The 57,445-nt window shown below is 56.0% G+C and carries 52 protein-coding genes and 6 pseudogenes (1 of these 58 cut by a window edge); 35 read left to right on the top strand and 23 right to left on the bottom strand.

Annotated elements, in window-relative coordinates:
- On the bottom strand, positions 1-195 hold a 195-nt coding region (locus QD409_RS26375; RefSeq protein ID WP_430763411.1), incomplete at its 3' end, for a transposase.
- 101 nt (positions 196-296) lie between these two features.
- On the bottom strand, positions 297-2,444 hold the full coding sequence (locus QD409_RS26380) for a glycosyltransferase (protein ID WP_430764053.1): 2,148 nt from the start codon (positions 2,442-2,444) through the stop codon (positions 297-299).
- A 261-nt stretch (positions 2,445-2,705) separates the two neighbouring features.
- On the opposite strand from QD409_RS26380, the gene QD409_RS26385 reads away from it, so the two are divergent.
- The 7 genes from QD409_RS26385 (at position 2,706) to QD409_RS26415 (ending at position 9,343) form a co-directional block, all read left to right on the top strand.
- Positions 2,706-3,533, top strand: a complete 828-nt coding sequence (locus QD409_RS26385; RefSeq protein ID WP_430764054.1) for an ABC transporter permease — start codon at positions 2,706-2,708, stop codon at positions 3,531-3,533.
- Between the two features lie 4 nt (positions 3,534-3,537).
- Positions 3,538-4,290: an ABC transporter ATP-binding protein gene (locus QD409_RS26390; RefSeq protein WP_430764055.1), complete on the top strand. Its 753-nt coding sequence runs from the start codon at positions 3,538-3,540 to the stop codon at positions 4,288-4,290.
- A 369-nt stretch (positions 4,291-4,659) separates the two neighbouring features.
- Entirely contained in the window at positions 4,660-5,802 is a 1,143-nt protein-coding gene (locus tag QD409_RS26395) for a glycosyltransferase family 4 protein (RefSeq protein WP_430764056.1), read from the top strand.
- A 64-nt stretch (positions 5,803-5,866) separates the two neighbouring features.
- Positions 5,867-6,871, top strand: coding sequence for a GDP-mannose 4,6-dehydratase (locus tag QD409_RS26400; RefSeq protein WP_430764057.1), 1,005 nt, complete (start codon positions 5,867-5,869; stop codon positions 6,869-6,871).
- A gap of 27 nt (positions 6,872-6,898) precedes the next feature.
- On the top strand, positions 6,899-7,612 hold the full coding sequence (locus QD409_RS26405; protein ID WP_430764058.1) for a sugar phosphate nucleotidyltransferase: 714 nt from the start codon (positions 6,899-6,901) through the stop codon (positions 7,610-7,612).
- Between the two features lie 4 nt (positions 7,613-7,616).
- Entirely contained in the window at positions 7,617-8,546 is a 930-nt protein-coding gene (locus QD409_RS26410) for an NAD-dependent epimerase/dehydratase family protein (protein ID WP_430764059.1), read from the top strand.
- Positions 8,543-9,343, top strand: coding sequence for a glycosyltransferase family 2 protein (locus tag QD409_RS26415; RefSeq protein WP_430764060.1), 801 nt, complete (start codon positions 8,543-8,545; stop codon positions 9,341-9,343). The genes QD409_RS26410 and QD409_RS26415 overlap by 4 nt, the downstream gene beginning before the upstream one ends.
- A gap of 187 nt (positions 9,344-9,530) precedes the next feature.
- Here QD409_RS26415 and QD409_RS26420 read toward each other — a convergent pair.
- Positions 9,531-9,719 (bottom strand): annotated as a pseudogene (locus QD409_RS26420) (transposase domain-containing protein); the annotation flags it as partial.
- Between the two features lie 74 nt (positions 9,720-9,793).
- Here QD409_RS26420 and QD409_RS26425 point away from each other — a divergent pair.
- The gene (locus QD409_RS26425) at positions 9,794-10,456 is read left to right on the top strand and encodes a hypothetical protein (RefSeq protein WP_430764061.1); all 663 of its coding nucleotides are present in this window, start codon (positions 9,794-9,796) and stop codon (positions 10,454-10,456) included.
- A 229-nt stretch (positions 10,457-10,685) separates the two neighbouring features.
- Here QD409_RS26425 and ltrA read toward each other — a convergent pair whose 3' ends face one another.
- From ltrA to QD409_RS26445, 4 genes are all read right to left on the bottom strand, one after another.
- Positions 10,686-12,098 (bottom strand): group II intron reverse transcriptase/maturase, encoded by a 1,413-nt coding sequence (gene ltrA, locus QD409_RS26430; protein WP_430764062.1) that lies wholly within the window; start codon positions 12,096-12,098, stop codon positions 10,686-10,688.
- A gap of 600 nt (positions 12,099-12,698) precedes the next feature.
- Positions 12,699-12,896: an IS66 family insertion sequence element accessory protein TnpB gene (gene tnpB / locus QD409_RS26435; RefSeq protein WP_430764063.1), complete on the bottom strand. Its 198-nt coding sequence runs from the start codon at positions 12,894-12,896 to the stop codon at positions 12,699-12,701.
- Entirely contained in the window at positions 12,893-13,285 is a 393-nt protein-coding gene (tnpA, locus tag QD409_RS26440) for an IS66-like element accessory protein TnpA (RefSeq protein ID WP_430764064.1), read from the bottom strand. Before tnpA ends, tnpB begins: the two co-directional genes overlap by 4 nt.
- Positions 13,286-13,359: 74 nt before the next feature.
- Positions 13,360-14,763 carry a hypothetical protein gene (locus tag QD409_RS26445; protein ID WP_430764065.1) on the bottom strand — a complete coding sequence of 468 codons (1,404 nt, stop codon included), beginning with the start codon at positions 14,761-14,763 and terminating at the stop codon, positions 13,360-13,362.
- A 604-nt stretch (positions 14,764-15,367) separates the two neighbouring features.
- On the opposite strand from QD409_RS26445, the gene QD409_RS26450 reads away from it, so the two are divergent.
- The gene (locus QD409_RS26450; RefSeq protein ID WP_430764066.1) at positions 15,368-16,645 is read left to right on the top strand and encodes a nucleotide sugar dehydrogenase; all 1,278 of its coding nucleotides are present in this window, start codon (positions 15,368-15,370) and stop codon (positions 16,643-16,645) included.
- Positions 16,638-16,778 (top strand): annotated as a pseudogene (locus QD409_RS26455) (IS3 family transposase); the annotation flags it as partial. The gene QD409_RS26450 and the pseudogene QD409_RS26455, both read left to right, overlap by 8 nt.
- 185 nt (positions 16,779-16,963) lie before the next feature.
- Here QD409_RS26455 and traG read toward each other — a convergent pair.
- From traG to QD409_RS26480, 5 genes and pseudogenes are all read right to left on the bottom strand, one after another.
- Positions 16,964-18,877 carry a Ti-type conjugative transfer system protein TraG gene (traG, locus tag QD409_RS26460; protein ID WP_430764067.1) on the bottom strand — a complete coding sequence of 638 codons (1,914 nt, stop codon included), beginning with the start codon at positions 18,875-18,877 and terminating at the stop codon, positions 16,964-16,966.
- 115 nt (positions 18,878-18,992) lie between these two features.
- Positions 18,993-19,184 (bottom strand): annotated as a pseudogene (locus QD409_RS26465) (conjugal transfer protein TraD); the annotation flags it as partial.
- Between the two features lie 194 nt (positions 19,185-19,378).
- Positions 19,379-19,831: an SMa0974 family conjugal transfer regulator gene (gene rctB / locus QD409_RS26470; protein WP_430764068.1), complete on the bottom strand. Its 453-nt coding sequence runs from the start codon at positions 19,829-19,831 to the stop codon at positions 19,379-19,381.
- 76 nt (positions 19,832-19,907) lie between these two features.
- Positions 19,908-21,167, bottom strand: a complete 1,260-nt coding sequence (locus QD409_RS26475; RefSeq protein WP_430764069.1) for an aminotransferase class I/II-fold pyridoxal phosphate-dependent enzyme — start codon at positions 21,165-21,167, stop codon at positions 19,908-19,910.
- 249 nt (positions 21,168-21,416) lie between these two features.
- A complete protein-coding gene (locus tag QD409_RS26480; protein WP_430764070.1) occupies positions 21,417-22,136 on the bottom strand; it encodes a winged helix-turn-helix transcriptional regulator in 720 nt (239 codons plus the stop codon).
- A gap of 407 nt (positions 22,137-22,543) precedes the next feature.
- Between QD409_RS26480 and QD409_RS26485 the strand changes: the two genes are divergently transcribed.
- On the top strand, positions 22,544-22,834 hold the full coding sequence (locus QD409_RS26485) for a hypothetical protein (RefSeq protein WP_430764071.1): 291 nt from the start codon (positions 22,544-22,546) through the stop codon (positions 22,832-22,834).
- A 229-nt stretch (positions 22,835-23,063) separates the two neighbouring features.
- Here the strand turns inward: QD409_RS26485 and QD409_RS26490 are convergent, their stop codons facing one another.
- From QD409_RS26490 to QD409_RS26510, 5 genes are all read right to left on the bottom strand, one after another.
- Positions 23,064-23,963: a nucleotidyltransferase and HEPN domain-containing protein gene (locus QD409_RS26490; protein ID WP_430764072.1), complete on the bottom strand. Its 900-nt coding sequence runs from the start codon at positions 23,961-23,963 to the stop codon at positions 23,064-23,066.
- An 802-nt stretch (positions 23,964-24,765) separates the two neighbouring features.
- Positions 24,766-25,797 carry an extracellular solute-binding protein gene (locus QD409_RS26495; protein WP_430764097.1) on the bottom strand — a complete coding sequence of 344 codons (1,032 nt, stop codon included), beginning with the start codon at positions 25,795-25,797 and terminating at the stop codon, positions 24,766-24,768.
- An 85-nt stretch (positions 25,798-25,882) separates the two neighbouring features.
- Positions 25,883-26,635 carry an ABC transporter permease gene (locus QD409_RS26500; RefSeq protein ID WP_430764073.1) on the bottom strand — a complete coding sequence of 251 codons (753 nt, stop codon included), beginning with the start codon at positions 26,633-26,635 and terminating at the stop codon, positions 25,883-25,885.
- 97 nt (positions 26,636-26,732) lie between these two features.
- Positions 26,733-27,632: an ABC transporter permease gene (locus QD409_RS26505; protein ID WP_430764074.1), complete on the bottom strand. Its 900-nt coding sequence runs from the start codon at positions 27,630-27,632 to the stop codon at positions 26,733-26,735.
- Positions 27,633-27,635: 3 nt separating this feature from the next.
- Positions 27,636-28,742, bottom strand: coding sequence for an ABC transporter ATP-binding protein (locus QD409_RS26510; RefSeq protein ID WP_430764075.1), 1,107 nt, complete (start codon positions 28,740-28,742; stop codon positions 27,636-27,638).
- Between the two features lie 237 nt (positions 28,743-28,979).
- Between QD409_RS26510 and QD409_RS26515 the strand changes: the two genes are divergently transcribed.
- The 5 genes from QD409_RS26515 to QD409_RS26535 all read left to right on the top strand — a co-directional run bounded on the left by QD409_RS26515 (position 28,980) and on the right by QD409_RS26535 (position 34,418).
- Positions 28,980-29,678: a GntR family transcriptional regulator gene (locus QD409_RS26515; protein WP_430764076.1), complete on the top strand. Its 699-nt coding sequence runs from the start codon at positions 28,980-28,982 to the stop codon at positions 29,676-29,678.
- 97 nt (positions 29,679-29,775) lie between these two features.
- Complete coding sequence (locus QD409_RS26520; RefSeq protein ID WP_430764077.1) at positions 29,776-31,137, top strand: aspartate aminotransferase family protein; 1,362 nt, start codon at positions 29,776-29,778, stop codon at positions 31,135-31,137.
- The gene (locus tag QD409_RS26525) at positions 31,134-32,846 is read left to right on the top strand and encodes an acetolactate synthase catalytic subunit (protein ID WP_430764078.1); all 1,713 of its coding nucleotides are present in this window, start codon (positions 31,134-31,136) and stop codon (positions 32,844-32,846) included. Before QD409_RS26520 ends, QD409_RS26525 begins: the two co-directional genes overlap by 4 nt.
- Positions 32,846-33,616 carry a 3-oxoacyl-ACP reductase FabG gene (gene fabG / locus QD409_RS26530; RefSeq protein ID WP_430764079.1) on the top strand — a complete coding sequence of 257 codons (771 nt, stop codon included), beginning with the start codon at positions 32,846-32,848 and terminating at the stop codon, positions 33,614-33,616. The genes QD409_RS26525 and fabG overlap by 1 nt, the downstream gene beginning before the upstream one ends.
- Complete coding sequence (locus tag QD409_RS26535) at positions 33,603-34,418, top strand: winged helix-turn-helix transcriptional regulator (protein ID WP_430764080.1); 816 nt, start codon at positions 33,603-33,605, stop codon at positions 34,416-34,418. Before fabG ends, QD409_RS26535 begins: the two co-directional genes overlap by 14 nt.
- A gap of 70 nt (positions 34,419-34,488) precedes the next feature.
- Here QD409_RS26535 and QD409_RS26540 read toward each other — a convergent pair whose 3' ends face one another.
- Positions 34,489-34,842, bottom strand: a complete 354-nt coding sequence (locus QD409_RS26540; protein ID WP_095436095.1) for a MarR family transcriptional regulator — start codon at positions 34,840-34,842, stop codon at positions 34,489-34,491.
- Between the two features lie 98 nt (positions 34,843-34,940).
- Between QD409_RS26540 and QD409_RS26545 the strand changes: the two genes are divergently transcribed.
- The 14 genes from QD409_RS26545 (at position 34,941) to QD409_RS26610 (ending at position 47,248) form a co-directional block, all read left to right on the top strand.
- The gene (locus tag QD409_RS26545; protein WP_430764081.1) at positions 34,941-35,480 is read left to right on the top strand and encodes a hypothetical protein; all 540 of its coding nucleotides are present in this window, start codon (positions 34,941-34,943) and stop codon (positions 35,478-35,480) included.
- Positions 35,481-35,482: 2 nt separating this feature from the next.
- Complete coding sequence (locus QD409_RS26550) at positions 35,483-36,151, top strand: type IV secretion system protein VirB1 (protein WP_430764098.1); 669 nt, start codon at positions 35,483-35,485, stop codon at positions 36,149-36,151.
- Entirely contained in the window at positions 36,148-36,450 is a 303-nt protein-coding gene (locus QD409_RS26555) for a TrbC/VirB2 family protein (protein ID WP_430764082.1), read from the top strand. The genes QD409_RS26550 and QD409_RS26555 overlap by 4 nt, the downstream gene beginning before the upstream one ends.
- Positions 36,451-36,455: 5 nt before the next feature.
- Entirely contained in the window at positions 36,456-36,794 is a 339-nt protein-coding gene (locus tag QD409_RS26560) for a type IV secretion system protein VirB3 (RefSeq protein WP_430764099.1), read from the top strand.
- Positions 36,787-39,153, top strand: coding sequence for a VirB4 family type IV secretion/conjugal transfer ATPase (locus QD409_RS26565; protein ID WP_430764083.1), 2,367 nt, complete (start codon positions 36,787-36,789; stop codon positions 39,151-39,153). The genes QD409_RS26560 and QD409_RS26565 overlap by 8 nt, the downstream gene beginning before the upstream one ends.
- On the top strand, positions 39,153-39,848 hold the full coding sequence (gene virB5, locus QD409_RS26570; RefSeq protein WP_430764100.1) for a P-type DNA transfer protein VirB5: 696 nt from the start codon (positions 39,153-39,155) through the stop codon (positions 39,846-39,848). The genes QD409_RS26565 and virB5 overlap by 1 nt, the downstream gene beginning before the upstream one ends.
- Complete coding sequence (locus QD409_RS26575; protein WP_112341652.1) at positions 39,845-40,078, top strand: EexN family lipoprotein; 234 nt, start codon at positions 39,845-39,847, stop codon at positions 40,076-40,078. Before virB5 ends, QD409_RS26575 begins: the two co-directional genes overlap by 4 nt.
- A gap of 3 nt (positions 40,079-40,081) precedes the next feature.
- On the top strand, positions 40,082-41,002 hold the full coding sequence (locus tag QD409_RS26580; RefSeq protein WP_430764084.1) for a type IV secretion system protein: 921 nt from the start codon (positions 40,082-40,084) through the stop codon (positions 41,000-41,002).
- A gap of 51 nt (positions 41,003-41,053) precedes the next feature.
- On the top strand, positions 41,054-41,341 hold the full coding sequence (locus tag QD409_RS26585) for a hypothetical protein (RefSeq protein WP_430764085.1): 288 nt from the start codon (positions 41,054-41,056) through the stop codon (positions 41,339-41,341).
- Positions 41,341-42,012, top strand: coding sequence for a virB8 family protein (locus tag QD409_RS26590; protein WP_430764101.1), 672 nt, complete (start codon positions 41,341-41,343; stop codon positions 42,010-42,012). Before QD409_RS26585 ends, QD409_RS26590 begins: the two co-directional genes overlap by 1 nt.
- 20 nt (positions 42,013-42,032) lie before the next feature.
- Complete coding sequence (gene virB9 / locus QD409_RS26595) at positions 42,033-42,896, top strand: P-type conjugative transfer protein VirB9 (protein ID WP_430764086.1); 864 nt, start codon at positions 42,033-42,035, stop codon at positions 42,894-42,896.
- Complete coding sequence (gene virB10, locus QD409_RS26600) at positions 42,886-44,055, top strand: type IV secretion system protein VirB10 (RefSeq protein ID WP_430764087.1); 1,170 nt, start codon at positions 42,886-42,888, stop codon at positions 44,053-44,055. Before virB9 ends, virB10 begins: the two co-directional genes overlap by 11 nt.
- Before the next feature lie 8 nt (positions 44,056-44,063).
- The gene (gene virB11, locus QD409_RS26605; protein ID WP_430764088.1) at positions 44,064-45,053 is read left to right on the top strand and encodes a P-type DNA transfer ATPase VirB11; all 990 of its coding nucleotides are present in this window, start codon (positions 44,064-44,066) and stop codon (positions 45,051-45,053) included.
- Between the two features lie 596 nt (positions 45,054-45,649).
- Positions 45,650-47,248 (top strand): Fic family protein, encoded by a 1,599-nt coding sequence (locus tag QD409_RS26610; protein ID WP_430764089.1) that lies wholly within the window; start codon positions 45,650-45,652, stop codon positions 47,246-47,248.
- A 240-nt stretch (positions 47,249-47,488) separates the two neighbouring features.
- Here QD409_RS26610 and QD409_RS26615 read toward each other — a convergent pair whose 3' ends face one another.
- Positions 47,489-48,874, bottom strand: coding sequence for an O-antigen ligase family protein (locus tag QD409_RS26615; RefSeq protein WP_430764090.1), 1,386 nt, complete (start codon positions 48,872-48,874; stop codon positions 47,489-47,491).
- 158 nt (positions 48,875-49,032) lie between these two features.
- Positions 49,033-49,608 carry a sugar transferase gene (locus QD409_RS26620; protein WP_430764102.1) on the bottom strand — a complete coding sequence of 192 codons (576 nt, stop codon included), beginning with the start codon at positions 49,606-49,608 and terminating at the stop codon, positions 49,033-49,035.
- 206 nt (positions 49,609-49,814) lie between these two features.
- On the opposite strand from QD409_RS26620, the gene QD409_RS26625 reads away from it, so the two are divergent.
- Positions 49,815-50,747, top strand: a complete 933-nt coding sequence (locus tag QD409_RS26625) for an NAD-dependent epimerase/dehydratase family protein (RefSeq protein ID WP_430764091.1) — start codon at positions 49,815-49,817, stop codon at positions 50,745-50,747.
- Between the two features lie 7 nt (positions 50,748-50,754).
- Here QD409_RS26625 and QD409_RS26630 read toward each other — a convergent pair whose 3' ends face one another.
- The gene (locus tag QD409_RS26630; RefSeq protein ID WP_430764092.1) at positions 50,755-52,041 is read right to left on the bottom strand and encodes a nucleotide sugar dehydrogenase; all 1,287 of its coding nucleotides are present in this window, start codon (positions 52,039-52,041) and stop codon (positions 50,755-50,757) included.
- A gap of 306 nt (positions 52,042-52,347) precedes the next feature.
- On the opposite strand from QD409_RS26630, the pseudogene QD409_RS26635 reads away from it, so the two are divergent.
- Positions 52,348-52,763 (top strand): annotated as a pseudogene (locus QD409_RS26635) (IS110 family transposase); the annotation flags it as partial.
- A 114-nt stretch (positions 52,764-52,877) separates the two neighbouring features.
- On the opposite strand, the pseudogene QD409_RS26640 reads toward QD409_RS26635, so the two are convergent.
- Positions 52,878-53,414, bottom strand: a pseudogene (locus tag QD409_RS26640) (Tn3 family transposase); the annotation flags it as partial.
- A 21-nt stretch (positions 53,415-53,435) separates the two neighbouring features.
- Here QD409_RS26640 and QD409_RS26645 point away from each other — a divergent pair.
- Both QD409_RS26645 and QD409_RS26650 read left to right on the top strand, forming a co-directional pair.
- Positions 53,436-53,664, top strand: a pseudogene (locus tag QD409_RS26645) (ISKra4 family transposase); the annotation flags it as partial.
- 228 nt (positions 53,665-53,892) lie between these two features.
- Complete coding sequence (locus tag QD409_RS26650) at positions 53,893-55,071, top strand: MFS transporter (protein ID WP_430764093.1); 1,179 nt, start codon at positions 53,893-53,895, stop codon at positions 55,069-55,071.
- A 48-nt stretch (positions 55,072-55,119) separates the two neighbouring features.
- Here the strand turns inward: QD409_RS26650 and QD409_RS26655 are convergent, their stop codons facing one another.
- Positions 55,120-56,109 carry a helix-turn-helix domain-containing protein gene (locus QD409_RS26655; protein WP_430764094.1) on the bottom strand — a complete coding sequence of 330 codons (990 nt, stop codon included), beginning with the start codon at positions 56,107-56,109 and terminating at the stop codon, positions 55,120-55,122.
- A gap of 266 nt (positions 56,110-56,375) precedes the next feature.
- Here QD409_RS26655 and QD409_RS26660 point away from each other — a divergent pair, with 266 nt between their 5' ends.
- Positions 56,376-57,445: the 5' portion of an autotransporter domain-containing protein gene (locus QD409_RS26660; RefSeq protein WP_430764095.1), read on the top strand. The gene runs 1,258 nt beyond the window's last position; 1,070 of the gene's 2,328 nt are visible here — the first part of the coding sequence; it begins with the start codon at positions 56,376-56,378; its stop codon lies beyond the right edge, outside the window.

A 57,445-nucleotide genomic window follows, 5' to 3' on the forward strand; every position in this document is an offset into this window, starting at 1 on the left:
TCGCGCGAGGCGACGCCACTCATAGAGCTGTGATCGCGATATTCCGTGACGACGTGCCGTTTCCGAACAACGGCCCGGCTCAAGCAGGCTCTCCGCGACAATCCGGAGTTTGACGGCATTGCTAAACCGCCGACGTCGACCGGTATCGACGATATCGAGGCGGCCAGCAGACTGACTGTGAGTATAGATGTCCATACAGGCAGTCAGCTATTTTTCCGCACACCTCTCAAGGCGGCCCAGCTCGGATGCCTACCCAGCAACTAAAGGTAGAGACACACGCAAGGTGCCTCCCCGAACTACTGTAGGACGCTCAAATCCAGGTCATTTTTTTGTCGCTTTATCAGAATCGCTGCCTCTATGGCTTCCGCATAGGAGTTTGCCATGCGCGTTTCAGACAGCCTCTCTTTCGCAGCGTTCGCCGCGGCACGTTTCATATCGCGCAACTTCTGGGGATTAGAAATTAGTTGGCGTATCGCCTTGGCGAATGCAGCCGCCTTGCCTGGTGCACAAAGAATGCCCGCATCTGTACCTTCCAGGATAGCTGGAATTCCGCCAACGTTGGATGCCACGATCGCACAGCCGGATGACAGTGCCTCCAGCAATGCGAGAGGACGTCCATCCATTCGTGAAGGCAGAACGAAAATGTCATACAGAGCGAAATAAGGCTCCGTATCATCGACCATTCCCATAAACTTGAAGCGCACATTTAGTGGTAGATTGCGAACCTTTGCCTCCACGGCATTTCGCATTGGACCATCGCCGGTCATGACAAAGCAGACTTTAGATTCGTCCTTTAGAGCTTCCGCTATCTCAACAAAGACCTCAGGGGACTTTTCACTCGAAAGACGCCCAGAAAAGCCAATGACAATCTCATCGTCTTCAATACCCAGTCGCCCTGCTAGGTCGATCGGTCTATCTGTCTGGAAATTGGATGCGTCAACCCCACTTTCAATCAGCCGGATCTCACTTTCAGGCCGACCAGTCGCCCTAAGCCAGCTAACAACCTCCGGGTTTTCGCCAATAGCCAAGGTAATATGCTTCTGGAGCCGTATGTGGGAATCTGTATGTCCTACGGTGTTGAACAGAAGGTCAATAATCGCAAGATCCTTACAGCCTAGCTCCAGAACCGGAAGAAGATCGTAAATCAGACGACTTCCTGCGAGTAGTAGAGCATCAAAGCGCCGGCTTTCAATCAGATACCTTACATATCCCTCTTGTTCCCATTTCTTAAGAAAGCGCGGAAGCATATAGACTTCGGCGATATTCTGTTTGAACCACGAGCTTACATCCTCATGGCCCTCCTGCGGAAGTGTCGATATAACGGTGATTCTCCAACCTTGCGAGACAAGTAGGCGCACGACGGTCGAGAGCAAACGTTCAGCTCCGCCGACAATCAAATAAGGGACCGCGATCAGCAATCGGCGGCTGTGCGTCTCATTGATTTTGACCTTGAGTAATGCGCCGCCCGCACGACTGAGAGCCATGCGTCTCCTGGCTGCAGCGGTGGACTTCGCAAATGCCTCATCCAGAAGCGACTCTCTATTCCTCGCCATGATCGCAGCACCTTGCTTGGCACGGCTCTGCACGCCATCTGCGGATGATAACGATCCATGCTCATGTATCGTGTAATTAAAGAGATGCTCACCCGAAATATTTCGCATCCGTGCGCCCGTCGCTGCGACCTTCACCCAGAAGTCCCAATCTTCTGCTATGTGGTCTTGACCTTTGCCCGTATCGGTAAATCCTCCGGCGGACTTCCAAAGATCGCGCGAAAAAACCGCGCATGTCGTGATATGGTTTCCGGTAGTCATGTCCTTGAGTGTCGGACTTTCCAGCACATCGATTGTTCCAGTGCGTGTCCCGGCAAAACGAATACCGGTGGAAACGACGTCATAACGATGCGTTTCAAGAAGATAAACGGCCTTTTCCAGATAGGTTGGATCAAGCGTGTCGTCGGCATCCAGACAACATATGTAGCGACCCGACGCGGCAGCTATCCCCCGGTTACGGTTTGCGCCCACGAGCGTTGGCCGTTCCTGCATGATAACGGTCGTGCGAGGCCGGTCTAAGTTGCGCACGACCTCGGTGGTCGTCTGATCCGTCGATCCGCCTTCCACGACAATAATTTCAACGCTCTGCAGAGTCTGTGCAAGAACGCTGTCGATAGCATTGTTAACGAATGAACCATAGTTGAAGCACGGAATAATCACTGATACCAGCGGGTTAATATCGTCCGCGCCACTCGAACCATCGAAATACTCGAGGGGCTCTTCAACCTCCGAAATATATTCTATCGGGTCCAGGGAGACAAAGCGACCGAACAATCGACGCCTCAGAGCGACCCATACCAGACCAAATTGCCCACTGAGGGTTAAATGCAATGCAAACGGGATCAACCGCTTAATCTCGGATGCCCAGCGCCTGACGGTGATGTTTATGCGCAAAAGCGCTACCTCGAAGTCGTTAATTCAGATTTATGCACCGGGCGGTACTTAGCCCAAAAAATTTGGAAAGGGTACCCTGCAGCTGAACTTACCAAAGCACTGAGCCAAGGATCTGCGCCTTAAGGCATCACACGTTTCAAATACCTGTACAGAGACCGGCCGGACGGAGGCCTTCCTCGAAAAGAGAGGTCATGGAAGGCATTCGCGCAGTTTGTGATGCATATTGTCATGCTGGTCTGTCACCCCTAAAAGGGCTGCTCTATGAAATCACGCAAGGGTTCCAAAAAAGTGACCACAATGAACTTATATAGGGACGGCGTTGCCGAACTCAAAGATGGTATCAAGGCGTGGCGCATTTGGTATCTCCTTGGAACGGCGGACTTGCGGCGTAGACATTCCCGATCGCGGGTAGGGCAACTGTGGATAACGCTGTCTACGGGCATGACAATCTTGGCGCTCGGACTTGTCTGGTCGCTCCTCTGGCGGATGCCAGTGAGCGGAATCCTGCCTTATATAGCGGTTGCCATGGTGTTCTGGGCTTTCATCACCGGCGTTCTGAATGAGGCAACAACGGCTTTCTCCTCGATGGGGAACATGTTCTTGAATCAGAAAACCAGTTTCTCGGTAGCCATTTATGCCGTCATATACCGCAACCTCATCTATGTGGCCTACAACCTCATTATCGTGGTGCTCACGTTTGCATGGTACGCAAGGCTGCCGACAGCCAGTATTGTGCTCCTAATCCCGGGCATGTCATTGACTTTGCTTTTCCTCATCTCGGTGGCTTACATTCTCGCAATTGTGGCGACCAGGTACCGCGATGCGGTGCCACTCACCCTGAGCCTGACTCAGATTGGATACTTCGTAACACCTGTACTGTGGCGACCGGAGTTCATTCCCGAAAACTATCGTTGGCTTAATTCGGTTAACCCGTTCTCGGTTTTCCTGTCCCTGCTAAGAGATCCGCTATTGGGTGAGCAAATTCCCCGGGAAATCTGGTGTGCTGCCGTCGTATACACAGTTGCAGCAATACTGCTCGCCTTGCCTATCATCGGCAATTACAACAAGCGCGTAATTTACTGGATCTGATGATATGGCTCACATTCACCTAGAAGACGTGTCCATCTCATATCCGATCTTCAATTCGCATTCGCGCTCGTTGAGAACCGCAGTCTTTTCAAAGCTCGGCGGAAAGATTGTCAGCCACAACCGCACTCTCGTCGTTGAGGCGATCAAAGGTCTGTCGCTGCATCTTGAGGACGGTGATAGAATCGCTCTCTTGGGGCATAACGGTGCCGGGAAAACAACCCTGTTGAGAGCACTCGCCGGAGTCTATCCTCCTCAGTCCGGCCAGATTGAAATCAGTGGGCGGATAAGTTCCTTCACCGATATTACGCTCGGTATGGACATGGAAGCTTCAGGCTGGGAGAACATAGTCTTCCGCTGTGCTTTCATGGGGCTTTCCTTTGCGGAAGCCAAGGCACTGGCACCGTCGATCGCGGAGTTCAGCGAGCTTGGCGAGTTCCTGGATATGCCCGTCAGAACGTATTCAGCCGGGATGTTTGTCCGGCTCGCCTTTGCAATCTCGACTTCGATCGATCCCGACATCGTGATCATGGATGAAATGATCAGCGCAGGCGACGCCCAGTTTGTAGAGAAAGCCAGGCAAAGGATCGAGAAAATATTGGGCAATGCCAGTATTTTTGTAATCGCGTCACACGATGTCGCAATTACACGGCAATTTTGTACCAAGGCGCTCTGGCTGGAGAAGGGCAAGCAAAGGGCCCTTGGTCCTGTAGCGGAAGTGACCGAAGCTTATCTTGCGTCAAGAGTGGCTGGCAGTTGAGGCAACATGTCCTTTGCAGGCCCGAAGCGGGTCCACGGACGCTATCAAGCGAGAACTGGATTGATCAGATTTTTTTGTCCTGTTGCATTCGCGGCGTTCACGGGCTGCGCCGTCTCGTTTTTGGGACAAAAATATTCATCGTGTCGCTGACCAGGCAATCAGCGTTTGACCGCAAACTTTATCGACTAGCCAACTTCGAAAGTCGATAAGCGCGATATTTTCCGCTGATGGAGTTTTCGTTCTGGGGCGCCTGGAAATGGAATGCCCCCTCTGCGTATTTTTCCACTTTAACCGAGCGGGGTTTTTGAGCAATTTGACACATCATCGATCCGTGAACTTGCCGCTTAATCCCAGGCAATCGAAGCAGCCATGAGCCAGCAAAACGACATCTTCGTCACTATGCAAAAGCCCAGACCGAGGCTGGCGTACATCGTAACTGAAGATTGGTTCTTCGTGACGCACTTCCTGCCGCTGGCTCGTGCTGCGCGTGACAATTGTTTCGATGTCATTGTCATTACTCAAGTGAATGGGTATTCGCACCACCTTGAAGCTGAAGGCTTCAAGGTGGTGCCGCTAACGGCAGACCGAAGCTCGTTTGGAATCGCCTCGCTGCTAAAAACCATCGCACGGATGCGGACAATTATCCGGAGCGAGCAGCCGGATATCATTCATGCGATTGCTCTCAAATCGGTCATCCTGGGTGGGTTGGCAAGTGTTTTCGCAGGCCGGCCCGCCCAGATATTTTCCCTCACCGGCCTGGGTTACCTCTGGATCGAGAGCAGATTCCTCGTCCGCCTGGCCCGGAGTATCGTGCGGCATACTCTCAAACTGCTGGGCGCAAACAGTAGGACGATATTTACATTCGAGAATGAAGACGATGCCCGGGAATTCGGCTCGCTGAAAAACGCGGTGGTGATTGGCGGCTGGGGAATCGCTTCCGATCATATTACGCCAATGCCGGGGCCCAGGCTCCCGCCAATGCGCATCGTTTATCTCGGACGCATGCTGCGCGCGAAGGGAATAGAACTGGCAGTCCGGGCAGTTCAGTTGGCCCGGAGTACTGTAGACGTGCAGCTTGAGCTGTGGGGAACTCCTGATGAGGGTAATCTCACCAGTTACACGAAAAGCGAGCTGGAAGCGTTTTCGCAACTGGACGGGATCCAATGGTGTGGACGGTGCAATGACGCGTCCGATGCCTGGCGCCGGGCTGACGTTGCGATCCTTTTGTCCGAGCGTGAAGGCATGCCACGTTCGCTGATCGAAGCCGCCGCCGCCGGCCTGCCGATGATCGCCTCAGACGTTCCGGGATGTCGCTCCATTGTTCGGGATGGAGAAAACGGCTTTCTGGTGCCGCGCGGTGACGTAAAACAGGTCGCAGCGGCCATCGTGAAACTGGTACAAAGCACCGAGCTTAGGGTTGCAATGGGGCGTGCGGCACGGCGGGATTTCGAGGCGAGGTTCTCCACGGAGAAGGTCATTCCAAGGTTCGTCGGACTTTATTTAAGCTTGTGAGAGTGCCGGGAATGCGGTAGTCCCGAGACCAATAAGCGTAGAATCTCGGAGAGAGAATCCTCAAATGTCTGATGTAGAGCGTTTTTATCGTGGACGAAATGTGCTTGTAACGGGAGCCGGAGGGTTCATCGGCAGCCATCTGGCTGAAGCTTTGGTGGGTGCAGGCGCGAATGTAACTGCAATGATCAAATACGGATCATCCTCTCATTGGGGAAATCTCGAATATGCATCCGTGGCTGCAAAAAAATCCATGGAGGTCGTCTCTGGCAATGTCGAAGATTCCGATTTCGTAACGAGCGTAGTCAAGGGGAAGGATGTTGTCTTTCATCTGGCCGCATTGATTGCCATTCCCTATTCATACTTGGCTCCACGTAGCTACGTGAGAACCAATGTTGAGGGTACGCTCAATGTTGCCGAAGCCGCGCGTCGTCTGGGAACTGCGAGGGTTGTCCATACGTCGACTTCAGAAGTCTATGGTACGGCGCTTCGTGAACCGATCGACGAAGATCATCCTCTTCAGGGTCAGTCTCCCTACTCGGCCTCGAAGATCGGTGCGGACAAGATCGCGGAGAGCTATTATCGCTCCTTCGGCACCCCTATCGTGACACTGCGGCCGTTCAATACATTTGGTCCACGCCAGTCGGCGCGCGCATTCATTCCGACGATTATTTCGCAGGCGCTGACGCGCGAGGTTATCGAGTTGGGCGCACTCGATCCCATGCGCGATATGACCTTTGTGAACGACACCGTAAACGGTTTCCTTGCCGCAGGTGCTGTCACCGGCGTCGAAGGGCAGACCATCAATCTCGGCACAGGCGTAACAGCTTCGATCGGCGAGTTCTCCGAAATTATTCTTAAGCTAATGAAGTCCAGCAAGAAAATCGTTCAGGATCCAAAAAGATTGCGGCCTGCAGATAGCGAGGTTTTGAAACTCGTATCTGATAACAGCAAGGCAAAGCAGCTTCTTGACTGGAGTCCCACAACGTCCGTTGAGGATGGCCTCAAAGCAACGATTGAATTCGTTGAGGCGAACATCAAGCTATATCGCCCCGACATATACAACGTCTAAGTGACATCCAAAGAGAGGTTGGTTCCTATGAAGGCTATCATCATGGCTGGGGGTAAGGGGACTAGGCTAAAGCCATTCACTGCTTCATTTCCGAAGCCCCTGGTTCCCTTGGGCGACATGCCAGTACTTGAGCTTTTGCTCCGCCAGCTCAAGCAGGCGGGTGTCGATGAGGTCATTCTCGCAGTCAATCATTTGCATCACCTTATCCGCGCGTTTTGCGGTGACGGATCGAACTTTGGCTTGAAAATCGACTACGTCCTCGAAGATACGCCGTTAGGTACAGCTGGACCTATGGCCTCAGTTTTGGATGACCTCGGGGATGACTTCATCGTCACCAACGGCGATCTGCTGACAAACTTCGACGTTCAAGAGATGATCCGCCGGCACGAAGAGACTGCGGCGGCGGCCTCGATTGCGGTGTATGAGCGCAAACTGAATATTGACTTCGGCCTTGTTGAGGTTGACGAGAATATGAGGCTGACGGGATACCGCGAAAAGCCTTCCTACTCTCATCTGGTCAGCATGGGTTTGTACGTACTGAACAGGGCAGCGGTTGCGCCGCATCTAAAGCCAGGCGTTCATCTTGACATGCCGCAATTGATGCTGCTCCTCAAGGAAGACGGCAAGCAGGTGCAATGCAATCATCAACATTGTGTCTGGCTGGATATCGGACGACCAGACGATTATTCGTCTGCGCAAGATCTTTTCGAGAATAATCGCGAGCTTTTTCTAAAGGATTGATGCAATGCCGGTTGCGTTGGTGACAGGAGCCAGCGGATTTCTCGGAAGCTACGTTTGCGCCGAGCTTCTAAAGAGAAAGTTTAAAGTCACCCACCTAATGCGGGAGGGGCGAGCTGGTCAGGAAGATGATGTTATCGTCATGTCTGGCGCGCCGACGTCTGTCGATATGGCCCAGATTATTGATGAGGTCGCTCCGGACGTCATCTATCATCTGGCAGGAACAAGCCGTTCCGGTGACATCTCGGCACTCTATCAGGCAAACGTTTTTTATGCAGAGGCCTTGTTGCAGGGTGCGCTGTCCAGCCGATCCCGCCCCAGGGTTCTGCTGGTGGGAAGTGCTGCCGAATACGGTGTACCAACCAATCGTGACATGACAGTAAAGGAACGTGATGTTTGCAGGCCGCTGACAGCCTACGGGGTGTCGAAGCTTGCGCAGACCCATCATGGCCTAGCGGCAGCTTCCAAAGGACTGCGTGTCACAATTGCCAGATTGTTCAATCCGATCGGCGTCGGGAGTCCGGAAACCACAGCACTTGGCAGTTTTGTTAAGCAGGTGGCAGCAATCGATCGCACAGGGGTGCTTAAAACAGGAAATCTGGGGGCTGTGCGAGATTTCATCGACGTGGCCGAAGCTGCTCACATTATCGTTGATTTGCCTTTCGTGACGAAAGACAGCGGTGAAATCTATAATGTGTGTACAGGAAAGGGATTGGCCTTAAGCGAGCTTGTCTCCAGGCTCATCGATGCTTCAAAGGTCGAGGTTTTCCATCAGGTGGAATCAACCAGGGGCGGAACGAGCGATATAGACGTAGTCATCGGCAATAATGGCCGACTTCGCCAGACAGGGATCGAAGTTCCGGACACCGCAATCGATCGTATTCTGGAAGAAATGCTCAAAGCGGAGCGGTCAAGGCTACGAGGCTCCCTCGCGTGAGTCATCTGCCTGTATCGGTTGTTATTCCGACATTTCGCGATGGCGAAGCGTTGCGGCGGGCATTGAATTCGGTTGCGAACCAGACGCAGGCGCCAGGAGAAATATTCGTCGTTGACGACGCAGGCGGCGAGCCGGGTGTCGGGGCCATACTAACTGACTTCCAAGCTCTTCCTCTAAGGCTGATCGAGCTGGACAAGAATATTGGGCCTGGCGGCGCCAGAAACGCAGGTATAAAGGCATCGCAGCAGCCATTTATTGCCTTTCTCGATGCCGATGACGAATGGCATCCGCGCAAGCTTGAATATCAGATGCAAATTATGCTTGGACTAGCCTCGCCTGATTTTTCGGCGCACTCCAAGGCCTTTCGGGCGCGCGCGTGGCCTGAACAAAATCTAGGACAAAGCAGGCCCTTTAGTCGGTGGCCGGTTCTTCTTTCCAATCCGGCGTCGATCTCGACTGTTATTGTCAGGCGCGATGCGATCAAGTTCACATTCCCAGATTGGTATGCGGGTGAGGACTATGCTTTTGTTGCCGCAAATCTGTTGGCCGGTCTCGCCGCTGTGAAGCTCGACCTAACCCTTGCAAGGGCGCACAAGGCCCCGTTCGGGGCCGGTGGCCTTAGCGGGCGGATGTTGGCAATGCAGATGGGGGAGATGCGAACCCATTGGCTTTTGTTGTCAGAGGGGCTTATTGCGATTTGGGAGTATACGCTGCTGCTTCCCTGGACCCTCCTCAAATATCTTCGCCGAAGTGTAATTGCTAAGCTTCAAAAGTACTCCCTTGATGTGGAGAATTGACACTCGCAACGCCACTTGCGTGTGTTACCTGCTGCGTCTGCTTGCTACTACGATGAATGTTCAATGATTCGGCGTTGCGTGCTTATACCGTATGCGGCGTCTCCGCCCCATTGATTTTGCGGTTGCAACGGTGATGTCGATCGCTTGCGGCAGGTCCTGTGAGCTCGTCGGGGAGTCCCGGACGAGCTCATTGTGAGGCGCTGGTCCGTTGCGCATAGGCCCAGGGCATGAGGGCGTCGATGTCTTTGGCGAGGTGGCCATTTGCGAGGCTGGTGAAGAGATCGCGCAGATAGGCGTAGGGTTCAACGCCGTTCATTTTGCAGCTTCCGATCAAGCTGGCATAACGGGCCCAATTCCGGCCTCCTGGCCAGCGCCCGCGAAGAGCGCGAACGTGGTCGAGAGCACGATCAATTCATCCTCGATAAAGCTGTCCACGAGCGGCTAGTCGCGATGACGGCCGACTTCAACCAGCTCTGGAAAGATCCGGATACCCCAAGCCGCGAACGCAAGCGATTGATGGCCCACATCATCGAGGACGTCACTCTCTTAAAGCTGCCAGCGGAAGGAACCACCAAGCTTCACGTGCGCTTCAAGGGTGGCAAAATCCAGACGGTCACCACCATAAACCCAAAATCCTCCGCTCAGCAGATCAAGACAAAGCCCGGTATCGTTGAACTGATCGATAAGCTTCTCGATGATTACATTTATCCCGAGATCGCCGAGATTCTGAACGAGCAGGGTCATCGCCCAGGTGGAACGGCACGGCGCGGCTGCGATAATGCCCGCTTTACACCTCTCAAAGTCGCCTATCTCATCCATGAATATAAGCTGCGATCTCGATATGATCGTCTGCGACAGCGGGGAATGCTGACAAGACAGGAAGCGGCAGTGCACCTCAACATCAGCGAGCAAACCGTCGCCAGATGGGCCAAGTATGGCCTAATCACCAGACATGCCTACAACGGGCACTACAGCTTATACGAAATGCCTGAGGGAGGGGAGACCTGCCGCGGAAGCAATGCAGCCGATGGAACCAACTTAAAGATCGCGCCGCTGCGCGCCGACAAACGCAAACTGAGCCAAAAACATCAACTGGCGAGGAAAGATGTGTAGTATGAACGCCGATCGTTGGTGAAGAGGCAGGCGCGTAAGGTAGGTGTCGAGCGCCGTGCGGCCTTTCAACCGCCGGTTTCTCAACACCTCCTTCCGAACCGGACGTGCGTCTTTCGTTACGCATCCGGCTCTCCAAAGAACATGGCGAAGTCAGTCAGGTGTTTTCATCCAACCCAGCTTGAACCGGCACACAGACGTCCAAGCAAGGATATATTGCTCAGTACGCCCTTCACGCCAGAGGCGGCGAGACGCGCGTCGCTCGCTGTGCTTTTTTGGCACGTGCGAGCTCTCGCATCCCGGCATGAGGCCGCTTGGCCCGCATCCAGCGCCAAAGCCGATCCGTGACGTACCAGTCGAGGCTGGTAAATACACGGCCTGCGCCCACGCAGAAGCGGTAATAGCTGGCCCACCCGCGCAGGGTTGGATTAAGAAGCTCAAGAGTCCGTTCAAGAGAGCGCGAGGTGGTACCCCGCGATGTCATCTGCTTGATCTTTCTTCGCAAATCGCCCGCTTTCGCTTTCGGGACCTCGATCCTTGGGTGATACCCGTGTCGTCGATCCCAGCGAAGGATCACTCTGAACCCGAGGAACTCGAACCCAGAAGTGAGTGCGGTTACCTTCGTCTTTTCTGGTGACAATTCCAGTCCTGTTGTGTGCTTCAGGTATTCAGCTAAGGCGGAGCATTCCGCGTTAGCATCGTCCTGCGAGCCCGAAACGAGGATAACGAAGTCGTCGGCGTAGCGAACCGGGAACATGACCGTTCGACCGGCCTTGCGGTCCCTATTCCGTGCGCTGAGTGCGGCTGCCATGCCATTGCACGTGCGCCGATCATAGAGCTTTGTCCGATGATGGACCCATCGTTCATATCGCTCTTCGATGACGCTAAGCGCAATATTGGCAAGCAGAGGCGACAGAATGCCGCCTTGGGGCGTTCCGTTGTCTGTCCGAAGGAATTGCCCTTCCGACATAACACCGGCGTCCAGGAATGCTTTGATCAGTCGCACCACACGTAGATCCCCCACTCTCTGGCGTAGCCGATCGAGGAGAAGGTGGTGGTTTATGTTGTCAAAGCAACCCTTGATATCGCCCTCGATCACCCACGAATACGGGGTTCGTTGACGCCGCCCGTCAGCCGCGCGTTTGCGCGGCATGATGGTCTTGCGGATCTGCTCCAAGGCGCCGTGCGTGCTTCTTCCGGGTCGGAACCCGAAGGACACATGCCAGAAGTGCGCCTCGAAGATTGGCTCTATGAGGTTCTTGATCGCGGCTTGTACAACCCGATCTCTGACCGTAGGGATTCCCAAGGGTCGGAATTTCCCTGGCTTTCCCGGTTTCGGGATGAGCTTGCGCTTCGCCGGACTGGGTTGATAGGCGTTGGATCGCAAATCGTCCCGTAGATTGTCCAAGAAAAGCGTTTCGCCGTTCCGTCGGCGGATTTGCCCTACAGTCACCCCATCGATGCCCGCCGACCGAGCCCCTCTGTTGGAGGATACTCGCCGCCAGGCTTGGCGTAGATTGCGGGGATCGGTGACCCAGTTCCACATATCGCGCCAGACATCGTTGGGGTTTTCCTTACTCCACTGGTATAGTTTGCGTTGAACGCCGAGTACCCAGGCTCTGTCAGCCCGAAGATCCATGTCCATAGATCACTTCTCCGTCGTACAAATTCTACCGTCCTTCTGCTTCCCTTCGCCATGCACGCGGCTTTCCCGCGCTCGGACTACTACGAAAGCTCCGCCCTCGAATTCGATCATCACCGGCCGTCGCGGCTAGCCCAGTCCGTGTGCTGGGCGACCAATTCAAGTTCCCGTGTTCCGGCTTTCAACCTGTGTGTCGGTAGGTGGTGTGCTGTACCCCTGGCGGCGCTGGAAGCGGCCGGGGAGCCAATGGCCGCCTCTAATGCGTCAGACGCATTACGCAGCAAGGAGACAAGAGCCTTGCCGCATCGGGTCGCGAAGTCTTCAATGCCATCTCATTACCGAAGACGGTGCAGGATAAGTACAGGGGCTTCAGACGCACACTTCGTTTTCTCACCATGGACACTGCGGTAGTCCAGCTTGCGGTTGATGGACCGCATCTGGTACAGTTAAGACCGATCTGCTTATGACACCCGCCCGGCGACGCCCGGTCGAGCTTTTCGGTCCCCTTTCTTCGATGCTCCCATCGAAGAGATGGTATTTCAACCATCGGTTAAATGCCGGCAAGCGATTGAAATAGCTAAATCATTTTCTACCTCCATCGCCTCACGGCGCACCCTGACCATCATGCCAAATCACCTTGATCAGCCCACCTTGGCGACCTCGGAAACAGAACAAATGGCCGCTGTGCGGATCCCGCTTCAGCGTCTCCTGCACCATCAATGCCAAGCCCGGAAAGCCTTTCCGCATATCCGTATAGCCGGTCGCTAGCCAAACTTTTACACCGCTCGGAACTGGGATCATCGCCGCTCCACTACATCAAGGATGCGGCCCAAAGCTTCCGGATCAATATCGCTCTCCACGCGAAGACGTCGGCCCCGGCCAAGCTCGATCGTCACCATGCTCGCCTTCTTGCGCGGCCTTGGCGGCGCTGTCGTCTCCACTGGATCAGGTGCGGGCAAGGCGGCGACGACGTCAACTGAAGCAAATTGCGGCGTGGGTGGCTCCGAGATCTGGCAGAGCTGTTTGCGCCAACGGAACAATTGCCCGGGATGGATACCGGCGGAACGCGCGATCTCTGATACGCTGGCGTCCGGTTCAAATGTCGCTGCGACCAGGCGCTCTTTGTCCTCTCGAGACCAGCGCCGACGCCGCTCGACCGATGTGATCACCTCAACCTGATGCTTGGTCATATGACTATCCCTAGTGCTTGCACTAGGACTTGCAGTCTTCAGCCCATCTCAGCAAGGCGGCCCTCGCCGTGGGGTTACACTGATCTCGTTGCTGGAGGCTCGACACGTGAAAGCAGAGCTGCCGCGGATGCCGCGGCGGCTATGAAGTTGAGCAGCAGCGCGGGGGCTATATATCGATAGACGACACCCTGAGTGAGCGCGGCGAGCAGGCACACGGCCAGCCCGTATAAAGGGATGCAAAGCCACGAGGGGTCTCGGAATGCGATTCCGGCACCCCCACACATAAGAAGCGATATGACCAAGACCCCGCCGAACAGTTCGATCCTGATTGGAACGCCAAGGATAGACCCTCGCAGGCGTTCAATCCAGGCAATCCGACCCTCTGTCAGTTTTTTTGTCCGGTAGGTAAAGTCACCGCCGAAATTCGCGCTGGTCTGCTCGCGAATGGCATCAAGGTCGGACAATTGCTGTGTGAGGGTGTCCATTTCCTCCTTCGGGTCGGTATTCTTGAGTAAGTAGGCGCCGGGAGAATCCAACAGCGTCCAGGTGTCAGAGAGCGTTGACTTCAAGATTGGAAGAGCATTTTTCATCATAGCTTCGGCCCCTGCCGCAGTCAGCAATGCGTTGCTCTTCTCGGGGCCAAGCTCGATGTATGTCGTTCCTAGCGCCTTCCAGTAATCCAGGGGAGCGGATGGGTTCTGTCGCGCCACTTCGAAGAGCCTAGCGCTAGACGGGCCGTTTGTTGCTAGGCCGTGTTCCGCCAACGGCCTGAACATTGCCAGCGCGCCTGAGTATTGGGGCGGTTTCTCTACCGAAACCCAAGTGCTCCATACGAGCCCAGTAGCCAGTATTCCGAGCGTGTACGATGCAATGGCGGCGGCCAGACGGCGCCAGCGGAAAGGCAGCTTCCCTGAAAGGATATCTCCAACGACTAGGAGCGCAGGGAGCATGACAAGCTCGGAACGCACCGACAGGCTTACGCCCGCGACGAACGGAAACGCCACTATCGCCAGTGTCAAATTGCGCCGGCCGGCAAGCCAGAGTGCCCAAAGAACCGAGAGGAAAAGAACGGCAATGTTGTCGGTTGCCGGCGTGTTCATCAGGGGCATCGTGAACACCAGAACGGCGGCGGCAACCGTTACCGCACACCTAAGTACAGTCTCCCATATCGTCTCCCAGACGACCACAGCAAGCGCGGCGGCTGTGAGCAACTTCGCAATAGATATTGCAAGCGATATAGCGTCTATGTTGTAGCCGAAAGCGCTAAAGGCGAGATGATAGATCCAGACGGTAAACGCCCGCGAGCCTATCCAGCTTCCAGCGAACGAGACTTTCCCTGAGTTCCAGAGACAAGCGGACTGAAGGTAATATTGCGCGTCCCTATGGATTTCCGGTATCTGAGATAGGCTTAAGACGAAAAGCAGCGCACCGACCACGAACGGAAGTGCGCCCAAAATAATCTTACTGCCGGAAGCCATATACCCTCAAAGGCGACCCGATGCGCCGTATATCTTGTACCCTCGCCATCTTGGGAGGGCAATCCTGCGGGCAATCGCCCGATTCAGTCTATCAAGGAAGAACGCAAGCTCAATTTTAGCGCGGTCTGAGCACGGATGAAGCAGACAGGAGAATTGAAACAGCGCCAATTGCCGATAAAATTTCAGCGATATGGTCTGTCGTCTCGAAAAGATCGTCACGCTGCTAGTACGATTTTCGACCACGCTACGCTTCGTTTGTCAGAATTATCGCCCAGCGTCGTTACTATCCGCGCTTGTCGTTGCGTGTTGTTGTAAGTGCGAGTCTCGATACACATCCACCGCATAGCCCAGTCTTCGACAAATCCACCCGAATCGATGGAGCCTGGCGCGCCGACTTCGTGTGAGTCAGCGAATGATTTGAGACAGATCAGGTATAGCAACAAACACTAGACCCATGGTCTGGCATCACGCATGCTGACAAGCGCGCGTGGTGATTGATTGTTGCGGATCGTTGTGCCACTCACTTTGGACTAGCCGCTTTCCGTGGTCACCATATTCAGGGTGTCTGCCGATCGTACAAAATTACCTCTTCGAAGGGCTTAGGATGAATTTGAATAAGAAAACCGTGGCAGTCATCGGGCTTGGCTATGTCGGCCTGCCGCTTGCCGCCGCCTTGGGCAAGGTCAGAAACACGATCGGCTTCGATATCAATTCCGCACGCATCGAGGAGTTGAAGTCTGGCTACGATCATACGCTGGAAGTTAGCGAGGACGAGCTCAAGAACATCCCCTATATCCAGTTCACCTCCGACCGCGACCTGCTGAAGAGAGCACAGATTTATGTCGTGACCGTGCCGACCCCGGTGGACGAAGCCAACCGTCCCGACATGACGCCGCTCGTCAAGGCAAGCGAAACCGTCGGCAGGGTACTGAAGAAGAACGACCTCGTCATTTACGAATCCACGGTCTATCCTGGCGCGACCGAAGAGGTCTGCGTTCCCGTGCTGGAGCGGGTCTCGGGCCTGCGGTTTAACCAGGATTTCTTCTGCGGCTACAGCCCCGAGCGGATCAATCCCGGCGACAAGGTTCACCGCCTGCAGACCATTGTGAAGGTGACGAGCGGCAGCACGCCAGAGATCGCCGAGGAGGTGGATCAACTCTATCGCGAAGTGATACCGGCCGGCACGCACAAGGCAAGCTCGATCCGCGTTGCAGAAGCGGCGAAGGTTATCGAAAACACCCAGCGCGACGTCAATATTGCACTAATGAACGAGCTTAGCCTGATTTTTCACAGGCTCGGCATAGACACGATGGAAGTGTTGGAAGCCTCCGGTACTAAGTGGAACTTCCTGCCCTTCCGACCCGGTCTCGTCGGCGGCCACTGTATCGGCGTTGATCCCTACTACCTGACCCACAAGGCGCAGGAGATTGGCTATCATCCGGAAGTCATCCTAGCGGGCCGCCGGATCAATGACAGCATCGGGTCCTTCATTGCCGACAAGGCGGTGAAGCTCATGCTGCAGCGCAAGCTTCCGGTGATCAACGCAAAGGTCCTAGTCATGGGCCTTACGTTCAAGGAAGATTGCCCGGATGTGCGCAACACAAAGGTTGTAGACATCGTTCGTGCCTTGCAGGATTACAATATCACTGTCGAGGTCTACGATCCCTGGATCAACCTCGACGAGGCAAAGTATGAGTATGGCCTGACCTGCATGAACGAGCCGCCCCTTGCTTGCGACTATAGCGCCGTCATCGTCGCGGTAGGACACCGCCAGTTCAAGGAAATGGGCGCGGACCGCATTCGCGGGCTTGCCGCTCCAGGCGCCGCCCTGCTCGACGTTAAGTCGATCTTCCCGAGGGAAGTGGCGGACTGGAGACTGTAAGACCATCACAATCGAACGGTTCGTCAGCGAGATTGATGCCTACATCCGATGGTACAATGAAAAGCGCATCAAAATATCACTGGGCTCACGCAGTCCGGTCGAGTATCGAAAAAGTCTCGGCCTTAACGTATAAATCAGTCCAAGTTTTCGTCCGCACCCCCGGCTCAGTTCGGCGCGGAAACTTCCTTACGTGACTTTCGACAGCCACACCTTGGCACATTGCGATGCCAGGAGCGGAGGCCGTCTGCCACATCAGGTCACGCTCTGTGACTGCTGGCTGCCGGATTTCGTTATTAGCTTCGCGGCCAACGCCAAGGCCTAGAACTTTGCAAAGCGATTGACCTTCGCCGCCTCATCCATCTCCTTGCGACGGAAATAGATCGCTCGCCCGCAGCGAATGGGACTGTGGCCCTGGACAATGATGATCTGCTCGTCCTTGCGCATCAGCTGGGTGATTTCGTGCGGCATGATCAGCGGTCGGCGCTGGAAACTGATGCTTTCAGATTTGCGGGCGCTGCTATTGGAATTGCTCCAGCCGACATTGCGCGACCGTCCCTGGACTTCGACGGTCATTTCTCCGCATAGGGCGGAGACATTGCGTGCTGTATCGAGCGCCTTGATTGCGGCGTAGGACGTGAAGGCGCAGCCTTCGATCCATGAAGTCGCTCCGGCCTTCCCGAAATGACGCTCGAGTTGGCCGACAGATTGGTACATCAACATCAATGTGATGCCATATTTGCGCCCGCGGTCGCGCGCTTCTTCAAGAATACGCATGTAACCCAGGAGATCGACCTCATCGAGCATGAAGAGCGCCCTTTGGCGGAAGTCGCCATCGGCCCGGACCATGGCCTTGATCAGCGAGCCGCTGATCACTCGGCCAATGCCGGGATAGGAGCGCAGGATTGACGCAGGGATGTTGAGGAAGACGTCCTTCCGTCCGGAAGCGATTTCGCTCGATTTGAACGTATTACCGCAGACGAGCGCAGCATAACTGTAAAGCGACAGCCATTGCGTATCCTTGGATGCGGTCGAATATACCCCGGAGAAGGTCTGCTCCGTCATGTTGGTGAAGACACCGAGCGTCTCGCGGATAAAGGCGGATGCGGAATTTTCCTGGATGTCACGCAGCATGGCAAGCACCGACGGTTCCGGTGCGGACACGATCAGCCGGAGGCTACGCAAGTTTCGGCGGCCTGCATAATCGGGCGATAGCATCACATGCGCCAGAAGCCCAGTTAACAGATTGTGCGCCTGGTTCTGGAAATAGGAGCCAGTCGAGGTATCGAAGCGTAGGCTTTCCGACAAAAGCATATGGGCGATCTCAACGATGTCCTCTTCCTTACGAGTCGATCCCTCAATTCCATCAAGAACATTGAAGCCCATGACTGGATTGGTCGGATCGAGCACCATGACTTCGCGGCCGAGCGCATGAGCGCGATGTTCGAGAACCATCGGCGCGACCTCAGTCGATGGATCGAGACAGATCAGCGGCCCCCTGTAACGCAATGCGGTCGGGATGATATTGCTTGTGGTCTTGAAGCCGCCGGAGCCCGCGAAGAACAACATATGGGTGGAATCAAAATTCTGATTGAAAGTCATGAGTGGCGCCTTGCCGCCTTGCCCCCAAGTCCCGTGATCGTTTGGATCAAAAGGCAACATATGCACGCGATCACGGTCGACGCGGTAGCGCTCGCCGATAACGATCTCTCCGTCCGAAGGGAAAAGCTTAGCCACTTCCGGCATGGGCAGCCAATCGGCATCGCCGAAGACGCCGCGCTTGGCGCGCTTGATCGGATCGGAAACGACGATGGAGATGCGTGCGGAGATTGCGACAATACCAAATCCGAGGATGATCCCGGCAACCGCGAAGGCGTCGAGATAAGTGAGCGCCTCGTCCCATATGACGACGCCATTCTCCACCCATGGAACCAGACGGCCGTATTCCCGCAGGGCGTAAAAGCCTGTAACGCATAAAAAGCAAAGAAGGCTCGCAAAAGCGATCGGCCGACGGCGATGCAGCGGCATCGCCGAAACCGTCAGAAGTGAAGCTATAGGTCCGAGAAGGAGATTGGGAAGAGGACCCGCTCGCAAGAACCAATAGGCGATTCGTGCTGGCATGCCGATTGCCAAATCCTGCCACTGCCATCCAGTGATACAGAGTGTCAGTGTTGTTACCGCGATCGGCACGAGGATGAGAAGCAAGCTCGGATGTATTCTGTCCTTCAGCACCATTAAGAAACCTTCTCGGCGGTAGTGTTTCCGGTTCGTGATAAGGCACTTGGAACGCTATCTTTCTGACCTCTCCCAGTCGCCAGCATTCGTCCGATGTCAGTGATGCCTTTACCAATTCCAGCAAGGCGCCGAGCAGAAAGACATGGTTCGCTTTCGCAAGCCGGGTCCGAACGACCAGTCCGCCAAGGAGGAGCTTCCGGCGGGCGTCATGCTTACGGTCGCCGGACATCAGAAACCTGCACCGAGGCCTCGATGCATCAACTGCTGGTCGAGGAATTTCAGTAGGCACGGCGGCATGCCCTTTCATCTCTTTCCGAAATCGCGCGGCAATTTCTTCGAAGATCCGATTAGCCTCCTCATCGGTGGTCTCTTGAGGGCGTAATATACGTCGCGGGCGCGACGTGATCTGGAGGCTCGGAGACGGCAGCGGCGATCAGGTTCGTCAGAGCAAAGGTAATGAGCAGGGCGCGAGGCGCACCATCGTCTCGGCCGCGCCTATCCCTAATACTCCCTTCTATGTGAAGGCAAGCGAGGACGTCCACGTCGAGGAGGGAACCACTCGATTGTGTCATCGGAGATGGCCGCGAGTTTCGAGAGACTACCCTCTAGAAGCGTTCGAATTCCGTAGAAAATGACGAGGTTTCGGGCGAAAATGCGAACAAATAAACCGTCGTTGGTTGGCCGAATGATGGCGCAACCGTCGCCAAAGTTCAGAAACCTGTCGGCTTCTTCGGTTACTGCAGATCGGCTACCGTACCGAATCTGCGTGCAGGCCCGCCCAGCAATAGTATCCGTAGTGCTGATAATTGCGTGTTCTTTCTCGCATTTGAACCTTTTTTCCCGCCCGTTGGAGATTATTGAAGGGCATAGCTCGGCAGCGTGTTGGCAAATCTGCTCAAGCGATATATCGGAATTGGGTAAGGTGACGTAGGTTTCGGCGATATATTTTAGCATATCGATCCCGTCGGCCTTTAAGTTGGCGTTGCGGCTAATTCCGGCGCTTCATTCGGGATGATGCTGATTGGGTCGATCATGGATCTGTTCCTCGTTCGGCGAGCGTTTCGTTGATTGCACGTCCCAGCCCTTCAATTTCCCGAATGCCGTGCCTGGCGGTAGGGCAGACCCGCAAGCCGGCCTTGCCCTTTGCGACTGTGGGAAAGAAGATCGCCGAGGTGTAGAAACCTTTGTTGAGAATATGGGCCGCGGCACGAATGGATTGTCTTTCGTCGCCGAACTCTATGGTGCGGATTGGTAGCTTTGAGCCGGCCTGCTCGCTGGCAACCATCCTGTCGAAAACAGCTAACCGATCCGCAAGCGCATCCTGGCGTAACTTGAGCTCATCGGTGCGGTGCAGCGCCTGAGACGCCATGGCAGCGCCGATTGCCGCTAAATTAAGCGACGCGGAAAAGGCGTAGGCGATAGAGAAGCGCCGGAACAATTCTTCCTGCCGAGGAGTGCCGAGCATCAGCAGGCCGCCCGATGCTCCAAAGCCTTTGCCGAGCGATGCGGCAATGATTGTACGCTCGCCAAGGGCTGCGCCGACTTGGGATCGTACAAAGCCTTCCCCAGATTTCCCGAACAAGGAAATTCCATGGGCATCGTCGATATAGAGAAACAGACCGTACCGATCTTGGAGTGCGAGGAGGTCCGCGATTGGTGCGCTCCCGCCCATAGAATAGACGCCATCGCACACATAGGCTACAGGATCGTTGCGCCGGCAAATATCCTCGAGTGCGTTCAGATCATTATGAGCAATCGTTTCGATCGGCGTTTCATTGGCGACCACCGGCTTGTGAAACGCAAGTGTCGCATGCGCCAACCTGTCGAAAACGACCGCCGGTCGTTTGTTCTCAGTGAGGTATCCGGAGGCGAGGAGTGGTAGGACTCCCATATTGGCAGCGAGGACGGTCGTGTAGGTTATAACCCGTGCTGCAAACAAGTCGGAGAGCGCTTCTTCCAGTTCGCCTAATAGGCTGAAATTAAGCCTCGTTCTTGCGCAGGACCAATGGAATGCATTGTACCGCTGCATCGCCTCTATGGCGCCCTCGATGATGTGCGGATGATTGTCGAGGCCGAGATAAGAGCAGCGAACGAAGTCAGTCACTTGTCTCTTCTGAGGCGCCGTGGGCAACATGACGGAGCGATCCTTATCCGGGTCCACGTAAAGCGCCATGACTCCCTCCTGCTCGGCCGCAGCAAGGTGTTGATCGGCGGAAACGATCACGCTGAGTGTATTGCGGTAGGATCGCGACACAGCCGTAGCGGTGGGCGAATGATGATCATCGCTCATGGGAATATCCAAATTGTTGGTAGCGGAACGGTGACACAGCAGAAAATGGACATCTGCTGCAGCACATCGCATCTCATTGGCGATGCGATGCTATTTTATTGCCGTGGAATGGTTGTCCGAACAACGATCGTTTCGGTAATATTGTTTGAAGGTTCCGTGACGCCAATGTTTCGAACGCGAAAGGCTTGGTAAACACAGCAGGCGGAATGTCATATTGATGCTCAACGGAGTTCTCCGTGATCTCAATACTTACGAAGCCCGATCCGCCTGACGCTCATCGAGCGCATAACCAGTAGCCCGCACCGTGCGGATAATATCGCGACCTAATACGCGTCTCATTGCCCGCCGAAGGCGCCCGACATGAACGTCGACGGTGCGGGGCTCCACAAACGTGCCTTGCGGCCATGCAGCCTCGATGAGAGCGTCGCGGCTGAAGACGTAGCCTGGTTTTTGTAGAAAATGCTGAAGAAGGCGAAATTCGATCGGACTGAGTTGGACTTCCATGCCGTTGCACTCGACGCGCATGCTATCGAGTTGCATCGTGATTTCCGCATACATAAGCGAACTGCCGCAGGCTCTTTCTGTCCAAGATCTTGGGTTGTCGTGTGGCGACAAGTCTGACAGATAAGATAGAAAACGCTCTGGGTTGAACGGGCGCATAAAAATTTCGCTCACGCCGGTTTTGAGCACTTCGAGATAAAGTTGCTGATTGCCTGCTCCCACGAAGACCGCGATCGGCAGCGCTTTATCGGCCAGTGTTTCCTTGATCTGACTGACAAGATCGCCGATACGGAAGGTGTCGCTATGATAGTCTATTATCACGGCCATCAAATCATCAGATTTCACGCTAGCCAGGGCTTCCTCTGCTCCTTCCACCAGCAAAGATTCAAGGCCTCCCATATTGAGGATCTGTGCGAGCAGAAGGTAGAATTCGTAATCCGTGGAGCAAATGAGGATGAGTGGCTTCATTGATGATAACCTTTCGATCACTGGGCGGTAGCACGCGGAAGATGAGAGGGTTCGAGATTCCTCGCCATCTCGGATTATTTTGACGCAACAAAAATATCTGATATCAGTCGCGAGTTTGTCTCTTTCCGCCGAAGATTGCTTCCATTTATCTTTCATAAATTCATATTGCACGTAAAGAGGGAATTCGATAGGTAGTTGATCATAATTTTGTTGCATCAAAAAAAGAGGGCTCTTTGCGACCGAGTTCAGACGGCCCAGCCAGGATACGAGCTTGGTGGATCTCGAGATGAAATAGGAAGTGGCCAGGGATCACACGACATATGCGGCATCCGCGGTCGTGACTCACTTGTGAGAATAAAGTCCGGCCAACTTTCGTCCCGTGCCGGACATTCACGGGAGAGCTTCCTATGGCTTCTACGGATACATCAAAATCTCGCGAGGCGCCGTCCTCGGATGATGACATCTCCATTTGGTATGGCAGGGATCCGGCAGTTGCGGCCTTGGCCGCAAAGGCGGCCTATGGTCCCGATGCCACGCTTGCTGTGGCTTGGTGCGCCTTAGGAGCGAAGGTGGATGGACGTGCTAGCGACGCCCATTTCTGGTTCGAGGTTTTTTGCCTGCTGCGTGCCGGCGAAACGCCGGCGACGGGCCTTTCGAGTGGCGCGGACTCGGTAAACGCAGATGGAAAACTGCATTAGGTTTCCTGTGGCCACAAATGGTCGGGCAGAACCGATACCTCTTCGTACCTCTCGGTAACGCCCCGCCGCTCGGGTATCAGCTGGACGCTAAGCGACGAGATTGCGGATAGAGGAAGTTTCCGAACATAGCGGAGCGGCATGGGATGGTGATCCAGTGCCGACTGCCTTGAGAAAGACGGCGACACGGTCGGCTGCGGTAAAGAAGGTTGATCAGCGTTGCGAGCAGCGCTCAGAGCTTTTTCCGCAGCTTTTCGATATGCTCCTCACAAATCGCTTTTACCAGTTGCTGCAGCGCGTCCGTACGTTCGCCAAGCCAGACGAGCGCTTCTTCGGTGATCTTGAAATGCTCGGAATAGCGGGCTTTCACGTAGGCTTGGTTGATGATGTTGAACCAGGCAGTATAGCGTTGCCGATCTTGTGGCCAAATCTCTGCAAGCCGCTGGTCGCGGCCTTCAGCAAGGGTCTTCAGGTGGTTGAGGTTGTGCGAGGCAGGGCTGTAGTTCGTCAATGTCAACAGCATAGCTGAGTAGCTATGTTCAATCGCTTGATGAAGAAGAAAAGCAGCATGTTTAAAGCGCCCTTTCTCTAGAAAGAGATCGATGCCATCCATCAATGCCGTTGCAAAAGAATATCGTTCATCAAAATGTCCTTGTGCGGCACGGAGAGCATCGGCGGGTGTGAGGGGCCTTGGCTCGGCGAGTTCCTCATCATCGAGTTCGTAAAGAACGATGCCGTCGCACCGGATTTCGCCAAAGAAATCGCTGCCCAGCTTCAGTGCCGTGTTGACCTCGCGGAGCGAATGCACGTTGAGGCTGACTGGCGGCTTGACCACACGGGGGAAACGGTCGGCCGCCTTGCGCCAGTATGAACCGAAGTCGGTAAGCTTGCGATTGTTGACGATTACCAGCAGATCGTAGTCGGACTTGTAGCCCTTGCCGGTATGCTCTTCATCCACCCAATTGCCACGAGCATAGGAGCCGAAGAGAATAATCTTGAGGATACGGCCTTTCTTCTTGAAATCGGCCGTGCCTTCTTTCAGCGCATCCTCGAATTCCTCATGCACGATCTCGACAATTCGCGACAATTCGCGTCGTTTGCGTTCCGGCAGATGATCGAGGCTGAACTTCATGGAGAGCGGGACCTTATTTGATGATTCCAGTTCTAGGTACGATCCGGTTACAATGCGAGTCCGATATCGAATCTATCCCGGCCGGATGGCGTAGCAGAAGAGATCTTTCAGCCCTTCAATTGAATTCGAATTTCGAGGGTCCCTAGCCGATAACTTGCTCTGCGTAGGTCACGGTAAGCTCTGAATGTTCTCTTTATGTTCTCATGCTGCAATTGAGAAGTCAAGGTTGACTTCAGAGCATTAGGGCGGTGGTTCGTCTCTTTACATGCCGCCGATAAAGACCAATCAGCTTTCGGACATTTTCCCCTGAGACTGCAGGCGCCAATGTCTTTGCGAAATGTCCGTTCGCCGGAGTCTTTCGGCATCCACCGATGGATTGTCTCGACGCTCAACGGGCCGAGGCATTTAGTCGTGGGATTTCAACAGCAGCACCGCAGGCGCCGTCACTGCGGTCGAGGGAAATATCAGCGAAATTCCAATCTTCAATATCTTTATTCGTCTTGTTCCGACGCTGTCCCGATCGTAAGCCACGCCCTTTTGGATAAACGCAAATCCCAAACGAGAAGATAGCGGCGCGCGAAAAAAGGGCAATTCCTGCCCCCTTCCGAGGCCTCATTGGGCAAGAGAGGCCCGCCCAGCTTCGAGCATTTCTGCTCGCAGGCGGACCTCCTGCGGAGGTGTATTGGGGTGCGTCGGCGTCAATTGCCGATCGTTCATTCAATGAGCCATCGTTGAACACTCATCTTCCTAACGTCGCGGCACCGTATGATCACCTACAATGTTTTCACATCGTCATCCTGCTTTAGCGAACCCAGTTGTTCCACCGCTCCAGCAACTCAGCGGCATGCTCGTTGATCCATTTGGCATCGGGAATGACTATGCTGTCGCGCACGTCTTCGGCGCTCGGCATCTGGTCGCGAACTGCTTGCGGCATCACCATAATCGCCGCACTGCTAGGCGGCGTGCACAATAATGCATCGCAAACCTTGGCCTGGATGTCCGGGGAATCCAACCAGAAGGCGATGAGCTTCAGAGCATTGTCTCGATTGGGCGCTCCCCTGATAACCGTGAGGCGATCACCCACCAGAAATGCTGCCTTGTTCGACCAGGCGATCGAGCGTCCTTCTGCCTTAAGCGCGCTTGCCCTCGTTAGCCAGATCTGCCCAATGCTGTAATCGTTCTCACGGAACCCCTGGACGCTCTGATCCCCGGTTTTCCACCAAAGCGAGATGGCCGGCCGCAATGCGTCAAGTTTCTTAAGAGCGCGATCGACGTCGAGCGGAAACAGGTTTTCGCGTTTGACACCATCTGCCAAAAGGGCAGCCGCCATGACGCGCCACGGATCGTCGAAATTCGGAAACGAGCGTCCGCCCGGAAACTTTGAAGTATCCCACATATCCGCCCAGGTCACGGGCTGGTTGCCTTTGAAGGCTTGCGGATCGTAGGCCATCAATGTGGCTGTCGAAAAGAGCCGCACGCCGGCCGGGATGCAGGCATCGGGAACGAGATCCTGACGGTCCCTAAACCGTGTGCAAAAACTGTCAAGCGGTTCGGAAATCGCGAGATGATCTTTTGAACTCACCTGGATTTCTCCATCGGGGTAGAGATCCCAGCTGACATTGCCGGTTTTCACCATCGCGGTCGCCTTAGCGCGCATCTCCGCGTTGGTTGCTGCTACAGAAACGACCTGGATACCGGTCTTGGCGGTGAACGGCTCGAACCACCATTTGCGTAGCGCCGCATCATAGGCGCCGCCGGTCGTGGCGATCACGACCTGCTCGCTGGCAAGTGCTGGATCGGGCGTTTCTCCCAGAAGAATGGCTGCGCAAAACATAGCAATGCCGCTCAGCCGGATGGCTGCTCTTGTTGTCATCAATGTTTCCCTCTTATGGTCCCGCCTGCAGCGGGTGTTTTTGCCGCTAGTGCTGCTCCCGGCGGCTGTTCAGGAGATGTATGGAACCCATCAAAAGCAGCGAAACGGCAACAATGATGACCGAGACTGCGGCAATGACAGGTGTCAGGTTGAAATCGATGTCCTCGAACATTTTCCGGCTGATCGTCTTCCCGCCGGTATCAGAGATGAAGAATGCTACGGTCGCTTCGTCGAAGGAGGTTAGGAAAGCAAAGACCGCGGCGGTCGCGACGGCCGGCGCGAGATTGGGAAGTGTCACGGCAAAGAAGGCTCTGAGCCGCCCCGCTCCGCAGCTCAAGGCCGCCAGTTCGAGCAACGGGTCCATTTTCTCCAACGCTGCGGAAACGATGATGACGACAAAAGGTACCGCCAGCACCGAATGGGCAAGCACGAATCCGGTCAGATTCCCTGTCAGTTGTAAAGGTGAGAAGACCAGATAGAGCGCCACGCCGAAGACGATTGCCGGCACTATCATCGGCCCGAGGCAGAGGGCCTGCAGCAGTGCCTTGCCCGGTAGTTTACCACGTACGAGAGCAACCGCCGCCATCGTTCCGGTGGTCGTCGCTACCACAGTGGTTACCGCGGCGATCTGTAGGCTGAAGATGGTCGAGCGCAGCCAGTCGGGATCGGACAGATACGCCTCGAACCACCGTAGGGTCAGTCCCTGCGGCGGGAACGTGATATAGGAGGCGCCGCTGAGTGCCAGTGGTATCACCAGCAGCGTCGGAAGGACGAGAAAGAACAGTACCGCCGCAATCACTAGATTGGATGCATGTCGTGCCACCCGTGGCCAGACTGGGCGATACCGCCGGGCGTCGGATGACGGTGTTGCCAATCGCTGCATCAAGGGTTCAGATTCAATGGACACTGTTCAAACCTTTGCTGAAAGAAAGTGCGCGGCGAAAGAGCAGCACTAGCAGCAATGTCGCGGTGAGCAGGATGACAGACAGGGCGGCCGCAAATGGCCAATCCAGAAGAACGATTGTCTGCTGGCCGATCAAGGTCGCCATCATTAGCGCGCCGGGTCCACCGACTAGGGCGGGGGTGATGTAAAACCCGATGGCGAGAATGAAGCAGATCACACAGCCGGCGAAAACGCCCGATAGGCTGAGTGGAAAGGTCACCCGCCAAAAGGCGACCAGCCGGCTCGCGCCGAGATTTCGTGCCGCCTGCTCATACGCGCTCGGCACCGAACGCAAGGCCGAATGGATCGGCAGGATCATGAAGGGCATCAGCACATGCGTCATCGCGAGAATGACAGCGCCCTCCGTATAGAGCATTTTCAGCGGTGTCGAGATAACACCGAGCTGGATCAGCCCGTCGTTGATGATGCCGTTGCGACCTAGCAGCACGATCCAGGCATAGGAGCGGACAAGCACCGAAGTCCATAGCGGAATGAATAAGCATGCCGTTCCGAGCCTTACCAACTTGCCCCGCATGTGCGCGATCGCATAGGCGGTCGGATATCCGATTGCAAAACAGGCAACGGTCACGATCGCCGCGATGCGGAAGGTTCTCAGCAGAACCTGGATATAAAGTGGACTGTCGAAGACACGCTGGTAAGGGGCTAGGAGAACTTCTCCGGAAAGGCTGATGCCGATAAGCTTGACCACCGGATAGACGAAGCCCCCCGCCAAGAGGAGGAGCAGCGGCAGGATCAGCAAAATGGCCAACGATGGCGAATAATGTTGGCTCGACCCTGTGAGGATCCAGCGGCGGAAAGTGCCGGTCGATTGTCTCGCGACGGATGACGCCATGGATTAGACCCCCACTTTTGCAAACAGCCGCAACGCGTTCGCTTCTGGGATGACGTCCACCAGGTCTCCTTGACGAAGGCTTGCGGCCACATGCCCGACGGGCATCTGGATCTGGAGCAGACGGTCATCGCTGTTCTGGGTTCGCACGAAGAAGAGGAAAAACGAACCGGCAAATACAGATGCGTCTATGGTGCCCGTCAGGATGGCGCCGCGGTCGCGGCCATGAGGCGCTAGCGACAACCTTTCGGGGCGAACCGCGATACTGACAGCTTGGCGAGAGGCAAAGGGGCTTTCCCCGTCTTCGGCAGCCGCCGTAGCAACGACGTTGCCGCCTTTCGGCCGTACCATGTAGTTCCCGCTATCCTGACCGAGATATTCACCGTCAAGAAAGTTCATGCGACCAATGAAGTCTCCGACAAAGGCTGAGACAGGCGAACGGTAAAGCTCGAGCGGCGATCCCACTTGGGCTAGCCGGCCTTTAGCCACCACTGCAACGCGATCAGACATGGTGAGTGCTTCCTCCTGGTCATGCGTCACATAGACGACGGTCGCGCCGAGTCGTTGCTGCAAGCTCTTGATTTCCAGTTGCAGCGCCTCGCGCAGTTTCTTGTCGAGGGCCCCAAGTGGTTCGTCCATCAGGAGAACGGGCGGCTCGAAGACGATTGCCCGAGCGACGGCGACGCGTTGCTGCTGGCCTCCGGAGAGTTGATGGGGATATCGATCGCCATAGCCGTCGAGATGTACCTGCGCCAGTACCGCCTCCACCTTGCGGCTGATGAGATCTTTGTCCATTCGGCGCATGCGCAACGGAAAAGCGATGTTGGCCGCCACCGTCAGATGCGGAAAAAGGGCATAGCGCTGGAACACCATACCGATGTTGCGCCTGTTTGGCGCCATATAGGTAACGTCGCGACGGCCGATCATTATCTGGCCGTTGCTCGGGCTCTCGAAGCCGGCGATCATCGTTAGTAGCGTCGTCTTGCCGGAGCCCGAAGGCCCGAGGATCGATAGGAACTCACCTGCCCGGATGGCCAATGAAATGCCGTCCACAGCAAGCGATGTGTCATATCGCTTTTCAAGCCCTTGCAGCGTAAGCGCTTCACCAATCAAAGTTCCCTCTCCTTATTGTTGTCGTTTTGAAACGTGTTCGTTTGCGACGGCGTAGCAAGTCGTTCACCGCGATCGCTTGGCTTCTGGTCCGGTTCCCGCGTTGAACTTTGGGAAGACGGAAATTCGCGAAAGTGCTATGACTTTAATGTCACATAATGTTTGCAAGTATGTCGCTTTTCATTTTTGTTGCAACAAAATAAACGCTTGTCAAAGGAAATTGGAGAAATTTCAGTGCAAATGGCACCGGAAGACGAAGGACATCATCAGCATCAACCCAATCGATTGGGCGAAATGGCCTATCGCAACATGAAGGAGCGACTGATCAGGGGCGCTTTTTCCCCTGGAGATAAGCTCACAATTCGTGCGGTTTCGGAAATGTTGGATGTCAGCACGACGCCCGCTCGTGATGCCATTAACCGCCTGGTGATCGATGGGGCGCTCATTTACTCCGGCCCGAAAACCGTCATCGTTCCTCACTTAAGATTGTCGGATCTCGAGGAGATTACGCAGATGCGCCTGGCCCTGGAAGGGCTTGCGGCGACGCTGTCCGTCAAGGCCGCAGGCGAGGCGACGATCGAAGAACTTGAGCTACTTCAGGGGAAAATTGACGCCGCATTGGATGAAAAGCGTTATTTTGACGCCCTTTGGCATAACAAGGAGTTCCATTTTGCGATCTACCGTCTGAGCGGCATGCCCTATCTTTTGCAGGTGATCGAGACTCTGTGGCTGCGGGTTGGTGCGTCATTTAATGGCCTCTACCCAGAATTTTCCGAGACGCGCTACGGTGCTCGCAATCATCGTGCCGCGATAGAGGCGCTTGTTGAAAAGGATGCCGCCGCTGCCCGCGCCGCCATCGAGAGCGACATTCGTGATGGATTTCGCCAGATGAAAAAAATCAACGCCGACCGCGACCAGAGGAATCTCTCCCGCCGCTGAATAATTATGTTGCACTTTCCTTCTCTCCATGCTTTTTTGTTGCAACAAAAATGTGAACGGGATGCGAACGCGCATCTCTGCATGGAGAGGGCAAGGCATGCTTCATCAGGATTTTCCATCATTTCGACCGGCGGCGCTCAGATCGCGCTCGCAATATTTCTTCGAGCGAGGGCAGATCGTGTTTCCCGATGGAACCACGCGCGTCACCGTCGAGCACGATCCTCTGCCGACGTACATTTCCCGTGGCGAGGGTGCCTATCTGGTTGATGTCGACGGCAATCGGCTCCTCGACCTCAATAACAATTTCACAACGCTGATCCATGGTCACGGTTACCTGCCCGTCGCCGACGCAATTGCAGATCTCCTGCAGAAAGGAACCTGCTTTTCCAATCCAACGGAGCACGAGCTGGGATTGGCGGAATTGCTCGTGCAGCGCATTCCCGCGATCGAGCATATTCGCTTCGTCAATAGCGGCACCGAGGCCGTCATGTTTGCTATCAAGGCAGCCCGCGCCTTTACCGGGCGGTCGCGCATTGCCCGCGTCGAAGGAGCCTATCACGGTGCCTATGATTGGGCCGAGGTAAGCCAAGGCGCGTCGCCGGCGTACTGGGGACCAGCGGACGCTCCTGCATCCACGACCTCTTACGCCGGCGCGCCGGAAAGTGTTGCCGAAGAGGTCGATGTGATCCGTTTCAATGACGTCGACGGCCTGGAACGGAGGTTGACCGTGTCGGGTGGCGACCTTGCCTGCATCCTGATTGATCCCATGCCGAGCAGGGCAGGTTTGCTCGCCCCTGAGCCAGCCTTCATCGAAGCCGTCTCCAATCTTGCCCGGCAACATGGCGTTCTCGTCGTAGCCGACGAAGTGCTGAATCTGCGTCAGGGATATCGTGGTGCATCGGCGCGCTTCGGGCTTGTGCCGGATCTCATAGCTGCCGGAAAGATTATCGGCGGCGGCTTTCCTGTCGGCGCGGTTGGTGGTCGCAAGGAGGTGATGGCGGTGTTCGCAAGCTCGGGCGCAAGGCCAGCGCTGCCACAGGGCGGCACCTTTTCGGCCAATCCTGTTTCAATGGTCGCAGGAAGGGTGGCCATGGAGGCGCTGACCTCGGCAAGCTTCGAGCGTCTTGATGAAATGGGTGCGCGTGTGCGCGACGGCCTTTCTGCCGCGATCGTGCGTCATGACGCACCATTTGTCGTCACCGGTTCGGCTTCGCTTTTTCGCATCCATCCCAAGCGGCAGGTGCCCCGTGACTATCGGCAGGCCTTCCCGACACCGGAACAGAACAGTTGGATGACCAATCTGACAAGCCATTTCCGTCAGCTCGATATCCTCCTGCCCTTTGGGGCCGCCGCCTGTCTCTCCACGGCAATGACGAATACCGATCTTGATTTGATCGTCGAAGTCTTCGGCGATTTCCTCGAAACCTACGAAGCCGATTTTGCTGGAGCAACCGCATGACCACGAAGTCCTTGGAAACTGTCGCCGAATGCCTGGCTCGCTCGCTGGTGCGCCATGACGTCACCCATATATTTGCCCAGAGCCTACCATCAGCGCTCATCCTGGCTGCTGAAGCGGCAGGCATTCGCCAGGTCGCTTACCGGCAGGAGAATATGGGCGGCGCCATGGCCGATGGCTATGCTCGACGATCCGGAAAGATCGGCGTGGTGGCTGCCCAGAATGGTCCGGCTGCCACGCTGCTGGTGCCCCCAATGGCCGAAGCGCTGAAGGCGAGCGTTCCGATCGTAGCACTTGTGCAGGAAGTGGAGCGCGATCAGATGGATCGGAACGCGTTCCAGGAGCTCGACCATATCGCGCTCTTTCAATCCTGCACGAAATGGGTGCGCAGGGTCATGGTGCCGGAGCGAATCGAGGACTATGTTGATGCCGCCTTTACTGCTGCTGCCTCCGGTCGACCCGGGCCAGTTGCGTTGCTGTTGCCTGCCGATCTGCTGCGTTCGGAGCTTGGTGTCAAAACGCCATCACGATCTCTCAATCTTGGCCATTGGCCGCTTGACCGGTCGTCCCCTGATCGCGCGACTTTGCAAAGGGCAGCGGAGTTGATCGCGAATGCCCACAATCCCGTGGTAGTCGCGGGTGGCGGTGTTCTCGGCAGCGATGCCTGCCATGAACTGGCAATGTTGCAGGATCTGGCTGTACTCCCAATTTTGACCACCAACATGGGCAAGGGTGCAGTTAATGAATATCATCCGCTTTCGGCCGGCGTCTTAGGATCGCTCGTGGGGCCGCGGTCACTCGGGCGCCATACGGCAGCCCTAGTCGGTGACGCGGACCTTGTTATTCTGGTTGGAACGCGAACCAATCAGAATGGAACGGATAGTTGGCGGCAAATTCCTGCTGGTGCTCAGGTGATCCACATCGATGTCGATCCTCAGGAAATCGGCCGCAACCATCAAGCGCTGCGCCTGGTTGGGGATGCGCGTGAGACACTCAGAGAACTTGTTCATGCCCTCAACGCGCAAGATCTATCCCAACGTCGGGACCAGCGGACGGCTGTTATCGACCGCATAGCCGAGTGCTGGCGGCAGTTCGATGAGGATCGGCATCAGCTCATGCATGCTACTGCGTCGCCGATCCGCCCGGAACGCATCATGGCAGAACTGCAGGCGTCATTGACACCGCAGACGACCATTGTTGCGGATGCCAGCTATTCATCGATGTGGGTCGTCGGCCAATTGCGATCGCTTGCTTCAGGAATGCGGTTCCTGACGCCGCGCGGTCTCGCGGGGCTCGGGTGGGGCCTGCCTCTGGCTCTTGGCGCAAAGGCAGCTAGACCCGAGCATCCGGTGGTCGCCATCATTGGCGACGGCGGGTTCGCCCATAGCTGGGCCGAGATGGAAACTATGGTTCGCTCCGATCTTCCCATCACCATCATCCTTCTCAACAACGGTATCCTCGGTTTCCAGCGGGATGCCGAGACAGTAAAGTTCGGACGCTTCACATCGGCGTGCCATTTTGCGCCTGTCGATCATATGCAGATCGCTCAAGCCTGCGGATGCCCGGCAGTGCGCGTTGAGGATCCAGCCGAGCTCACGGCTCATCTACAGGGTGGACTGACAGGCAAGGGGCCGCTGTTTATCGAGGTCATCACAGACCCTGAGGCTCATCCCGCTTTGTCCTTGTTTGCCGGCTTGGATGAGGCGGCATGATGCCAGAGCCGTCTCGCATCGCCGTCGTGACAGGAGGGACGAGCGGTATCGGATTGGCGACGGCGCGAAAGTTATTGGCGGCGGGGCATTGCGTCGCCGTCTTCAGTCACAGCGCTAAAACTGTGACTGACGCAACCGCCGTGCTGTCCGCGGAGTTCGGATCTGGACGGGTCTTGGGCCGAGTTGTCGATCTATCGGATCCTGTGGCTGTTGCTAATTTCTTCGAAGAGCTCTCATCCATCTGGGGAGATGCCGAAATTCTCGTCTGCAACGCCGGGATATCGCCCAAAGGACTAGCTGGTCCTCGGCGGTTCGAGGACATTGGACTGGAGGAATGGAACGAAGTGCTGGCCGTGAATCTGACCGGCACCATGTTATGTTGTCAGGCGGTCGTCAGGGGAATGCGACAGGCGGGATTCGGACGCATCATTTTGATTGGATCGCTCGCTGGGCGCACACGCCCTCGCATCGCCGGTGGCGCTTACGCCGCCAGCAAGGCAGCACTGGCCGGTCTTATGCGCGCGCTTGTCGGATCGTGCGGTCCTTTCGGCATAACCGTTAATCTCGTGGCGCCGGGCAGGATCTTGACGCCGTTGACTGGCGATCCCAATACGCCAGCCAATCGGGACGCGGTTGCACGCATTCCCTCCGCCAGATTGGGAACGCCGGAGGATATCGCCGCTGCCATTGCCTTTCTGGCGACGGAGGAAGCGGGCTTCGTTAATGGTGCTATCCTCGATATCAACGGGGGCGAATATGCGCCAGCCTAGAGCCGTCACACGGTCCGGCACGTCCAAGTTCAAGCGCTCCGATGCGACGGTGAAGCTCGAAGTGGCGGCCTACAACGAAGTCATTATCTGGACTTCCGATGCAGAGCTGTTCCTGCCGTTTAGCTATATTCTGAAGACGGAAGGCTTTATCCCCTCTTTGGCTTGCAGCGCCAACGATGTTCTGGCTTCCTGCGCGAAGCGTTTGCCGTGCGCAGTCCTTTTCGATTGCACCCACGAAACCCAAGATGCCGTTTCCGTATGTGGCGAAATCAGGCGATCCACCACACATGACAACGAGGTCCGCCTGATTGCGCTCTTACGAAGTGAAGCGCAGCCGCTCCATCTGGCCTTGCTGCAAGCCGGTGTTGATGACTGCCTATTCAGGCCGCTTTCACCGGAGAAGTTGCTGACATCTCTCAGGCAGGCGACGGGACAGGCCATGGAAACGGCCAACTCGAAAATGGTTGCGTCGCTGGGTTTTGACGACCTGGAAGTCGATGTCGACAGTCGCCGAATACATTGCAACGGTCGCGACTTTGCGCTGCCGCCAATCGAGTTCAATATTCTACGTCATCTGATGAAAAGGGAGGGACAGCTCTGCAGCCGTTCCGAACTGATTGCTTCGGCTTGGCCGCCTTCCGCCGAAGTCACGCCGCGAACGGTGGATGTTCACATTGGCCGCTTGCGCAAGGCGCTGGGCGAGTTACCCGAATGTGATGCTGCCATTCGCACCGTCCATGCAGCTGGCTATCTGTTCAAGCCACGGGGCTTGCGAAAGAGTGGGTCAAGCACATCAGTATAGTCGCTTTGTTTGTATCTGGATTTTTATTGATTATTTTAATGCAGTTTGATTCGGCCACTGAGTCGATCAATCACCGCGCTTGAAAGCTCCGTAACTTCTCGAAAATCTCTGGCGCGATCTCAAATTGACGGGCTTTACCGCGCCCCATGGAATTCTTCACGAACGTCTCCGTCAGGATCCCACGTTTCACCAGTGGCTCGATTGTCTCCGTCACGCCCATGCGTGTGAGCTTCGTGATTTCGACTATATTTGAGATAGTTAACGCCTGATGAGCCTGGTTCATGATATAAAGAACACTCATCATGCCAACCTGTTTCAGCCGGGATTGCGGTGTCTCGTCCTCCTGCGGATTATCCATGATCTCATGCAGGATGAAGGCTGCAAACGAAAGACTGTGCCACTGCGTGGTTAGGGTACTTGTCATCTTTTTAACTGCGTTATATAAGTCAGTATAAATTACGAACGGCGCCAGATCGTCGCTGGACGGATTGTTTGATATCGCCACATCGAAGGATCATGCTGATGAAACGCCTTCTGGTTGGAACAGTCTTCGCCCTTGCCGGCTGCATCCCTTTATACCTCATTTTCGAGCGGCATGCGCGCGCCGATGATTGGGGATGTCAGGTTATCCTGTGTCTTTCCAATCCGGGTGGACCTACACAATATGCCGCCTGCCGTCCGCCGATCAGCAAGCTCTGGCAGGAGCTTGCCAAGGGGCATTCCTTTCCCAACTGCAGCGGTGTCGGCTTCCGGGCATCGCGTCCTGGCTACGAGCCCTATTTCTGCAGTGACAACTATCGCCTGACGACGCGCTATGGCGAGCGCGGCCAACAGGAGACCTGCGTTTCGCAAACCCTTTCCAAGGTTGACGGCGGCTATTGCGCCTCCGGCCGTGATGGCAGCGCTAGAGACGATGGGCTGATGATGTCGGCGCGCTGGCAGCGGGATGGCCGGTACGTACAATGCATGGGCTATCCGACGGCACGGCCGAACGTGCGATCCCAACCCCATTATGTCGATGTAACCATCGACGGTGTTGGAAGCCAGCGGGTGTGGTACTGACCATGGAGGTCTCCTTTACCGATCTTGCCCAGACCTGTGCGCCGGCGATTGCGATCGAAACGCTTGCGGCGGTTGTCAGTCTCGAAAGCCAGTTTCAGCCTTTTGATATTCGTGTGGGTAGAAGTTCATCTCTTCATGAACTCTCGAAGAGCAAGGCCGAGGCGATCGAAACCGCAACGGCGCTGATGGCGGAGCATCAGGATGTCCAGCTAGGGCTTGGCGGTATTGGCATCGCCGAATTGCGCAAGTTTGATCTCAGCATCGCGGACGCCTTCAATCCATGCCTTAATCTCAAGGCAACGGCGACAGTGCTCGATGGTTATTATCGTCTGGCCGTGCGCGCCGGCGCCGCACCGCAGCAGGCTGAGCGCGTGATGCTGCAATCCTACTACGGGCGCTCCGATCCTTCGGTCGGAAAGATGGCCCAGTATGACTATCAGGTCCAAAGCGAGGCCAAACGGCTTTCGAAGACGCTGTCCGCCATAGCGATAGGGCAGAGTGTCGGGCGGCCAACAGTTCCCGAACCCCAGACCAGTGATCCGTCCTTGAACGGTGAGGAAGGGCCTTTGCCCGAACGGTCGGCGAAACCACCGTCCTGGGATGTCTTCCGTGCAGCGCGGCAATCATCTGCGCTGGTCTTCCAAAATGATCAACTGGAGCAGTCTGAATGATGTCGAGGATCAATGTTCGTGCATTTGGTGTCACCGTTGCGATGGCAACTGTCCTTTCGATCGCCATGATCGAGCCAGCCTTTGCCCAGAGCGGCGGCGGTATCGAGACGGTCCTGCAGAATATCGTTACCTTGCTCACGGGCAACGTCGCCAAGCTCCTGGCGACCATCGCCGTCATCATCGTCGGCATTGCCTGGATGTTCGGCTACCTCGACCTTCGCAAGGCCGCCTATGTCGTGCTTGGTATCGGCATTCTCTTCGGCGCTTCGCAAATCGTCAGCACGATTTCCGGGGGCTGAAGATGATGCTGGAGAAGGTCTCGCTTGAGGAAGATACCCTGTTCTTGGCCTGCACCCGGCCAGCGATGATCGCCGGGGTGACGATGGAGGCCATGGGCGTCAACATTATACTGACGACGATCCTCTACATTGTTGCCGGCTCGATTGCCTATGGGCTTGTCGGTGTGGTCTTTCATTTCATTTTTCGCTCGCTCGTCAAGCATGACCACAACATGTTCCGTATTCTGCTGGCCTGGATCGAAACCCGCGGTCGTTCGCGCAACGGCTCCTATTGGAGTGGTGCTTCGCTGACGCCGTTGAGGTTAGTGCGACACTATGACGAAAGGGACCTTGGCCATGCCTAATGTGTCCCGTCTCAAATTCCGTGAACTCGAGCCGGAAACCTTCATCCCCTATGTCCGGCACGTGGACGAGACCGTGATCACACTCGATTCCAGAGCATTGCTAGCGATGATCTCTTTGGAGGGCGTATCGTTCGAGACAATCGATGCTATCGATTTGAACAGCCTGCAGCGCGATCTCAACACACTCTACCGCAACATTGCCGACGAGCGTCTGGCAATCTGGGCCCACCTCATCCGGCGGCGCGACAACACTTATCCCGACGGCGAGTTCACCAATTCCTTCTCGGCAACGTTGAATGGCAAGTATCGGGAGCGGATGGTGAGCGAAGACCTCTTTCGCAACGATCTCTATCTCACCTTGCTCTGGCATCCGGGACGCGATCCGGCCGAACGGCTTGCAAATCTGCTGTCACGGCTTCGCAAGGTCCGACGAGCCGCAGTTGAGCTCGATGAGGACGGCCTGAAGCATCTGCGGGACAAGGTAACCGATGTCACTGCCGGACTGCGACGCTTCGCGCCACGCGTGCTGACGCTCTACGATCAGAACGGCATCCTGTTTTCCGAACCGAGCGAGGTGCTGCATCAGTTGATCGGCGGCCGCCGAGAACCCATACCATTGACGGAAGGCAGGATCTCCTCGGCGATCTATTCCGATCGTGTGATCTTCGGGCGCGAGACAGTCGAGATCCGCGATGAAGGGACAAGCCGTTATGCAGGCATGTTCGGCTTCAAGGAATATCCTGCGAGAACCCGCGGCGGTATGCTGGACGGCATTCTGACGGCACCTTTCGAACTGATCCTCACTCAGTCTTTCGCGTTTAGGTCTAAAACCGATGCCCGCACCATCATGGGCCGCAAGCAGAACCAAATGGTGAGTGCGGTCGACAAGGCGGCCTCCCAGATTGAAGAGCTTGATGCGGCAATGGACGAGCTGGAATCGAACCGTTTCGTGCTCGGCGAGCACCATCTGACCCTCGGGGTATTCGCTTCATCTGTCAAAGACCTTGCTGATAATCTCGCCAAGGCGCGCTTGCATCTGACCAATGGTGGCGCTGTCGTGGCGCGTGAGGATCTGGGGCTCGAGGCTGCATGGTGGGCACAATTGCCCGGTAATTTTCGGTACCGGGCCCGCTCCGGTGCGGTCACTTCGCGGAATTTTGCAGCGCTTTCTCCGTTTCATTCCTATCCTATGGGTAGGAAGGGCGGCAACGAATGGGGGCCGGCCGTCGCCATGCTGAAGACGGCGTCGGGCTCGCCGTTCTATTTCAATTTCCACTATGGCGATCTCGGCAACACCTTCGTCTGCGGTCCGTCGGGTGCTGGTAAGACCGTACTTCTCAATTTCATGCTATCGCAACTCGAAAAGCATGACCCGCACATGGTCTTCTTCGACAAGGATCGTGGCGCCGACCTCTTCGTCCGGGCTGCCGGCGGTACCTATTTGCCGCTGAAGAACGGGTTGCCGACCGGATGTGCACCGCTGAAAGCCTTAGAGCTGACGCCGGAGAACAAGATATTCCTGGCACGATTTATCGCCAAGCTAGTCGGGGCGGCGGCGCGTGATTTTTCGGTGAGCGATGTCAGCGATATCGCGCTGGCGATCGATGGTCTTGCCGATCTACCGAAAAATCAGCGCACGATCGGCGCTTTGCGCACTTTTCTCAACAATACCGATCCGGAAGGGATCGCCGCGCGCCTGCGTCGGTGGGAAAGAGGCGGGCCGCTTGGTTGGGTCTTCGACAATGAGGCCGATGAGATCGGCATCGGCGCCAAATTTCTCGGCTACGACATGACCGATTTCCTCGACAATGAGGAAATCCGTAATCCCTTGATGGCTTATCTTTTCTATCGTGTCGAACAGTTGATCGATGGCCGACGGATCATCATCGTTATCGACGAGTTTTGGAAGGCGTTGCAAGACGAGAGTTTTCTTGATCTCGCCCAGAACAAGCTCAAGACCATTCGCAAGCAGAACGGCTTAATGCTGTTTGCCACGCAAAGCCCGCGAGACGCCATCAACTCATCGATCGCGCATACAATCATCGAGCAGTGCCCAACACAGGTTTTCCTGCCGAATTCCCGCGGTGATCGAGACGACTATGTCGGTGGCTTCAAGCTCACCGAACGCGAATTCGAGCTGGTTGCCCGCGAGCTCTCCGCCGAAAGCCGGCGTTTTATCGTTAAACAGGGTCACAACAGCGTTGTCGCCGAACTCAATCTCAACGGTTTCGGCGATGAGCTCGCAATCCTCTCCGGGCGAACGGCAAACGTGGAACTTGCCGAGGAGATCCGGGCGAAGGTTGGCGATGACCGGGACGAATGGTTGCGGATATTCCAACAGACAAGGAGTGCAAGCTGATGGCGCAGAGCAGAATGATTCCCATGACAGCGATAGTACTATTCCTTTCTTCATACGCCGCCGACGCGCAGGGTATCCCGGTGATCGACCAGACGGCGATTGCCAAGCAGATCGAAAGCATAACCCAACTGAAATCGCAGCTCGATGCGCTGAACCAGCAACTCAAGGAGGCCCAGCAGCTCTACGGTTCGCTAAACAAGTTGACCAATATGGCCGACGTCGCCAGCCTGTTGAACGATCCGGCGATCCGCAAGGCTTTGCCCGGGGACTTTTCTGCGGTCGAAAGCCTGCTCAAGGGCTCAGGTTCAGGCACGCTTGGTGATACCGCCTCCAAGTTCTTGACCGACAATTCGACCTACAAAACGAGCGCTAACGACTTTTATGCTCAGGAATTGTCGCGTCTTCAGAACAAGAATGCAGGGCAGATGAGCCTCGGCCAGCAAATCTACGATACCGCGACCAAGCGGATCGAAGGGATTGATCAATTACGCCGGCAAATCTCTTCGGCGAGCGACGCCAAGGACATCGCCGATCTGCAGGCACGGCTGCAGGCCGAAACGGCTTTTCTCCAGACCGATATGCTCAGAATGCAGGGGTTGCAGATGGTGCAGCAGGCCGAGGTTCAGGTCGATGAACAGCGCAAGGCCGAGGATTGGCGCAAGCGCATGGATACAATGGGAGCGGCCCTTCAATGAAGTTTCTTGTTCTCTTCACACTCGGTGTCTCCTTGTTCGGCTGCTCGAAGCAGCCCGAGCGTACCTATTCGGTCGACGAGCTGATGGCCAACCAGACGCTGCTGTCGGATCTCATCGCCAAATGCAAAAGCAATCCCGGCGAGTTGCGAGCGACGCCCAATTGCGTGAATGCCGAGGCAGCAGATTGGAAATCCCGCCTGGAACGCATGGGCAAAGCACTCGGAGGCTGAGGCATGTATCAGATCTTTGCCTTCGTCGATGGGCAATTCAAGGCGCCGCTGGAGAACTTCATATCGTCAGGTACGTCGAATATTGCCAGCTGGGTCACCGGGCCATTGACCGCGGCCTTGACACTTTATGTCATCCTCTATGGCTTCCTGATCCTGCGGGGATCAGTCCACGAACCGATCATGGATTTCGCCTTTCGGGCAATGAAGCTTGCCATCATCCTGATGCTGGTCACGAATGCTGGCGAGTACCAGACGTATGTCGGCGGTATCTTTTTCGACACATTGCCCAAGGAAATCTCACAGGCGTTGAACTCCGGCACGATACCAAGCGCCTCGACCTTCGACAGCCTGTTGGATAAAGGTCAAAAATGCGCGCATGAGATCTGGTCGCGCGCCTCATGGGGAGTCGACATCGTTACCGGCTTCGGTGGCATGCTGGTCATCTTGGCAAGTTTCGTGGTTGCCGCGATCGGTTATATCGTCTCGCTCTATGCCCGGCTCGCACTGGCGATCGTGCTCGCTATCGGCCCGATTTTCGTAGCGCTCGCCATGTTCCGCTCGACGCGCCGCTTTACCGAAGCCTGGATCGGGCAACTCGCCAACTTCGTGATTCTGCAGGTACTGGTCGTGGCGGTTGGCTCGCTACTCATTACTTGTATCGATTCCACCTTCACAATGATCGAGAGCTACAGCGACGTACTCATGCGACCCGTTGCGCTCGGCGCCATTTGCCTTGCGTCCCTCTACGTCTTTTACCAGCTTCCAGGCATCGCCTCGGCACTTGCCGCGGGCGGGGCGTCGCTCACGTACGGTTATGGCGCGGCACGCGACGCGCACGAAGGCACGCTTGCCCGGGGCGCTACCTACATGGCGCGAGCGACTGGTCGGGGTGCACGTGCCGTTGGCTGCAGCTTTCGTTCCTAAAGAACCGACTAATGTGGAACTTCAAGCAAACAACAAGATGGCTGGTTCAGGATGATCCGAATATTCGTGCTTTTTTGTGTGGCATCAACGCTCGGCGGCTGCGCGTCACTTTCCTATCCCCTGCCCAAATGCGACGGCTATTCGCGCCGGCCGCTCAATCGCGCCATGTGGCAATGGGATGGCGATAGTCGGTCCACGCCGCAACCCCCTCACGCTTCACCGGCGCAGTCCGGCGGCAAGCCACCTGCCTATGTCGAGGAAAAGCCGGACATCCTTCCCGCCGCCTTCGCGCATTTTGATGTCGGCGATTCCTATCGCTCATGCGGAGGGCAGCGGTGATGGTGACGACGGACAGTCTCAAGGATTATTTCGATAAGGCCCGGCGCTTCGATCAGGACCGCATGATCCAGATGGAACGTTCGGCTCGGATTGCCTGGTTCTTAGCCATCGGGGCCGGCATTCTTGCGGCGATTTCGACCGTCGCCATCGCAGGTCTGACACCGCTAAAGACGGTCGAGCCTTTTGTCGTGAGAGTCGACAATTCCACCGGTATTGTCGACGTCGTTTCGGCACTCACGTCGACCGCTGGCACCTACGACGAAGCGGTGACCAAATATTTCGCCGCCCGCTATGTTCGTGCTCGCGAGAGTTATGTCTGGAGCGAGGCGGGTGAGAATTTTCGCACGGTTTCGCTGCTCTCAACAGCGCCGGAACAGACCCGCTTTGCCGCGACTTATCGCGGCGGCAATCCGGATTCCCCGCAAAATATCTACGGTCGCGGCGCCACATCGCGGATCAACATTGTTTCCATCTCGCTGATCAACTCCAATGTACTGTCTGTTCGCTATATGCGTACCATCACCCGCGGTGACGAGACCCATACGACCCATTGGGTGGCAACGCTTACCTTCTCCTATGTGAATGCTTCAATGTCCTCGACCGATCGGCTGATAAATCCGCTCGGCTTCGCCGTCAGCGACTATCGATCCGATCCGGAGGCCATCAATTGAGACATCTGAAACATCATTGTTTGACTGCACTGCTCCTGACTGCCAGCTGGTCATCGGCAACTTTTGCATTGGAAACGCCGCGCGGAGCATCCCAGGATAGTCGGGTCCGCTTCGTCGACTATCAGCCTTACAATATCACCAGGATCGTTGGCTCGTTGCGTTCCTCCGTCCAAGTGGAGTTTGCCGCCGACGAGGAAATAGCCCATGTGGCGCTTGGCAACACGGTCGCCTGGGAAGTGGCGCCGGCCGGTAATATCCTCTTCCTGAAGGCGCGAGAGAACCAGCCTGTCACGAACATCTCCGTGGTCACGACACGTCGTGATGGTTCGACGCGCAGTTACCAGATGGAGTTGACGGTCCGAGACGGTCCGGTTGCCGCCGGCCAGGACACTTACTTCTATGTCAAATATCGCTATCCGGCCGATGATGCGGAACGCCGTCGTCAGGAGGCGCTCGGGCGAACCGAGGCAGCACAAGCTGGACAAGCCGACACAGTGCTGGCTTTGCATGAGCAATATGGACCGCGCAACTGGCATTATTCGGCACAGGGATCAAAAGCGTTGGAACCGAACGCTGTTTATGACAACGGCAAGATAACGACTATTGTCTTCACCGGTAATCAGGAAATGCCGGCAATCTATATGGAAAGCTCCGACGGCACCGAGAGCCTGGTACCTAAGTCGGTGGCCGGTGATCTCGTGCTCGTTCATGCGATTGGCCGCAAATTCATTCTGCGGCGGGGAGGAGACGCGCTCTGCATCTTCAACGAAGCTTACGATCCGATGGGCATCGATCCCAACACCAATACGACATCGCCTTCGGTGGAGCGTGTCGTGAAAGTGCAGGCGGCAAGTGCCGCAACAGGAGGAGCCCATGGCGGATGACGCGGAAGACCGTATCCCAGGTGAGCGCGCCGAGACGGATGTTAATCCGCGAACTGACGCCAGTCCATTCCTGAAGCGCGGTACCGTCGTTCTGGCGATGGTCGCTTTTGTTGGATTTTCGTTGTGGTCGATGCGTGACCGGCAAAAGACGGAGACGACAGAGCCCGACCATGTCGTTATTCGCCAGACGGCCGACTTCGAGCCGGCGAAGGAAGAGGTAAAGCCGGCCGCACCGCTTCCAGAGGTGCTGTTACCGACGCCTGCGCCGAAGGAGCAGGTCACACCTGCTGAGGACACTTTGCTGGACTCTGCCCGCCGTGCGCCGGTGATGGCCTATAATGGACAGCAGTCCTCATCGCGGCGCCGTGACACTGCAGCTGCCGTGCCGCAAGACCCTGGCTCCAATTATCTCCCTGCTCCAGGCAGCCTTGGGGGCGCCCAACCTGAAACCGAGGATCAGCGTTTCAACAGGATGTTGACGCCGACCCATCTGGAAGGATCACGCGCCGGCACGCTCGGCAATCGCGACTTCATCGTGGCAATGGGAACTTCCATTCCCTGTGTGCTGGAGACGGCCCTTGCCTCCGACCAGCCGGGCTTTGCCAGCTGCATCATCAACCGCGATGTGCTCTCCGACAACGGCCGCGTGGTTCTGATGGAGAAAGGAACCCAGATCGTCGGAGAATATCGCGGCGGCTTGAACCGTGGTCAGAAGCGTCTGTTCGTGCTTTGGAACCGGGCAAAGACGCAAAAAGGTGTGATTATTACACTCGCATCGCCCGCAACTGACGCGCTCGGGCGTGCGGGCATGGATGGCTATGTCGACACGCATTGGTGGGAGCGCTTCGGCAGCGCCATCCTGCTCTCTATCGTTGGTGACGCGACGACCTATGCCGGCAGCCGGCTGCGGGATAGTGACGTTCAAGCGCAGAATTCGACGACGGCTGGCCAGCAGGCAGCAGCGACTGCCGTCGAGCAATCTATCAATATTGTGCCGACATTGACAAAGCATCAGGGCGAACTCGTCTCGATCTTTGTCGCCCGCGATCTCGATTTTTCCGATGTCTATAGCCTGCGTGTCACCGAGCCCCGTAACAGGATCCTCGATCGGGCGGTATCGGGGGATTTCAGGCCTCGATCGACGCTCGTGACGAAGTAGGGCGGAAGATGGCGGAAGCTTCAGATGCCGGTGTCGTGCGTGAATTGCTTTTGCCACTGTCTCGCTTCCTGAAGGATACGTCGCTCTATGAGATCGTCGTTAACCGCCCGGGTGAAGTCCTGACCGAGGGAACGGAAGGATGGCGGCACCATGCACTGCCGGATCTTAGCTTCGAGAAGCTCATGCGTCTGGCCCGGGCCATTGCAAGCTATTCGAACCAGGCAATCGACGAGGCCCGGCCGGTCTTGTCGGCCTGCTTGCCAGATGAAGAGCGGATTCAGATCGTTATTCCGCCGGCAACGACTAAGGGCACGGTCAGCGTCACGATCAGAAAGCCGTCATCAGTGACGCTGACGTTGGATGATCTCGAAAAGGGGGGATTATTTTCCAATGTCTCCTCGCCGAACCGTCATGTCGAATCCTCCGATACGAGGTTGGACAAGATCCTTAAGGCAGGCAATTACGCAACGTTTCTGCGTGCGGCGGTTCTTGCGCGCAAGAACATCATCATCTCGGGCGCGACCGGATCGGGCAAGACCACCCTGTCGAAGGCATTGATCCGATATATCCCGGAGCATGAGCGGATAATCTCGATCGAGGATACGCCCGAGCTGGTCATCTCGCAGCCCAATCAAGTCAGGCTTTTCTATTCGAAAGGAGGGCAGGGGCTGGCGAAAATCAGCGCGAAAGATTTGCTCGAATCGTGCCTCAGGATGCGACCCGATCGCATTCTTTTACAGGAGCTGCGCGACGGCTCGGCTTTCTACTACATCCGCAATGTCAATTCAGGACACCCTGGATCGATCACAACGGTGCATGCCGATTCTGCGGCGCTAGCATTTGAGCAACTGACGTTGCTCGTGAAAGAGTCGGAGGGAGGTCGTGACCTTGAGCGCAGCGATGTTCGTAGTTTGCTCAAGGTCGCGATCGATATCATTGTCCAGTGCAAGCGGATCGACGGGCGGTTTCGGGTGAGCGAGATTTATTTTGAGCCGTGATCGAGCGGAGAAATGATTAGTTCCTGCATTTTGCTTTGTTCGCTTCAGGGCTAACCAGATCTTCTGGTGCTTCCTCTTCCTCGGCTTCGGGCGAACCGCTTCGCTCATCGGAAAACTGAGCCGGAAAATGGCCGATGTGAATGCGAAATTCGGGGTACGTGAGCGCTCTCCGGGGCCGCATGCCGTCTTTCGTCGCAAGGCCTCGTAGTTGCCCGCGGATCATGCGACGAAAATAGAGGGCATTGGCGTACAAATACTTGAATTTCGCGGTGGCGATCCGGTTGGTCGCAGCATCATCAACTTGGCATTGACGCTTTTAGTGCGTTGTTAAGCGAAAAGCCGATTTCGTCAGTCGCTGAGGAATTATAATTTGATTTCTATATCGACCATGCAAAAAAATCGATTTTCGATGCGAAACTTGCGGTTTCGATGAAGTCCACGACGATTGCTAATCAATTTTCGATATGATCGATCTTATATAAGTGTTTTTCTATAAAGATAAATGATTTCCGATGTAAGCAATTGTCGATATTATGGATCGAAAATAATCATCCTTCGATGATGTAACTTGTTTCTCGATGAGGAAGGAAGTCGGCATGACAGCCAATCTCGCAAATCCGGCGGTCTTCCAGGAGCGAATCGTGCCAACGGATACGGTTCCCGTTGGATTTGCCGCACTCGTCCAGAAATACGGGGTCGCAGCCCCTGTTCGTCTCCCTTCATGCGTCGCCAAGAGCTTTGTTTATGGCTCGAGGAGAGCACATGAGGATTGGACGATCTTCGACAAGCGCTTCGCTCCAGAGGACAGCTTGCTTGGACATCTGACCTTCGCATTGAGGCATGAGATAGTCGACCTGTTGATCCTGAAAAGGCTATTTCAAATTGTCGCGGCGAGTGAGATCGCGGCGCTGATCGAAGCCGAGCCGACGAGCAGCGTGACGCGCCGGATTTGGTTCTTTTATGAATGGCTGACCGGTACACGCCTTGACATTCCGGACGCGGAACGGGGGAACTATGTTGAAGCGCTTGACACCACGAGCTACTTTACATCGAAGCCTGTGAATTCGCCCCGCCATCGGGTACGGGACAATCTTCTCGGCACAACAGCATTCTGCCCCGTATTAAGACGCACCGAATATCTGGTCGAAACGGTCAACCGGCGCTGGGACGCTGAAGCCAAAGAGCTCATCGGAAAGATCGGGAAGGGAATCGTTGCGCGCGCAGCAAGTTTTCTGCTTCTGTCGGATAGCCAGGCATCCTATCAGATCGAAGGTGAACGCCCGCCCCGAAACCGTTTAGAGCGATGGATGCGAGCCGTCGCTCAAGCCGGAAAGCGGCCAATCTCCGTGGATGAACTCGTGCGTCTCCAGCACATAGTTATCGAGGAGAATCGTTTCATTAAGCGCGGGCTGCGAGAGACCGGCGGCTTTATTGGCGATCGCGACTGGAACGGCGATCCGCTCCCCGAATTTGTTTCAGTGCGACATGAAGACATCAACGATATCCTCACAGGGATCATAGCAGCAGGAAGCAGGATGGCGGAGAGCGGGGTTGATGCCGTACTTCAAGCCTCAATCATGGCCTTCGCTTTCGTGTTCGTCCATCCCTTTGAAGACGGAAACGGTCGTGTGCATAGGTACCTCATACATCATGTCTTGTCGGAGCGCGGCTACACGCCCCCTGGCGTGATCTTTCCTATTTCTTCGGTACTGCTCGAACGCCAGGAGGAGTATGGTGCGCGCCTGCGCGGCTACACTGGATCGCTACTACCTTTTATCGAATGGGTGCCGACAGCAGAGAAAAACGTGCGTGTCGTCAACGAAACCGACGATCTCTACAGGTTCGGAGACTACACCGAGTTGACGGAATTTCTCTATGCTTGCGTCGTACAGACGATCAGACGCGACCTGCCAAATGAGATCGACCACCTCGCGCGCTTCGACGAGGCGAAGGGACGCATTCAGAATTTTCTTGAGATGCCGGACGCGATGATCTCGAGTCTCGTTAATTTTATCCGTCAGAACAATGGTACGCTTTCCAAGAAGCGGCGGGGTCGTGAGTTCGAAAACATGACCGACGAGGAGGTAGCGTCAGTGGAAGCGATAGTTCGTGACGCCTTCGACATCGGTCTATCGAATGAGAATGGCGATCGGTCCGAAGAAAATAAGCTCGGCAATCCCCGACGGCGGCAATAGGGCCTTTCTGTAGGCACGTGACATACGCCTTGCCCCCGCCGACCTGAGCCTTAACACCGGAAAATTCCAGCTCCCGCTGCCCCAAATTCGGGGTGCACTTCAGGACATGAAACTTAACGGTCGCACTCACCCTTCGAAACAGCGAACATCATAATCAATGCTTCCGGAAGGACAAACCATCCTAGATTCGACCGTGGGGTTCTTTGTGTTGCTGTCGAGGCGGTCGTGCAACTATCATGATCACGCTCTCACGACCGCTTCTTTCCTTTCCGCCGTCGACATCGTCAAGTACTCCCCCTTCAGCCGCATGTGGCACCAGCAGGCGAAGGCCGAGCTTGCGAAGGCCAGGCTTTCGCCGATCGCCAGGCGGTTGTTGGAGTTGCTGAGCAGGGTCAGCGAGAAGAAGAAGAGGCAGGCGATATAGGCGTGCCATGCAGCGCGCGGAATGATACCTGCCTTGCGGGCGCGCCAGACGGCGCGGATGAAGGTGGCGAGCATGAAGCCCATGATTGCCGCACCGAATAGGCCGAAGCGCACCAGGATTTCCAGGTAGCCATTGTGCAGCAATGTGTATTGAACATGCGAATAGCGCGTCTCGGCCCAGCGCTCGAGCCATTGATTGCCCCAGCCGAAGATCGGCGCGGAGGAGAAGACTTCCCAGCTGTTGGACCAGAGCTGCAGGCGCTCGTCCATCGATACCGGGGTGTCGGACGAGCTGATGGTGGTCGTCATCACGCCGCCCAGATCGTGGCTGCCGGTGACGTTTTGCACCATGGAAAGCGCTGCCGACACAGTAGGGCCTGCGGTCTTGTCGAGATTGTGTCTTACGCCATAGATGCCCGCCACCAGCAAGACAGCAACGGCGACGATGGCGATAATGCCGCTCTTCATGCGCAGATAGGTCAGCGTAACCAGCGCCAGAGGCGGCATGGTGATGCCGAGCGCCAACCAGACGCCTTTCGATTTGGCGCCGTAGATGGCGATGAAACAGAGCGCAAAGATGAAGGGCGAAACGATATAAGCGAAACGAGCGATGCGGCGATCGCTGGATTTTTCCGTTAGATAATGCAGCAGCCAGAACAGGGTGAAGATTATAATCATGCCGCAGGCGACGGCACCGTGGATCTGGTTGTTCATGATCAGCGGGCGGATGGTCTCGCCGGCGAAGACTTCGCGCAGATGCTGGGTGGCGACCAGCATGATGAGGACCATGGCGAAATAGGCCGCGACGATCTTTTCCATCAGCTCTTCATAGAGTAGGAAGCCGACACCCAGGATCGGAAAGAAGAAGGTGAAGGCATAGAGCCAGTCCGAAGCGCCGATGTCGTGCTGCGGCGTCAGCCAATAGATGATGGCGAAACGGACCATGACATAGGCGGCCCAGCCCATGCAGAGCCAGCCGATCCAGTCTGTGCGCGGCTTAAGCGGCGCTTTCAGATAGTAGTAGAGAGCGATCATCGACAGGATCGCCGTCGCATAGCGGTAGGCGTCGCTTTCGACGACGGTTGGCGAAGCCATGAGCAGCCAAAGCAGGCCGCCGATGATTGCCATGGATTTTGGCATGACGCTTGCGGCCGTGGTGATGCCGGGAGGACGGGTCGCGAGATCGGCCGGCGATGTGTTCACGCGTGAGCTATCCAATGTCGTCGTTCCCCTGTCGTCCACATCGATCCCCTATCCAGCCTGCCAAAGCATTCATGACGGCCCCTAAGATCGCAAAGAGGCAGGAATGCGGCTTTCTTGCGGCCAGGCTTCACCGGCCTGACAGTTTCGCCCAATGCTTGCTAATGCGTCACGCCATCGCGCCGAACCACCTTCAATGCCGTCAGAGCGATGATCTTGAGATCGAAAAGGAAGGAGCGCTGGCGCAGGTAGTTCTCATCGAGCGCCACTTTCTGCGGGATCGGCAGCTCGTCGCGGCCATTGACTTGCGCCCAGCCGGTGAGGCCTGGCAGCAGGGCATCGACGCCGCGTTCGGTCCGCAAGGCGATCAGGTCGTGCTGGTTGAAGAGCGCTGGGCGAGGGCCGACAACGCTCATCTCGCCCTTCAGGATGCACCAGAGCTGCGGCAGTTCGTCCAGGCTGGACTTGCGCAAGAAGGAGCCGATCGGCGTCACGTAGGCGCCGGCATCCTTCAGCAGATGCGTTGCGACCGCGGGCGTGTCGGTCCGCATGCTGCGAAACTTCGGCATGCGGAAAATCTGATTTCGGCGGCCGACCCGGTCCGACCAGTAAAGAATGGGGCCGGGGGAGGTTAGCCGCACGGCGACCGCGATGATCAGGATCGGGATGGAAAAGACGACGATAGCCGCAAAGGCGGCGAGGAAGTCGAAAAGGCGCTTGGCGATCGTATAGGGCATCGTCTCTGATAATTTTACCGGCACCGGTTTCGCGGCGCCGATGATGGTTTCTGTGCAGTCCATCTCATATCAGGCATTTCTGCACAATCGTTCCGGCCATGAATTTTGCCCAGCCTGCCCTTCCGAGATCCCTTGTTCCTCACTGAGGTAATGTGCGAAGCATGGTCTGAACGGACGCATGGGCGTCATTGAGGGACGATGGGCGCATGATCCTGGTCACGGGTGCGACGGGTTTTGTTGGGCAGGCGTTGTGCGCCGAGCTTTCCCGGCGACAGATGGTTTATCGTCCGGTCAGCCGTGCACCAAAGCCGGGCTTCGTTGCTATGGGTACGTTCAATGGTGCGACCGATTGGGCGAGAGCGCTCGCAGGCGTCGAAACCGTCGTGCATCTGGCGGCGCGCGTGCACGTCATGAATGACACCTCGTCAGATCCGCTCGCCGCCTTTCGCGCCGCCAATGTCGATGCCACGGTCAATCTGGCTCGGCAGGCGGCTCGGGCGGGTGCAAAGCGCTTCATCTTCCTGAGCTCGATCAAAGTCAACGGCGAGGCGACTGTCCCGGGCAGGCCGTTCACAGCGTCCGACATGCCGCATCCCGAGGATCCTTACGGCCAGTCGAAGTACGAGGCGGAAGAGGCGCTCCTTGCCATCGGCGCGGAGACGGGCATGGAGATCGTCGTCATCCGCCCGCCACTGGTCTACGGGCCGGGCGTCAAGGCGAATTTTGCGAGCCTGATGAAATGGGCCGAGCGGCTGTTTCCCTGGCCTTTCGGGCTCGTCACCAACCGCAGATCGCTGGTTTTCGTCGGCAATCTCGTCGATTTCATCCTGCTCTCGACACACCATCCCGCTGCCGCACATCGCGTGTTCTTGGTTAGCGACGGTGCCGATCTTTCCATCGGCGAATTGATCGGCAAGCTTTCTGCGGCAATGGGGCGGAGAACCCTGTTGCTGCCGATCCCGCCGCTTTTGCTGGAAGGACTGGCGACGCTGCTCGGCCGTCGTGCCGCGGCACGGCGCCTTCTCGGTTCGCTGCAGGTCGACATCGGCGAGACGGTGGCGATCACCGGCTGGTCACCACGCTATTCGGTCGATGAGGGGCTGAGGTTGACGGTCGCTGGCTCGTCAAGAGACCGCTAAGTGGCGCTCATAGGCTCCAGACGGCATGCCCGTCGAGCCGGGGATTATCGCGTTCCAGTGCTGCCTTCACGTCGACCACCACGCTGTTTTCGCCCAGTAGATTAAGAATCTCCGCCGCACCATCGGCCAGATAGGATTTGTGCGGTACGGCGAGCACGATGGCGTCGAGCTTGCCGAAATCGTCAAGTGCCGCCAGCCGCACGCCATATTCCCCTTCTGCCTCATCATGGTTGGCCATTGGGTCGTGCACCAGCGGCTTGATGCCGAACTGGTGCAGCTCGCGGATGATGTCGGGGACGCGGCTGTTGCGGAGATCCGGCACGTTTTCCTTAAAGGTCAGGCCAAAAATGCCGATCCGGGCGCCGTTGATCGGCTTTTGCGCCGAAACCAGCATCTTGATCAGCTTCTGGGCGATGAAGGCGCCCATCCCGTCATTGATGCGCCGGCCGGAGAGGATGACTTCGGGGTGGTAGCCGAGTTCCTCGGCCTTGGCCGTCAGATAATAGGGGTCGACGCCGATGCAATGGCCACCGACAAGGCCGGGCGTAAACGGCAGGAAATTCCATTTCGTCCGCGCCGCGTTTAGGACGTCCGCGGTACGGATATCCATCTTTTCGAAGATGATCGATAGCTCGTTCATCAGCGCGATGTTGAGGTCGCGCTGAGTGTTTTCGATCACCTTGGCCGCTTCCGCCACTTTGATGCTAGGCGCCTTATGAATGCCGGCCTCGACCACCGCGCCATAGACGGCGGCGATCCTCTCCAGCGTCTCCTCGCTGTCGCCGGCGACCACCTTCACGATGCGTTCGAAGGTATGTTCCTTGTCGCCGGGATTGATCCGTTCCGGCGAATAGCCGAGGTGAAAATCCTCGCCCTGACACAGGCCGGAGACTTCGGCGAGCACGGGGCCGCAGACATCCTCGGTGACGCCAGGATAGACCGTCGATTCATAGACGACGATGCCGCCCTTCTTCAGAGCCTTGCCGACGGTGCGCGAGGCGGAAATCATCGGGCGCAGATCCGGCTGCCGGTTGCGGTCGATCGGTGTGGGAACGGCGACGATGAAGATGTCGCGGTCGCGCAGATCCTCGATGTCGCTGCTGATGTGCAGCCTGCTTTCCTTCAGACGTTCCGGCGAAACCTCGCGCGTGTCGTCCTCGCCCGCGTTCAAGGCCGCGACGCGGGACGCCTTGATATCGAAACCGACGACATCGGGAAATTTCCCGGCCAGGGCAATCGCGACGGGCAGTCCGACGTAACCCAGGCCGATCACGGCAATTTTTTCGCTCAACACATTCTACCTCGAACAATCGACCTGAATTAGCGCATATCCGAGCTGCATGTCAGCGCAAATCTTTGCCGTGCCGTGCCAATTCAGGCGCATGTGAGATCAATGTGAATATCAGGCGGAGGCTTTGCAATAGTCGGGTCGGCGAGGCGGTGTCGTATGTCGCCCATCGCCTTGAGACATGGGACAATCGCGGGGCGATCTCCTCGGGCCATTTTCTGTTGATGCAGGTAGGGGTGGTTGCCTCCGATAAGATGGGAATACGGGCTTCCGATCGGCACCGGCCCCAAACATCATTCGTTGGAGGCAACCATGAACCAGTATATTGGGCTCGACATTTCCTTGAACGACACCGCGATCTCAATCCAGCAAGGCGGCAAACGCATCTGGCGCGGCAAGTGCCCTTCGGACCCAGGCTGCTGGCAGATATGATCCGCAAGCATACGCCGCATGCCAGACGCGTCGCCTTCGAGACCGGGCCGTTGTCGACGTGGTTTTATCACGCCCTGACGGCCGAGGGGATACCGGCGATCTGCATCGAGGCCCGGCATGCGCAGAAGGTTTTGAGCGAGACGCTCAATAAGACCGATGCCAACGATGGGGACGGGTTGGCGCAACCGACGGAAGCCGGCTTCTACAAGACCGTCCGGATAGAAGCGTTCGACAGCATGCCGACGCGCATGTTGGTCAGGGCACACAATCAGCTCCTGAGCCTTTCGTTCCAGATGGGTCCGTTTGCGGAAGGGGGCGAAATACCACCTCTCGCCCGACTTGATCGGATGCGACGCAGCTAGGCGTCACGAAAGTGCTGGATTTGTCTGGCTTTTGAGAACATAGGGTGATCACGCCGCGAGGATGGAGCTTTCCCGCCGCAACGGCCTAAGATCGAGGCTGTCCGTCGGGGTCCAGATGTAATCAGCGGTCAGGCTGATATGCTGCCAACCGAGCGGGGTAATATGTTTGATCACATTCGGCGGCGTGGGAATTCCTCCCGGTTGAGCTCGGCGAATACCGGTTCGAGATAGAGCGTGTTCCAGTAGACAATGGCGTTGATCAGCAGGTTGAGGCCGGATGCTCGGTAGAATTGGCTTTCGAATGTGTGATCGCGCAATTCCCCCGAGACGGTTGAAGAATATCGCTCGGGCAAGGGTGTTCTGGGCTTCGCCCTTGTTGAGGCCGGCGGTTGCGTTTCTGTGCATCTCCGGGTTCTGCCACCATTGCGGGAGGAAAATTGGCCGATTGATGCGGCCAAGATCGCGCAGCGTCAGCGCCAGGCCGTTCTGTCGCGGGAGCGCCGACAGCCTGGCAAGTAGGGTCGAAGGTCGGACCTGGCCGGAACGGATCGTCGTGATCAGGCGAAGGATGTCATTCCAATTTGCCTAACACTTTCGTGTCGTTACGCCGGAGAGTGGATATCCTCTGCCTTCGCCGAGGCCACCGTCAACGCCGTTATCTCGAAGCGGCTCGCTAAAAGGCAGCAAATGCAATGGAGCAAGACAGGAGCGCTATCTTCTCCTCCAAACCCGCACCCAGACCCTCGACGGCTCGTGGCGGTTGACTTTCAAGAAATGGTATCCGGGCATGGCAAACGACGATCAGAAGCCAGACGGAACAGCGCTCGCCGCCTAACTGCCACCCAATTCCTCATGCTCTCCTCTTTGGACTTCAAAAAGTTAACAAAGCATAAAAATGCACCCGTTCACAGCATTGCTTCAACCAACTGAAAGGTTTGCGACAAGCCCGATTCCATGCCTTGCCAGCCCATGACATACCAGCTCAAATTCATTGAAGAATGTCATTTTTGAATGTAGTGCGTAAGCTGGCAATTCAGCGGTTTGCGCGACTTTACAGGCAGCTATGGCTTCGAACCACGTTACACCACTACTTCCTATTTTTACGACCGCTGGCATCATCTTAGGCGCGCATGGATTGCAGTTAACGTTCGTTGCTGTTCGAGGGGCGCATGAGGGCTTTCCGGCTACAGTTATCGGCGTCATGAGCGCCGTATACAGTGTAGGATTTGCCTTGGGTTGCCTTTGCGTTTCACGGCTCTTTTTCGGAATGGCCCAGAAGCGGGCGCTCATGCTGCTGGCCGTTGTCGCCTCGATTCTGACGGCATCAATGGTCCTGACGAATGAGCCAAGCGTCTGGATCGTCATTCGCTTTCTGTCCGGCTTTGCTTACGCAAGCCTGCTCGCGGTAATAGAAAGCGAGATCAATGCGAATGTCAGCAACACTTACAGAGCGCGTGCTCTGTCCATTTATCGGCTCATCAGTCTCGGTACAGTCGCACTTGCGCAGCAGGTCATCCCTTCTGTCGGGGTGGATGGTCCTGCAGTTTTCTTCATCATATCGAGTGCCATCTTTATGTCGCTGGTCCCGATCTCGTTGATAAAAACCTCCGGTCAGGCGAGCTCAATGGAGTTGAGGGTCAATTTCGTGCGTGCATGGCATATCAGTCCCATTGCGGTGCTAGGGGCAATTGCTGTTGGCCTTACCGTCACAACATTTCGTTCGATGGGGCCGGTGTATGCGCATGCAATCGGGCTGACGCCAGCCGAGATCGCTAATTTTATGAGCGCAGGCATTTTAGGCGGATTGATATTGCAATATCCACTCGGCCTGTTTTCGGATCGCTCGAACCGCGTCATAGTCATTCTGTTGACGATGATCGGTGCTATTGCGACGGAAGTGTTCCTCGCGGCTTTCGCCGATGTGGGCCAAGCTCTTATTATCGCTGGAGCTGTAATGTTCGGCGCATTCAGCTTTCCCTTGTATGCACTGTGCGCCTCTCATGGCAATGATCGTGCCGAAAAGGGTGACTATGTCATGCTTGCGTCGACACTGCTGTTCTTCATATCCATTGGAGGCGCGCTAGGGCCGCTGATGGTCTCAGCCATCATGCAAAGCGAAGGGCAGGCCTCGTTTTTCTATTATATGATGGCAGTCCACGGGCTCGTGAGCGCTTATGCAATCTATGAACTGTCTATAAAGCCCCGAAAGGCACGAATGAGCCGCGAGGTTGAAAGATCATAACCCTGCGCATGTGGCATTCGCTGCCCGGCTGCTCCTCATGCCTTTCCGTTAAGAGGCATTCAATGCCCTGATCCAGCCGTCGAAATCCGAAGAGGATGCGGTATCGTTGTTCGAATTGCCACCATCGAGTTGACGTCGATATTGCCCGGGGGACATGGCAAAAAATTCGGAAAACGTCCGGATCGCGTGGCTCTCGTTTGCAAAACCGACCTGATGACAGAGTGTGCTGACGCTGAAACGTACCATTTCCGGCATTGCGAGCAGCTGGCGCAACTTCTTTGCTCTGGTCTTCTGTACATATCGTGAGATCCCGCCTGCGGGCTTGAACAGTTCATAAAGGCGGGTGCGCGAAAGGTTGGCTTTTTTGGCGATCCATTCGGGTGAAAGTTCACGTTCGGCAAGGTGGGCATTCACCAGCAGCTTGACGCGCTCCATGGCTTCGTTGGCATCGCGGGGACGGGATTGTTCGTCCGGATCCAGCGCAAGCGCCAACGCCTGGCGGAACATCTGTGTAACACGTCTGGCGACTGTCGGCTCGTTCAGAAGATTTCGGCGCATGAGCGAAGCCATCATATCTGCGAGGATAGAGGATTTCTGCCCGTCAAGAATGGAGCCGTGCTGGCCGTCAACATTGTTCTCGACGGTCGCCAGCATGTCGGGCGCTAAGGAAAATGTCAGATAATGACAGTCGACCAGCGTCGTACGTTGAGGCTTGGTCATGTCGAAAAGAATGATTTCACCGGCACGAACCGAAGTTCTATGGCTTGGCGTCTCCACCAGAAGCTGCCCTGAAAGATTGAGCTGCAAGACGAAATGCTCAAAACCGTCAGCACCGGCTCGGCGCAAGGATCGCTCGTGAGTAACCCCATTTAGGTGGCGATCGAACATGACAAGTTTACCGAGACGCTTTGCCACGATGTGAGCGTAAAAATCGGTCCCGCTAGTTTCCACATCCGACCCGCCAGCGTAAAGCGCTCTATAAGCATCGAAACTCTGATCTTGATGCAAATCCAAACTGTCGAAAACGAAAGACGTCATTTCTTAACCAAGTGAAATGGCCATGCCAAGGCAAGCCAAGTGTATTGTTTGATGCCTACTTCAGAAATATAAAATATGACATAAAAGTCACATTAGTCAGTTATACTCTAAAACTACAGTAACAAACCGCTTTCTGGACGTCCAGACGATTAATGCGGACGCTCAGGCATGTTCGACAAATAAGCCCGCTGCTACCCATTCGCCAGATTTCAATATCCGCGCCGTTTCAAAATGAGACCAGGCGTGGCGATAGGGGCATAGGCAGCATGAACAAGACGTTAGATACACACCGTTCCGGCAACGCACAGCATATGAAAATGCTGTTCAATACGACGTCTTTTCTCGTGCTGGCTCTCGCATCTCCCACATTCGCGGGTCCCGCCGAACCCGTATCTGTGGGGCAGAGCAATTCAGTCGTCACTTTCGACATGTTCACGCCGCCGAATACGAGTCGTTTTGGTGGTTCCATTGTCGGCCTAAGCGGTGATGGCTCCACGCTATTGGTCAATAGCTACGATGCTATTGCTAGAAGATCGGTGCCTTACGTCTGGCGGAACTCCGTGGGTTCCGCTCTTGTTGCGACGCAAGATGTTCAAGCGCGCGCGATCAACTATGATGGATCCGTGTACGTCGGTTCCACCTATCTTTCCGAAGTGGAAGTGACGCGTGCAGCCCGCATAACGACTTCAGGTGTGGAGGATCTGGGAACGCTCGGTGGAACCTATGCGGTAGCCATGGATGTTAGCGATGATGGAAGTGCGGTGACCGGTACTTCATATCTGAGGGGTAACGGCTCCGCGCACGCATTTTACTGGTCCACGTCCACCAATGGTCTTTTGGATATTGGCACGTTAGGTGGAATCCAATCGCAAGCGGCGGCCATCAGTGGTGATGGAACCACGGTAGTTGGCCAGTCATCCCTAAGGTCCAATAAAGGGCACGCATTCCGCTGGCAGGTTAATGGCCAGATGACGGACTTGGGAGCGCTCCAGGGAGATGATATTTCTCAGGCGGTTGCTGTAAGTAAAAACGGCAGCGTAGTGGCAGGTAACTCCTATTCTAGCCAGCAAGAAACTACCAGGGTCTTCCGCTGGACACAGGCGGGCCAGATGGCCGATATCGGCACTCTCGACACCGGGAATCCGAATGACAGTAAGGATATCAATTTTGGTGCGCTGAGCCGCGATGGCAGCACAATCGTGGGTTACGTTTCAGTGTCTCCCGAGAGCGGCAGGTCTTACCAACGAGCCTATCGCTGGCACGTTGGCAATGACGGCGTTACAGGTGCAATGGAGCAGCTTGGAACGCTTGGTGGGCACTATAACATTGCGACAGC

The sequence above is a fragment of the Rhizobium sp. BR 315 genome (assembly GCF_050577975.1).
Taxonomy (GTDB): domain Bacteria; phylum Pseudomonadota; class Alphaproteobacteria; order Rhizobiales; family Rhizobiaceae; genus Rhizobium; species Rhizobium miluonense.

What these genes read in the sequence shown, in the direction of transcription:
- QD409_RS26385 (WP_430764054.1), top strand. Translation starts at nt 2,706, where the DNA reads ATGAAATCACGCAAGGGTTCCAAAAAAGTGACCACAATGAACTTATAT.
- QD409_RS26390 (WP_430764055.1), top strand. Translation starts at nt 3,538, where the DNA reads ATGGCTCACATTCACCTAGAAGACGTGTCCATCTCATATCCGATCTTC.
- QD409_RS26395 (WP_430764056.1), top strand. Translation starts at nt 4,660, where the DNA reads ATGAGCCAGCAAAACGACATCTTCGTCACTATGCAAAAGCCCAGACCG.
- QD409_RS26400 (WP_430764057.1), top strand. Translation starts at nt 5,867, where the DNA reads ATGTCTGATGTAGAGCGTTTTTATCGTGGACGAAATGTGCTTGTAACG.
- QD409_RS26405 (WP_430764058.1), top strand. Translation starts at nt 6,899, where the DNA reads ATGAAGGCTATCATCATGGCTGGGGGTAAGGGGACTAGGCTAAAGCCA.
- QD409_RS26410 (WP_430764059.1), top strand. Translation starts at nt 7,617, where the DNA reads ATGCCGGTTGCGTTGGTGACAGGAGCCAGCGGATTTCTCGGAAGCTAC.
- QD409_RS26425 (WP_430764061.1), top strand. Translation starts at nt 9,794, where the DNA reads ATGACGGCCGACTTCAACCAGCTCTGGAAAGATCCGGATACCCCAAGC.
- ltrA (WP_430764062.1), bottom strand. Translation starts at nt 12,098, where the DNA reads ATGGACATGGATCTTCGGGCTGACAGAGCCTGGGTACTCGGCGTTCAA.
- tnpB (WP_430764063.1), bottom strand. Translation starts at nt 12,896, where the DNA reads ATGATCCCAGTTCCGAGCGGTGTAAAAGTTTGGCTAGCGACCGGCTAT.
- tnpA (WP_430764064.1), bottom strand. Translation starts at nt 13,285, where the DNA reads ATGACCAAGCATCAGGTTGAGGTGATCACATCGGTCGAGCGGCGTCGG.
- QD409_RS26445 (WP_430764065.1), bottom strand. Translation starts at nt 14,763, where the DNA reads ATGGCTTCCGGCAGTAAGATTATTTTGGGCGCACTTCCGTTCGTGGTC.
- QD409_RS26450 (WP_430764066.1), top strand. Translation starts at nt 15,368, where the DNA reads ATGAATTTGAATAAGAAAACCGTGGCAGTCATCGGGCTTGGCTATGTC.
- traG (WP_430764067.1), bottom strand. Translation starts at nt 18,877, where the DNA reads ATGGTGCTGAAGGACAGAATACATCCGAGCTTGCTTCTCATCCTCGTG.
- rctB (WP_430764068.1), bottom strand. Translation starts at nt 19,831, where the DNA reads ATGCTAAAATATATCGCCGAAACCTACGTCACCTTACCCAATTCCGAT.
- QD409_RS26475 (WP_430764069.1), bottom strand. Translation starts at nt 21,167, where the DNA reads ATGAGCGATGATCATCATTCGCCCACCGCTACGGCTGTGTCGCGATCC.
- QD409_RS26480 (WP_430764070.1), bottom strand. Translation starts at nt 22,136, where the DNA reads ATGAAGCCACTCATCCTCATTTGCTCCACGGATTACGAATTCTACCTT.
- QD409_RS26485 (WP_430764071.1), top strand. Translation starts at nt 22,544, where the DNA reads ATGGCTTCTACGGATACATCAAAATCTCGCGAGGCGCCGTCCTCGGAT.
- QD409_RS26490 (WP_430764072.1), bottom strand. Translation starts at nt 23,963, where the DNA reads ATGAAGTTCAGCCTCGATCATCTGCCGGAACGCAAACGACGCGAATTG.
- QD409_RS26495 (WP_430764097.1), bottom strand. Translation starts at nt 25,797, where the DNA reads ATGTTTTGCGCAGCCATTCTTCTGGGAGAAACGCCCGATCCAGCACTT.
- QD409_RS26505 (WP_430764074.1), bottom strand. Translation starts at nt 27,632, where the DNA reads ATGGCGTCATCCGTCGCGAGACAATCGACCGGCACTTTCCGCCGCTGG.
- QD409_RS26515 (WP_430764076.1), top strand. Translation starts at nt 28,980, where the DNA reads ATGGCACCGGAAGACGAAGGACATCATCAGCATCAACCCAATCGATTG.
- QD409_RS26520 (WP_430764077.1), top strand. Translation starts at nt 29,776, where the DNA reads ATGCTTCATCAGGATTTTCCATCATTTCGACCGGCGGCGCTCAGATCG.
- QD409_RS26525 (WP_430764078.1), top strand. Translation starts at nt 31,134, where the DNA reads ATGACCACGAAGTCCTTGGAAACTGTCGCCGAATGCCTGGCTCGCTCG.
- fabG (WP_430764079.1), top strand. Translation starts at nt 32,846, where the DNA reads ATGCCAGAGCCGTCTCGCATCGCCGTCGTGACAGGAGGGACGAGCGGT.
- QD409_RS26535 (WP_430764080.1), top strand. Translation starts at nt 33,603, where the DNA reads ATGCGCCAGCCTAGAGCCGTCACACGGTCCGGCACGTCCAAGTTCAAG.
- QD409_RS26540 (WP_095436095.1), bottom strand. Translation starts at nt 34,842, where the DNA reads ATGACAAGTACCCTAACCACGCAGTGGCACAGTCTTTCGTTTGCAGCC.
- QD409_RS26545 (WP_430764081.1), top strand. Translation starts at nt 34,941, where the DNA reads ATGAAACGCCTTCTGGTTGGAACAGTCTTCGCCCTTGCCGGCTGCATC.
- QD409_RS26550 (WP_430764098.1), top strand. Translation starts at nt 35,483, where the DNA reads ATGGAGGTCTCCTTTACCGATCTTGCCCAGACCTGTGCGCCGGCGATT.
- QD409_RS26555 (WP_430764082.1), top strand. Translation starts at nt 36,148, where the DNA reads ATGATGTCGAGGATCAATGTTCGTGCATTTGGTGTCACCGTTGCGATG.
- QD409_RS26560 (WP_430764099.1), top strand. Translation starts at nt 36,456, where the DNA reads ATGCTGGAGAAGGTCTCGCTTGAGGAAGATACCCTGTTCTTGGCCTGC.
- QD409_RS26565 (WP_430764083.1), top strand. Translation starts at nt 36,787, where the DNA reads ATGCCTAATGTGTCCCGTCTCAAATTCCGTGAACTCGAGCCGGAAACC.
- virB5 (WP_430764100.1), top strand. Translation starts at nt 39,153, where the DNA reads ATGGCGCAGAGCAGAATGATTCCCATGACAGCGATAGTACTATTCCTT.
- QD409_RS26575 (WP_112341652.1), top strand. Translation starts at nt 39,845, where the DNA reads ATGAAGTTTCTTGTTCTCTTCACACTCGGTGTCTCCTTGTTCGGCTGC.
- QD409_RS26580 (WP_430764084.1), top strand. Translation starts at nt 40,082, where the DNA reads ATGTATCAGATCTTTGCCTTCGTCGATGGGCAATTCAAGGCGCCGCTG.
- QD409_RS26585 (WP_430764085.1), top strand. Translation starts at nt 41,054, where the DNA reads ATGATCCGAATATTCGTGCTTTTTTGTGTGGCATCAACGCTCGGCGGC.
- QD409_RS26590 (WP_430764101.1), top strand. Translation starts at nt 41,341, where the DNA reads ATGGTGACGACGGACAGTCTCAAGGATTATTTCGATAAGGCCCGGCGC.
- virB10 (WP_430764087.1), top strand. Translation starts at nt 42,886, where the DNA reads ATGGCGGATGACGCGGAAGACCGTATCCCAGGTGAGCGCGCCGAGACG.
- virB11 (WP_430764088.1), top strand. Translation starts at nt 44,064, where the DNA reads ATGGCGGAAGCTTCAGATGCCGGTGTCGTGCGTGAATTGCTTTTGCCA.
- QD409_RS26610 (WP_430764089.1), top strand. Translation starts at nt 45,650, where the DNA reads ATGACAGCCAATCTCGCAAATCCGGCGGTCTTCCAGGAGCGAATCGTG.
- QD409_RS26620 (WP_430764102.1), bottom strand. Translation starts at nt 49,608, where the DNA reads ATGCCCTATACGATCGCCAAGCGCCTTTTCGACTTCCTCGCCGCCTTT.
- QD409_RS26625 (WP_430764091.1), top strand. Translation starts at nt 49,815, where the DNA reads ATGATCCTGGTCACGGGTGCGACGGGTTTTGTTGGGCAGGCGTTGTGC.
- QD409_RS26650 (WP_430764093.1), top strand. Translation starts at nt 53,893, where the DNA reads ATGGCTTCGAACCACGTTACACCACTACTTCCTATTTTTACGACCGCT.
- QD409_RS26655 (WP_430764094.1), bottom strand. Translation starts at nt 56,109, where the DNA reads ATGACGTCTTTCGTTTTCGACAGTTTGGATTTGCATCAAGATCAGAGT.